Source organism: Archangium violaceum Cb vi76, from assembly GCF_000733295.1.
Taxonomy (GTDB): domain Bacteria; phylum Myxococcota; class Myxococcia; order Myxococcales; family Myxococcaceae; genus Archangium; species Archangium violaceum.
The window spans coordinates 56,056-112,539 of the sequence record NZ_JPMI01000275.1 but is presented as its reverse complement, the minus strand read 5'-3'; the positions used below and the strand labels follow the sequence as shown (position 1 = coordinate 112,539).

Annotated in this window: 56 protein-coding genes (2 of these 56 cut by a window edge); 34 read left to right on the top strand and 22 right to left on the bottom strand. The window is 68.4% G+C overall.

The annotated features are described in order from the left end of the window. The 13 genes from Q664_RS37845 to Q664_RS37795 all read right to left on the bottom strand — a co-directional run. A protein-coding gene (locus tag Q664_RS37845) for a hypothetical protein (RefSeq protein ID WP_152622575.1) crosses the window boundary here: on the bottom strand, positions 1-545 show its 5' portion. It extends 3,091 nt beyond the left edge of the window; the window shows 545 of its 3,636 coding nt (coding positions 1-545); the start codon lies at positions 543-545; the stop codon falls past the left edge of the window. Between the two features lie 401 nt (positions 546-946). Next, a complete protein-coding gene (locus Q664_RS37840; protein ID WP_043407401.1) occupies positions 947-1,408 on the bottom strand; it encodes an immunity 26/phosphotriesterase HocA family protein in 462 nt (153 codons plus the stop codon). Between the two features lie 2 nt (positions 1,409-1,410). Then, a complete protein-coding gene (locus Q664_RS58375; protein WP_160174585.1) occupies positions 1,411-2,088 on the bottom strand; it encodes a hypothetical protein in 678 nt (225 codons plus the stop codon). Positions 2,089-2,739: 651 nt separating this feature from the next. Continuing rightward, complete coding sequence (locus tag Q664_RS37830) at positions 2,740-3,369, bottom strand: protein-methionine-sulfoxide reductase heme-binding subunit MsrQ (RefSeq protein ID WP_043407393.1); 630 nt, start codon at positions 3,367-3,369, stop codon at positions 2,740-2,742. Positions 3,370-3,374: 5 nt separating this feature from the next. Further along, complete coding sequence (gene msrP, locus Q664_RS37825) at positions 3,375-4,361, bottom strand: protein-methionine-sulfoxide reductase catalytic subunit MsrP (protein ID WP_043407389.1); 987 nt, start codon at positions 4,359-4,361, stop codon at positions 3,375-3,377. Positions 4,362-4,394: 33 nt separating this feature from the next. Beyond that, positions 4,395-5,108, bottom strand: a complete 714-nt coding sequence (locus tag Q664_RS37820; protein WP_043407387.1) for a fatty acid desaturase — start codon at positions 5,106-5,108, stop codon at positions 4,395-4,397. A 74-nt stretch (positions 5,109-5,182) separates the two neighbouring features. Next, positions 5,183-6,895, bottom strand: a complete 1,713-nt coding sequence (locus Q664_RS37815) for a dipeptidyl-peptidase 3 family protein (protein ID WP_043407384.1) — start codon at positions 6,893-6,895, stop codon at positions 5,183-5,185. A 204-nt stretch (positions 6,896-7,099) separates the two neighbouring features. After that, positions 7,100-8,647 (bottom strand): IS1182 family transposase, encoded by a 1,548-nt coding sequence (locus Q664_RS37810; RefSeq protein ID WP_043407381.1) that lies wholly within the window; start codon positions 8,645-8,647, stop codon positions 7,100-7,102. 328 nt (positions 8,648-8,975) lie between these two features. After that, complete coding sequence (locus tag Q664_RS55575) at positions 8,976-10,751, bottom strand: ABC-three component system protein (protein ID WP_075207632.1); 1,776 nt, start codon at positions 10,749-10,751, stop codon at positions 8,976-8,978. Further along, a complete protein-coding gene (locus Q664_RS55570) occupies positions 10,748-10,990 on the bottom strand; it encodes an ABC-three component system middle component 6 (RefSeq protein WP_075207631.1) in 243 nt (80 codons plus the stop codon). The genes Q664_RS55575 and Q664_RS55570 overlap by 4 nt, the downstream gene beginning before the upstream one ends. Beyond that, the gene (locus Q664_RS37805; protein ID WP_043407379.1) at positions 10,987-11,916 is read right to left on the bottom strand and encodes an ABC-three component system protein; all 930 of its coding nucleotides are present in this window, start codon (positions 11,914-11,916) and stop codon (positions 10,987-10,989) included. The genes Q664_RS55570 and Q664_RS37805 overlap by 4 nt, the downstream gene beginning before the upstream one ends. A 156-nt stretch (positions 11,917-12,072) precedes the next feature. Further along, positions 12,073-12,666: a CPBP family intramembrane glutamic endopeptidase gene (locus Q664_RS37800; RefSeq protein ID WP_084610624.1), complete on the bottom strand. Its 594-nt coding sequence runs from the start codon at positions 12,664-12,666 to the stop codon at positions 12,073-12,075. 64 nt (positions 12,667-12,730) lie between these two features. Beyond that, the gene (locus Q664_RS37795) at positions 12,731-13,981 is read right to left on the bottom strand and encodes an NAD(P)/FAD-dependent oxidoreductase (RefSeq protein WP_043407373.1); all 1,251 of its coding nucleotides are present in this window, start codon (positions 13,979-13,981) and stop codon (positions 12,731-12,733) included. 178 nt (positions 13,982-14,159) lie between these two features. Between Q664_RS37795 and trpD the strand changes: the two genes are divergently transcribed. The 8 genes from trpD (at position 14,160) to Q664_RS37755 (ending at position 23,407) form a co-directional block, all read left to right on the top strand. Then, a complete protein-coding gene (trpD, locus tag Q664_RS37790; RefSeq protein WP_043407370.1) occupies positions 14,160-15,176 on the top strand; it encodes an anthranilate phosphoribosyltransferase in 1,017 nt (338 codons plus the stop codon). Continuing rightward, positions 15,173-15,961, top strand: coding sequence for an indole-3-glycerol phosphate synthase TrpC (locus Q664_RS37785; protein WP_043407367.1), 789 nt, complete (start codon positions 15,173-15,175; stop codon positions 15,959-15,961). Before trpD ends, Q664_RS37785 begins: the two co-directional genes overlap by 4 nt. Continuing rightward, on the top strand, positions 15,958-16,593 hold the full coding sequence (locus Q664_RS37780) for a phosphoribosylanthranilate isomerase (protein ID WP_043407364.1): 636 nt from the start codon (positions 15,958-15,960) through the stop codon (positions 16,591-16,593). The genes Q664_RS37785 and Q664_RS37780 overlap by 4 nt, the downstream gene beginning before the upstream one ends. Before the next feature lie 8 nt (positions 16,594-16,601). Then, on the top strand, positions 16,602-17,807 hold the full coding sequence (trpB, locus tag Q664_RS37775) for a tryptophan synthase subunit beta (protein WP_043407495.1): 1,206 nt from the start codon (positions 16,602-16,604) through the stop codon (positions 17,805-17,807). Beyond that, a complete protein-coding gene (gene trpA, locus Q664_RS37770) occupies positions 17,804-18,595 on the top strand; it encodes a tryptophan synthase subunit alpha (RefSeq protein ID WP_043407362.1) in 792 nt (263 codons plus the stop codon). Before trpB ends, trpA begins: the two co-directional genes overlap by 4 nt. A 92-nt stretch (positions 18,596-18,687) precedes the next feature. Then, positions 18,688-19,284, top strand: coding sequence for a hypothetical protein (locus Q664_RS53180; protein WP_152622573.1), 597 nt, complete (start codon positions 18,688-18,690; stop codon positions 19,282-19,284). 624 nt (positions 19,285-19,908) lie between these two features. Further along, positions 19,909-20,478, top strand: coding sequence for an RNA polymerase sigma factor (locus Q664_RS37760; RefSeq protein WP_235217034.1), 570 nt, complete (start codon positions 19,909-19,911; stop codon positions 20,476-20,478). Further along, positions 20,471-23,407, top strand: a complete 2,937-nt coding sequence (locus Q664_RS37755; RefSeq protein WP_043407359.1) for a CHAT domain-containing protein — start codon at positions 20,471-20,473, stop codon at positions 23,405-23,407. The genes Q664_RS37760 and Q664_RS37755 overlap by 8 nt, the downstream gene beginning before the upstream one ends. Before the next feature lie 24 nt (positions 23,408-23,431). Here Q664_RS37755 and Q664_RS37750 read toward each other — a convergent pair whose 3' ends face one another. Next, positions 23,432-23,881 (bottom strand): TPM domain-containing protein, encoded by a 450-nt coding sequence (locus Q664_RS37750; protein WP_160174584.1) that lies wholly within the window; start codon positions 23,879-23,881, stop codon positions 23,432-23,434. 103 nt (positions 23,882-23,984) lie between these two features. On the opposite strand from Q664_RS37750, the gene Q664_RS37745 reads away from it, so the two are divergent. The 5 genes from Q664_RS37745 (at position 23,985) to Q664_RS37725 (ending at position 29,726) form a co-directional block, all read left to right on the top strand. Further along, a complete protein-coding gene (locus Q664_RS37745; protein ID WP_043407356.1) occupies positions 23,985-24,581 on the top strand; it encodes a histidine phosphatase family protein in 597 nt (198 codons plus the stop codon). Positions 24,582-24,740: 159 nt separating this feature from the next. Then, complete coding sequence (locus tag Q664_RS37740; RefSeq protein ID WP_043407352.1) at positions 24,741-25,874, top strand: imelysin family protein; 1,134 nt, start codon at positions 24,741-24,743, stop codon at positions 25,872-25,874. A gap of 9 nt (positions 25,875-25,883) precedes the next feature. Beyond that, the gene (locus tag Q664_RS37735; protein ID WP_043407350.1) at positions 25,884-27,254 is read left to right on the top strand and encodes a di-heme oxidoreductase family protein; all 1,371 of its coding nucleotides are present in this window, start codon (positions 25,884-25,886) and stop codon (positions 27,252-27,254) included. After that, positions 27,251-28,327, top strand: coding sequence for an imelysin family protein (locus Q664_RS37730; RefSeq protein ID WP_043407349.1), 1,077 nt, complete (start codon positions 27,251-27,253; stop codon positions 28,325-28,327). Before Q664_RS37735 ends, Q664_RS37730 begins: the two co-directional genes overlap by 4 nt. Continuing rightward, positions 28,317-29,726: an HTTM domain-containing protein gene (locus Q664_RS37725; RefSeq protein WP_052519165.1), complete on the top strand. Its 1,410-nt coding sequence runs from the start codon at positions 28,317-28,319 to the stop codon at positions 29,724-29,726. Before Q664_RS37730 ends, Q664_RS37725 begins: the two co-directional genes overlap by 11 nt. 32 nt (positions 29,727-29,758) lie before the next feature. On the opposite strand, the gene Q664_RS56835 is transcribed toward Q664_RS37725, so the two are convergent. The 6 genes from Q664_RS56835 to Q664_RS37695 form a co-directional block, all read right to left on the bottom strand. Beyond that, on the bottom strand, positions 29,759-29,971 hold the full coding sequence (locus tag Q664_RS56835; protein ID WP_326938771.1) for a type 2 periplasmic-binding domain-containing protein: 213 nt from the start codon (positions 29,969-29,971) through the stop codon (positions 29,759-29,761). A 40-nt stretch (positions 29,972-30,011) separates the two neighbouring features. Beyond that, complete coding sequence (locus Q664_RS37715) at positions 30,012-30,575, bottom strand: anthranilate synthase component II (RefSeq protein WP_043407345.1); 564 nt, start codon at positions 30,573-30,575, stop codon at positions 30,012-30,014. Then, complete coding sequence (locus tag Q664_RS37710) at positions 30,572-32,062, bottom strand: anthranilate synthase component I family protein (protein ID WP_043407342.1); 1,491 nt, start codon at positions 32,060-32,062, stop codon at positions 30,572-30,574. The genes Q664_RS37715 and Q664_RS37710 overlap by 4 nt, the downstream gene beginning before the upstream one ends. A 191-nt stretch (positions 32,063-32,253) precedes the next feature. Beyond that, positions 32,254-33,324 carry an alpha/beta hydrolase-fold protein gene (locus Q664_RS37705; RefSeq protein ID WP_084610616.1) on the bottom strand — a complete coding sequence of 357 codons (1,071 nt, stop codon included), beginning with the start codon at positions 33,322-33,324 and terminating at the stop codon, positions 32,254-32,256. Between the two features lie 46 nt (positions 33,325-33,370). Next, positions 33,371-34,024 (bottom strand): type 1 glutamine amidotransferase domain-containing protein, encoded by a 654-nt coding sequence (locus Q664_RS37700; protein WP_043407337.1) that lies wholly within the window; start codon positions 34,022-34,024, stop codon positions 33,371-33,373. 108 nt (positions 34,025-34,132) lie between these two features. Continuing rightward, on the bottom strand, positions 34,133-34,579 hold the full coding sequence (locus Q664_RS37695; protein WP_075207629.1) for an RsbRD N-terminal domain-containing protein: 447 nt from the start codon (positions 34,577-34,579) through the stop codon (positions 34,133-34,135). Positions 34,580-34,685: 106 nt separating this feature from the next. On the opposite strand from Q664_RS37695, the gene Q664_RS37690 reads away from it, so the two are divergent. Together Q664_RS37690 and Q664_RS37685 are read left to right on the top strand one after the other, a co-directional pair. Beyond that, complete coding sequence (locus Q664_RS37690) at positions 34,686-35,168, top strand: GreA/GreB family elongation factor (RefSeq protein ID WP_043407333.1); 483 nt, start codon at positions 34,686-34,688, stop codon at positions 35,166-35,168. Between the two features lie 80 nt (positions 35,169-35,248). Further along, positions 35,249-35,749: an NADAR family protein gene (locus Q664_RS37685; RefSeq protein ID WP_043407331.1), complete on the top strand. Its 501-nt coding sequence runs from the start codon at positions 35,249-35,251 to the stop codon at positions 35,747-35,749. Here the strand turns inward: Q664_RS37685 and Q664_RS37680 are convergent. After that, a complete protein-coding gene (locus tag Q664_RS37680; RefSeq protein ID WP_043407329.1) occupies positions 35,739-36,542 on the bottom strand; it encodes an SDR family oxidoreductase in 804 nt (267 codons plus the stop codon). The genes Q664_RS37685 and Q664_RS37680 overlap by 11 nt on opposite strands. 67 nt (positions 36,543-36,609) lie before the next feature. On the opposite strand from Q664_RS37680, the gene Q664_RS37675 reads away from it, so the two are divergent. From Q664_RS37675 to Q664_RS37590, 18 genes are all read left to right on the top strand, one after another. Next, positions 36,610-36,966 carry an HNH endonuclease gene (locus tag Q664_RS37675; protein ID WP_043407327.1) on the top strand — a complete coding sequence of 119 codons (357 nt, stop codon included), beginning with the start codon at positions 36,610-36,612 and terminating at the stop codon, positions 36,964-36,966. Positions 36,967-37,350: 384 nt separating this feature from the next. Continuing rightward, complete coding sequence (locus tag Q664_RS37670; protein WP_043407325.1) at positions 37,351-38,013, top strand: cytochrome c3 family protein; 663 nt, start codon at positions 37,351-37,353, stop codon at positions 38,011-38,013. Further along, positions 38,010-41,201 (top strand): TAT-variant-translocated molybdopterin oxidoreductase, encoded by a 3,192-nt coding sequence (locus Q664_RS37665; RefSeq protein ID WP_152622577.1) that lies wholly within the window; start codon positions 38,010-38,012, stop codon positions 41,199-41,201. Before Q664_RS37670 ends, Q664_RS37665 begins: the two co-directional genes overlap by 4 nt. A gap of 3 nt (positions 41,202-41,204) precedes the next feature. Then, the gene (gene nrfD / locus Q664_RS37660) at positions 41,205-42,650 is read left to right on the top strand and encodes an NrfD/PsrC family molybdoenzyme membrane anchor subunit (protein ID WP_043407322.1); all 1,446 of its coding nucleotides are present in this window, start codon (positions 41,205-41,207) and stop codon (positions 42,648-42,650) included. 3 nt (positions 42,651-42,653) lie between these two features. After that, complete coding sequence (locus Q664_RS37655; protein WP_043407318.1) at positions 42,654-43,208, top strand: DUF3341 domain-containing protein; 555 nt, start codon at positions 42,654-42,656, stop codon at positions 43,206-43,208. Further along, positions 43,205-43,765, top strand: coding sequence for a c-type cytochrome (locus tag Q664_RS37650; RefSeq protein ID WP_043407315.1), 561 nt, complete (start codon positions 43,205-43,207; stop codon positions 43,763-43,765). The genes Q664_RS37655 and Q664_RS37650 overlap by 4 nt, the downstream gene beginning before the upstream one ends. After that, complete coding sequence (locus Q664_RS37645; RefSeq protein WP_052519164.1) at positions 43,765-44,979, top strand: hypothetical protein; 1,215 nt, start codon at positions 43,765-43,767, stop codon at positions 44,977-44,979. The genes Q664_RS37650 and Q664_RS37645 overlap by 1 nt, the downstream gene beginning before the upstream one ends. Next, positions 44,976-45,449, top strand: a complete 474-nt coding sequence (locus Q664_RS37640; RefSeq protein ID WP_043407311.1) for a hypothetical protein — start codon at positions 44,976-44,978, stop codon at positions 45,447-45,449. Before Q664_RS37645 ends, Q664_RS37640 begins: the two co-directional genes overlap by 4 nt. Before the next feature lie 24 nt (positions 45,450-45,473). Further along, positions 45,474-46,343 carry an SCO family protein gene (locus tag Q664_RS37635; RefSeq protein ID WP_043407308.1) on the top strand — a complete coding sequence of 290 codons (870 nt, stop codon included), beginning with the start codon at positions 45,474-45,476 and terminating at the stop codon, positions 46,341-46,343. Continuing rightward, entirely contained in the window at positions 46,340-47,386 is a 1,047-nt protein-coding gene (coxB, locus tag Q664_RS37630) for a cytochrome c oxidase subunit II (RefSeq protein ID WP_043407307.1), read from the top strand. The genes Q664_RS37635 and coxB overlap by 4 nt, the downstream gene beginning before the upstream one ends. Beyond that, positions 47,370-49,043 (top strand): cbb3-type cytochrome c oxidase subunit I, encoded by a 1,674-nt coding sequence (locus Q664_RS37625; RefSeq protein ID WP_043407304.1) that lies wholly within the window; start codon positions 47,370-47,372, stop codon positions 49,041-49,043. Before coxB ends, Q664_RS37625 begins: the two co-directional genes overlap by 17 nt. Then, positions 49,033-49,701: a cytochrome c oxidase subunit 3 family protein gene (locus Q664_RS37620; RefSeq protein WP_043407301.1), complete on the top strand. Its 669-nt coding sequence runs from the start codon at positions 49,033-49,035 to the stop codon at positions 49,699-49,701. Before Q664_RS37625 ends, Q664_RS37620 begins: the two co-directional genes overlap by 11 nt. Before the next feature lie 15 nt (positions 49,702-49,716). Then, complete coding sequence (locus Q664_RS37615) at positions 49,717-50,148, top strand: cytochrome C oxidase subunit IV family protein (protein ID WP_063934833.1); 432 nt, start codon at positions 49,717-49,719, stop codon at positions 50,146-50,148. Between the two features lie 124 nt (positions 50,149-50,272). Next, positions 50,273-51,232: a GNAT family N-acetyltransferase gene (locus Q664_RS37610; protein WP_043407297.1), complete on the top strand. Its 960-nt coding sequence runs from the start codon at positions 50,273-50,275 to the stop codon at positions 51,230-51,232. A gap of 20 nt (positions 51,233-51,252) precedes the next feature. Next, positions 51,253-52,413, top strand: coding sequence for a hypothetical protein (locus Q664_RS37605; RefSeq protein WP_043407294.1), 1,161 nt, complete (start codon positions 51,253-51,255; stop codon positions 52,411-52,413). A 15-nt stretch (positions 52,414-52,428) separates the two neighbouring features. After that, on the top strand, positions 52,429-52,719 hold the full coding sequence (locus tag Q664_RS37600) for a YkgJ family cysteine cluster protein (RefSeq protein ID WP_043407475.1): 291 nt from the start codon (positions 52,429-52,431) through the stop codon (positions 52,717-52,719). A gap of 13 nt (positions 52,720-52,732) precedes the next feature. Then, positions 52,733-53,719 (top strand): YheT family hydrolase, encoded by a 987-nt coding sequence (locus Q664_RS37595; protein WP_043407291.1) that lies wholly within the window; start codon positions 52,733-52,735, stop codon positions 53,717-53,719. Between the two features lie 338 nt (positions 53,720-54,057). After that, entirely contained in the window at positions 54,058-54,528 is a 471-nt protein-coding gene (locus Q664_RS37590; RefSeq protein ID WP_043407289.1) for a hypothetical protein, read from the top strand. Positions 54,529-54,552: 24 nt separating this feature from the next. On the opposite strand, the gene Q664_RS37585 is transcribed toward Q664_RS37590, so the two are convergent. Then, positions 54,553-54,960: a response regulator gene (locus tag Q664_RS37585; RefSeq protein ID WP_043407286.1), complete on the bottom strand. Its 408-nt coding sequence runs from the start codon at positions 54,958-54,960 to the stop codon at positions 54,553-54,555. Positions 54,961-55,260: 300 nt separating this feature from the next. Between Q664_RS37585 and Q664_RS37580 the strand changes: the two genes are divergently transcribed. Beyond that, a protein-coding gene (locus Q664_RS37580; protein WP_043407284.1) for a DEAD/DEAH box helicase crosses the window boundary here: on the top strand, positions 55,261-56,484 show its 5' portion. 162 nt of this gene lie beyond the right edge of the window; only the first 1,224 of its 1,386 coding nucleotides appear in the window; the start codon lies at positions 55,261-55,263; its stop codon lies beyond the right edge, outside the window.

Below are 56,484 nucleotides of genomic sequence, written 5' to 3'. Positions count from 1 at the left end.
TCCCCGAAGAATCGCGAGGCGAGCTCCTCCCGGGAGGCGTACGCGGAAACCCAGAGCAACTCCGGACGCTCTGGGTCCACCTGCACGGAGAGCGGGACCTGCTGGGGCGAGAGGAAGGCCAGCGCGCTGTCCCCCTCGTCCTCCGGCGTGCCCTCTTGCTCCGTCTCCACTTGCTCATCCTCGAGCCACTCGGGTGGCATGTCCTCCATGGGCGGGAGGCGCCAGGTGCGCTCCAGGGCAGGCATGTCCTGGCGGCCCCAGTCATAGGTGAGGGTGAGCACCCCTCCGGCGCCCACGCCCTCCGGGACGGCCACCTCCACCTCTTCCCGGCCCGGCTCGGGACTCACCAGCCGGGGCAGCGGCGCAGGCGGGTAGCCCCTGCGTGGCTCCACCCGCAGCCGCGTTCCCTCGCCCCAGAGGAACTCCCCCGCGGCGATGACTTCATCGCCTGCTTCCACCACGAGGGTGCCCGGGTCCATCACCCTGAGGGAGAGCACGCCCTCCTTCCAGTCTTCCAGGCTGGGGCTGAGTGCTTTCTCTCGCATATGCGCTTTCACCGAGAGCATCACCCGCTCTCTCCTCAACTCACCGCCTGCCGCGCTCATGCTGGCTACAAGGTAGCTCATCACCAGGAGGGTCTGGAGGCTCTTTGCACGGGCGGCTTCACGCATGTTCCCATCCCTGTGCTCCTCCGGCCACCTCCCAAGCCTCCGCCGCGCACGTCGCCTGCTGCACGAGGACCAGCAGCACCAGCGCAGTAGCCCCTCGGCTCGGCCACCCTCGCTGTCGCGCCGGCCGTACCGCTCCTCGTCTCACCGCGCCCGCCCCCATCTCAAAACCGCGGTGCTTCTCCATGTGTCGCGCCTTCCCCCAGATGGAACAATCCTGAAGGATAGGATGCGGGACAGCCAACCATAAAGGGCGGAGGAGGCCCGCTCGAGACCGCCTATTGCAGGCGTACTTTCAGATGCTCCATCGTGAAATTGGGCCGCCCCATGAAGGTGTCGAGCAGGCGCTCCTCGACATCGGACTGCTCCCAGACGGCCATTCGCTCGAGCCCGACACACTCCTGGGGCTCGGCATCTCTCGAATTGCCCGCGGTGTCGAAGATCGTGCAGCGACGGAAGTCTCCCACGTCCTGCCTGAATTGGACGATGGGTCGAGCCAGCGGCTCCTCAATCGCTCGCCATCCGATGGTCTCCCACGACCCCGGCTCCAAATGGCGGACAGCCACCTTGAAAAGGATTGGCTTGGATGCGATCCGGTCAAGGTCTGCGTCAGGACTTTCGGTCCTGTAATCGTAGAAGGCATCATGCGTGCGCGCAATCGCCCTCCCATAGCCGAAGGAGCCGTCGGCGAGTGGAACTCTCAAAAAGGATCCCGGTCTATAAAAGCGCACTTTCGTCATTTCTATAATCCCGTATAAGGATGGAGCCGACCCCAGCTCTCCGTGGCTGCGGCGTGAAACCGCCTGCCCCACGGATTGTCTTTCGCCACACCGCGCACGACATTCTCGGTTCGATAGGGCTTTCCGGTGTCAGCCTGGGCACCGCCATGGGAATCAATCAACTGCTGCTTTCTTCCACGAATCCGCCAATACGCGGTGTCGTCATATCTTCGGCCATAATCAATGGCAGTCCCGACATCGAATTGATCAATCGTCGGCAGGGCGAACCCAGCCCACTTCGGCTCGTCGTTCTCGTCAATGTGATGATTCAGAGCTCGAAGAATAACGGCTAGAAACACCTGTTCTTCGAGGGGCTGGGTGAGATCGACGACCATACTGGTTCGTCCCGAGTAGTAGCGATGGGTATTCCTATTGAGCCGCGTGTAGGTTGCATAGATGCGCCCCAGCCGTGTCTTGTCATTCCCAGCTGGCTTTGATTTCGGCGAGGCACCGGGAGGAGTGAGCGGGGCGGACGCCGGTCCTCGGCGGGCCTTGGACGCCCCTGTTCCCGCTCCGTTGGGTGCATGGGGTGGGTATTGACCTTGAACCCACCCGGCTACATCGCCGAAGTGCGTGCCGTAGAACTCGTCCGCGATGTCGATCGGGGTCTCCGACCCATCCACCACCGCCTCGACGGTCAAGCAGAACAGGAGCACGCTACCGGCTGCCGCGACCACCGCGCCTCCCGTGACGAGGAGCTCTCCCGCCGCGCCTCCAGCCCCTGCTTCTCCCGCGGCCGTACCACCTTCTGGCACGAGCCGGAGCACGCCGCGTGGTATGCCATTACCCAGCCCCTCGCCAGAGAGCCCCTCCAACGGGGGTGACGAGGGTGGAGGCAGCGGCGCCGCGGGTGAAGCCGCCCCCAGCGCCGCCGCCACGGGCACTCCTCTCACGCCAGCACGAGCTGAATGAAATGCTTCCTTCAGTGCACCCGACGCAACGTAACGGCGCGGGACCTGAACGCAGCGCTCTTGCCGGCCCGTGGCGTGACGGACTCCCTGGGCAGCACCGCTACACCCCACGAGAAGCATGCAGAGCAGCACGGCCCACCCGTGTGACATGCAGCGCATCCTGTCGTTGACCGCATCCGCGAAGAGCTCGATTCGAGACTACAGGCAGGAAGTGCGTTCACGCCAACACGGCGCCCCCGCCCGGACAGGGCGGAGTTCCGAGGCAGTGCATGCACCAGACCATGTGGAGCACCGATTCCGGGGCAAGTGGAACGCACCCGGCGGGCAGGAACCAGGACAGGCGACCCACCCTCCTGCCTCCGGCCAGGAAGGCCTGAGCCGCTACACCGGGCGGGCCGGAACCTGGGCCGAGGAGCGCGCCCGCCGTTTGCGCAGCGCCTCGGCCACGCGGATGGCGAAGAGCAGCGCCAGCACGCCGCCGTAGACGAGCGGCTCGGTGAGGTCCTTCTTCACACGCCAGACGAAGTGCACCACGCCCAGCGAGGCCGCCACGTAGGCCAGCCGGTGCAGCCGCTGCCATGCGGGAAACCCCATCCGGCGCACCATGCGATTCGTACTCGTGACGGCCAGCGGCACCAGCAGCACCAGGGCCAGGAAGCCCACGGTGATGAAGGGCCGCTTCGCGATGTCCTCGAGGATGACGCCGAGGGCCAGCCCCTGGTCCAGCACGACGTAGGTGAAGAAGTGCGCCGAGGCGTAGGTGAAGCCCAGCAGGCCCAGCAGCTTGCGGAGGCGGATGGGCCACGTCCACCCGGACACCCCCTTGAGCGGCGTGCACGCGAGCGACGCCACCAGGAGGATGAGGGCGAGCAGCCCCGTCTGGTTGAGCACGCGCTCGATGGGATTGGCGCCCAGCGCCCCCCAGGCGAACGCGAGCGCCATGGAGGCCAACGGATGGAGGCCACCCACGAGGACGGCCGGCTTGAGCCAGGGGTGCGGAGGGGAGGCCATGGGCGTCAGAAGTTACCGCGCAGGTCCATGCCCTTGTAGAGCTCGGCCACCTGCTCGGCGTAGCCGTTGAAGGGCAGCGTGGGGCGGCGGCGCAGCTCTCCGATGCGGCGCTCGGAGGCCTGGCTCCAGCGCGGGTGCGCCACCTCGGGATTCACGTTGGCGTAGAAGCCGTACTCGCGGGAGTTGGCCTGGTTCCAGGTGGTGGGCGGCTGCTTCTCGGTGAGCGAGATGCGGACGATGGATTTGATGCCCTTGAAGCCGTACTTCCACGGCACCACGAGCCGCAGGGGCGCGCCGTTCTGGTTGGGCAGGACGCGGCCGTACATGCCCACCGCCATCATCGTGAGCGGGTGCAGGGCCTCGTCCAGACGCAGGCCCTCGACATAGGGCCAGTCGAGCACGGGGTACTTCTGGCCGGGCATCTGCGCGGGATCCTTCAGGGTGGTGAAGGACACGTACTTCGCCTTGCCGGTGGGCTCCACGCGGCGCAGCAGGCCCGCCAGCGGGAAGCCGAGCCACGGAATCACCATGGACCAGGCCTCCACGCAGCGCATGCGGTAGACGCGCTCCTCGAGGGGGAACCAGGACTGGAGCGTGTCCATGTCCACGCGCTGCGGCTTGTGCACCTCGCCGTCGATGACGACCGTCCAGGGCCGGGGCTTGAGGGTGTGCGCGTTCTCGGCGGGCTCGCCCTTGTCGAGGCCGAACTCGTAGAAGTTGTTGTAGGTGGTGGCGTCCTCGTAGGAGGTGGCGCGCTCGTCGGTGTCGTACGGGCCGCGGGGCCGCACCACCTTGGGGGCGTCGCCCGGCGTGGCGAGCAGCGGGGGACCGTCGCCCCCGGTGGGCCGGTTGCTGAGGAGCTGGAGACCAGCGCCCACGGCCGCGGCGGTGCCGGTGAAGAGGGCGGCGCTCTTGATGAACTCGCGCCGGCGCAGGTACAGCGACTCGGAGGTGATTTCGGACCCCTGGGGCTCGGGCAGCTTCAGGCGCATGGTTCCCTTGAGTACGCCCGAAGCGGAAGCTGGTTACAACCGGGCCACGTCCCTCGACTTCCACAGGCGCCACCAGGGAGTGGAGGGCGACTGGTGGTGCTCCCAGTGGTAGCCGAAGAAGTAGCAGGAGAGCATGGCCCACAGGTGGTTGCGCGGCAGGGAGCGGGCGTGGTGGGGCGCCATGTCCGGGGTGTCCGGCCGCCGGTGGGGCAGGTAGGTGCCGAAGTAGAAGAGCTGCACCGTGCCGAGCAGCGCGGGCACCACCCAGAAGGCCAGAAGCCGCCACTGCGCCACCCCGAGGTACAGCAGCAGGTTGAACTTGGCGGCCATGACGACGATTTGAAGCCAGGTGGTGTAGCGCACCATGAAGGTGGCGAACCACGGCCAGAAGGACTGGGTGCGGGTGGAGAAGTCCGGGTCGTCGGGGCCGGTGGGGTCGGCGTGGTGGGCGCGGTGGTTGACCACCAGGCGCCGGTAGGAGAGCCCGGCGAAGAGGAAGCAGGCGACCGTGCCCACGGCCTGATTCACCCACCGCGAGCGGCTCACCGTGCCGTGCATCGCGTCATGGCCGGTGATGAAGAGGCCGGTGGACAGGTACGCCTGCAAGGCGATGTGCAGCCAGGTGAGCGGCGAGGCGAGGGTCAGCCCGTCCGCCACCAGCAGCCAGACGAGATGAGCCAGCCACGCGCCGAGCACGGTCAGCGCGATGAGCACACCCCAGGGGTCGGGAGGAACGTGATTCCGCATCCAGCTCATCTCTGCGAGCCACCCGGCCCGCCGCGCACGGGAAAACGCACGCGGCGGGCGAGTGGACGGCGGGATTACTTTCCGGCCGGGGTGGAGAAGCCCCCGAGCTCGGCGGAGAGCTTCTCGGCGGTGACGTAGCGCGGCTCGACGTCCACGGGCACTTTGCTCAGCTTGTCCAGGACGCGCTTCACCTCGGGACGCACCACGCCCATCTTCTCGAGCATCGACTCGGCGTTGGCGCGGTTGCCGCTGGCCTGCAGCTCCATGAGCTGCTTCGTCAGGGCGGTGACGGACTCCTTGATCTTCCCGGGGACCACCGTGAAGGTGCCGTCCTTGTTCACCACCACCGCGCCAGCATCGAGGAGATAGTTGAGCTGCAAGGCGACGCCCTTGCCGTGCGCCTCGTTGATGCCGAAGCGGATGGAGCGGAACGCGGACGCCAGGAAGGTGGTGTACATGGTGCGCTCCAGGTCCTTGGAGAGCACGCCCTTGTCCACCAGCTGCTGCAGGGCCCACAGGCCGGAGATGTCCGCCTTGGCCTCCTCGATGGCGCTGGAGGACGCCTGGAGCGCCTGGCGCACCGTGGTCTGCTTGCCCTCCACGGTGATGTTGTGGGGCCCCAGCCCGTGCATGAGCTCGTGCATGAGGATGTGGGTGAAGAAGGCATCGAAGGAGACGTCCTTGCGGTCCTTCGCGGGCAGCGCCACCTGGGCGATGGGCAGCAGCACGCGCTGGAACTTGGCCTCCTGGATGTTCTTGAGCATCACGCGCTTGGTGCCCTTCTCGGCCGCCACGCGCTCGTCATTGGGCAGGTTGTAGGCCGCGGTCTGCACGCCGCGGTAACCATCACCGGAGGAGAAGATGCTGTTGACCACGCGGATGGGGGCGAGCGCGCCCAGCTTCGGGTTGCGCAGCTTCGGGTCGATGGGGAGGTTGTTCTCCAGCCCCTGCAGCTCGCCGCTGAACTTCGCGAGCTTCTGCGTCTCGGCGTCGTCGCGCAGGGTGATGAAGGCCTCGAAGGCGGCCTTGTAGTTGAACCACTCGTCCTCGTAGACCTCGTAGGGCCCGATGGTGGGCTCGATGCTGGCGTCGAGCTCCATCCAGGCGACCTCGCTGGGGTAGTAGTCGTTGCTGAGGAAGGCGTCGGCGCGCTTCACGAGGAAGGCCTTGAGCGTGGGCTGGGTGGTGAGCTCGGCGGCCTCGCGCAGCAACTGCGCGGCCTGGGCGAGCTCGCCCTGGTACTCGACGCTGTAGGGGACGGTGACGAACTTGCCGTTCGTGTCACGGCGGATGGTGGTGAAGAAGCCGGTGGCCTCGCGCTGCTGGGCCTCGGGGAGCGACTTCACCCAGGCCTCGATGTCGGCCTTGGAGGCACCGGCCGGGTAGAAGTTGCCCTCGAGGGGCTTGGCGGGGACGCCGGAGAGGAAGGGCGCGTTGTGGTCGAGCCGGGACCAGGGGCCCTTGTTGAGGATGAAGGAGTGCAGCCGCTCGCGGCCGAGGGGGGAGGTGTCCTTGAGGAGGTCGAGCAGGAGCGTCTCGTTGCCGGCCCAGACCTGGCGCAGGAAGAGCGAGTCCATGAGCTTGGCGGCCTGGACGGTCTTCGCGAGGGCACGGCGCTCGTTCTCGGGGAGCTTGGAGACGTCGGCCTGGATGTCGACGGGGGCGAAGCGGGACGTCATGCGCTTGAGCTCGGCGGCGTTGGGCGGACGGGCGGGAGCCTCGGCGGCGGCCGCGGGGCCCGAGAAGAGCAGCGCGGCGGCGGCGAGGGAGAGGAGTCGTCGGGTCATGGCGGCCCTTTTAACCGGAGGACACGGGGCAGGACAGCACGCACCACACCCCTCGCCCTCCGGGAGAGGGACGGGGTGAGGGTATCCAACATCCCGGGTTGAGCCCGTGTGTGCACCCTCTCCCTCTGGAGCCTGTCGCAAAAGAGGGCTCGAGAGGGGGGGAGCAGGAGGGTATAGCGCTCCCTGGAGCCGGAGGTTCCGGCGTTATGGAGCGTAGAGGAGCAGAGCGCAGTCCACCAGGAGCCAGGGGGAGCCAGGGAGGCGGGCAAGCAGAAAAAGCCGCACCACCACCACCTGGGAGCCCAGGGCCTGCTTGAGGTTGTAGGCGATGCAATGCAGGGCCAGTTCCATGGCGGCCTTGCGCAAGCCTCGACGGTGGAAGCGCCGCAAGCCCTGGCGCTCCTTGAGCTCGGCGAATACCGGCTCCACGATGGCGCCGCGCCGCCGGTAGCAGGCACGTGCGGCGGGCTGCTGCAGCACCTTCTGCATGGCCTCCTTGTACTCCTCGCCTTCGAAGCGCTTGAGCTTGCGGCCATGCTCCGCCTGGGTGCATTGCGCACGCAGTGGGCAGCCAGCACATGCCTGGGTACGGTACTCCCTGTAGCTGCGCTCCTGGCCCTGGTGTTGGAGGCTGCCGGTTGTTGTCAGCCTGTGCCCCGCCGGGCACGTGTAGCTGTCGGACTCCTCCTCGTAACGGAAGGCGCTCTTGGCGAACAGGCCCTTGTGTCCCTTGCGCTCGAAGTCCTCCTCCCCGTGGGCCTTGCCCGAGGGGCAGAGCACGTCCACCCCCACCTGCACGCACGTGCTCAGCACATTCAAGCTGAAGAAGCCCGCGTCCAGCAGCAGTTGCACCGGCAAGTCCTCCAGCACCTGTCCATGCTGCACCAGCAGTGGCACGACACTGGCCGTCTCACTGGCGGGGTGCAGACTCTGGCCGATGATGATTCGCTTCTCGTGCACCAGCAGGCATGGCTTGTAACTGGGACGCACCGGCCCGTCCTTGCGTGGCTGCACCATCGCCTCCGGCTCGCTGCTCGACACCTTCACCGACTCGCCTGGCTTGCCCACCTGCGCTCGTGCCTGCTGCCGCTGCTCGAGCACCTGCCGCGCCTGTTGCAGGGTGGCCGCCGTCCGCTGCGCCTGGGCGTTTGGCGGCTCGGCCTCGGCGCGGCTGCGCGCCTGGGCCACCTGCTCCTCCAAGGCCACCTGCTTCACCAGCGAGGCCAGTCCCGCCGCCGCCTCCACCACCGTGCCGTCCGCGGCCACTATTCCCGCTTGCACTCCCACCTCCCGCAACACCTTGCGTGTCACCTCCACGAAGAAGTCCTCGGTGAGTATTTCCAGGTGCAGCAGGCAGAAGCGTCCCAGGGTGCTGTGGTCGGGCTGCTCTCCGCCGCATAGCCACCACGCCCCCACATCCCTGCGCGCCAGCTTCTCCAGCGGCCTCAATCCCCACTGCTTGTTCAGCAGCCCGTACACGAACAACCCCACCACCAGCCTGGGGTGCAGCGGCGCTCTCCCCCCGGGTTTGTACGCCCCAAAGAAGCCCCCCCACTCCATCTCCTCCAGCCACTGCCCCAGCTTCACCACCCACCCCAACTGCGCCTGCTCCAGGTAGCTACCAAGCGGTTGCGTCCCGATGTGCAGCCTCTGCTTGTCGCCCACCACGAAGCGCAACTTCCCTACCCCCTCTACCTCCACCTCCTCCAACGTGCTGGCCAGCCGCTCGGCCTGCTCCGTCTCTGGCCTCATGTCCGGTAGTCGCCTGGCCGGCTGCTTCTTGCCTCGGGTTCCCATCCCCGAAGCTTCACCTCTTGTTGACCTGCGAAGTCAACCCCTCCGCACTACCTTTCGCGACAGGCTCTCTGGGAGAGGGCTGGGGTGAGGGTATCCAACATCCCGAGCTCGGCTCATGTCCCCAGTCCCCCTCGCTCCGAGCTACCGAGGGCTGGGGCCCAACCACGAGCCATCTGTGTACGGTTTTAGCCTATGCGCGCAAGCTGGTAGAGAAGGCTATCTGCTGCGGAGAGCGTCTAAATCTCTTGAGCGAGCGCCGGTTAGCCGTGTTTGAGCAACACGACTACTCGAACCTAAAGCCAAAGAGCCCCCCTGTGTCAGTCTCATCCGAAAGCCGTGTTGGCAGAACAGCCCGCTGCAAATCCAATTCACTGGGCAGCGGGAGATTCCCGAAAATGTCCGAGTTCATCGTAACGATGTACTGCTGTTGCCTTGATTCTGCCACTTGTGCGCCAAGAACCAGGGCCCTTGCGACCTGTCGCGGGTCCACCCCATCGAAAAGATGGCTGTCATGTATCAAGAAACCAGGGCCACCAAGGCGATCTCCAACCAACCTCATGAGTGCCAAATCCAAGCAAAAAATCTCCATATTGGAGATACCACCACCTCGATCCCCTTCAATGGAAATACGGAACTCAGGCCCATTATCTGTTGCATCAATGATAAAACGTCCTGCCCGATCGTCATACAAGGCCGCAATGGCGTCTGCGATAATTATAATAGCCTCGTCTATCAGGGCGTACCGTTGTTGATGGTCCTCCTGCAGACGTCGCTTCAAATTGATGCGATCTATGTCGAGTTTTGTCGCTTCGCCTTCGAGCATCTCCGCAGCCTTGAAGCGCTCGCGAAGAGCCGCCGCTGAAGCTTCTAACGTCGCAAGATCACCTTGAAGCTTAAGAAAATCCTCCAGCGCCCCGCGACCTTCGAGAGCGCGCAACAGTTCGCTGCGCTCAGTATCGAGTTTCGCCATACGGAGTTCTCCGTCAGCTATACGTGCACGAACATCTTCGATCTCTTGCCGAAGGTGTGAGCGACGATTTCCGATCACAGATTCATAAAACCGGTCAACATCCGCAAAGCGTCGCAGCGCAACCCCAGGCAACTCAAGGCCGACGGCAGCATAGAGCCGCTCAAGGTCCGACTTGGCCGGTGGTTGCTCTGCCTCCAGAGATCGCTCCAGGTGTTCGCGAGACTCATGGAGGGAGACGACTTCGCGACCAATCGCCTGCATGTCCGTCTTGGCCTTCGCTGCTCTCCGCGAGAGATCCCTGTAGGAATCAAGCACCTCGAAATTAGCAAGCTGCTCACGTAGTTTTTGCGCCCTGGTTTCCGCAATTGTTACCTGAGGCCGCAATTCTGCAGCCGTACCGAGGACCGCCCCCAAGGCACCACCTTTAGCAGCCTTTTTCAGTTCGGTTAACGTCCTCTCTCGCACCCGCACCTTTTCAAACTCGTGCGGGATCCGCCAATCGAGCCCTAAAAGGTAAGAAAGATTGACCTGATAATCGGACCGTTGCTGCGCCGTTGATTGCTTCTCTGGATTAAGAAACCCGCCTGTACTTCGTCGCCGCGCGAAGTACGAAAACATTGAGCGGAAAGATGGCGTAAACGACTCATCGTAGATTGTATTAGCCCGTTCAAGGGGTAAATCAAACATCTTGTGCCCAAGGAACGACCGCCAGCTATCTTGTGAAACATATTCGCGCCCTGTTCCCTTCTCGACCTTCACCGACAAGGGAAATCTACTTGCACTACCGTTCAACAAGAAGAATCTAGATGGCTCCAATCCTGTACGCGCGACCCTAATCGACTCACCTCCTATCAAGAAATCGCCGTAGAAAGTATGACCAACCAGGGCAGCAGTCTTGAACAAGGAGTCCTTGTCGACATTTGCTCCCAATAAAAAATGCACAATCTCAACAAGACTGGTCTTGCCAGCGCTGTTTCGTGTTTGTCCTAGCGTAGAGTCCGGCCGAGTATCAGCGAGCAAAACATTGAAGCCAGCATGAAAGCGCACGGGCTTGAAGGTTGGAATGCTACTCTCGATCGCGCGAATCATCGGGTACTCGCAGTGATTACGCCGTCAGCGAAGTCGATCGCCGAAACCGCGTAGAGGAAGCTCAACGCCAGAATGAACCAATCGAAGGTAAGTGTCACAGCGAAACTGCCATTTCGCGCTCGGCGAACACGTTCCCAGAGCTCGGAAACAGTGTAAGGCTCGTCGAGTTGTGACAGGATCTCACCACCAACACTCAGTATAGCCCGATCTTTACGAAGATGTTTCGTCGGCAGAATCATGACGCAACCTTCGCTGGCTCATCTTCAAAAATGTCGCAACTCTCGAAAAGAAACGAGAGCAGAGCCTGGGCAGCGACCATTCGCTCTGGGAGCACCGAACCTGTTCCAGTGACCATTTCGAAGAGACTAGACATGATTGCGCCGGGGTTCAGGTTCTGCGCCTTGAGGTATTGATATCGAACCCGGAAAATCTGCGCGACCCTCTCGCCCATGAGCGGGTCAGGATGGCGATCCAAATAAGATTTTACGACACCAGCATTTGGCCAGCCGCCAGCGATAAAGTTTCGCCAGTGGTTGGGCAGTTTATTGAATACCAGTTTATTTGGTGGCACTGGCTTGATGTTCGCGGAGTCAAAATCGACTGTATCGGAACTCGAAGCAATGTGCGCGACGAGTTCGCGAATCTCCGTAGCTTGCACATTCTGGGCATCCTTCGCTGTGGCGACGACACCCAACAGGTCCTCAATATCGCTCTCCATTAGGCCAAAAATCCGCTGCTCAAATCCTTCAATCCCGATAAATCCAAAGTGACGAGCAGGATCGCTCTTCTTAATCACGTCAAGCTTCTCGACTGCCTCAATCGGCAAACCATCGACGATATTATGAACCATGTGCCACTCCTTCATGAGACTAGGAATGGCAACCACCGCCTTCTGGTAATCATCTTCCATCTTGCCTATCAGGTAATCGACCTTTCCAGAGTCGCCGTTCAACGCGCCGTAACACTGGAACACCTGTCCGCTGGACTGTACGTAACCGTCACAGCCTTTATCGCCACGACGGCCATAGGCGCGAACGCGAACAAAATCAGTTCCGTGGACCTTGCCCATCATGACCGAAAAGAAGTCCTGAAAGGCATCGCCACTGCACTTACGCAGTTTCAATTCGAGGGCGATGCGCCACCAATATCGCTGCTCTGATGTCATCTGCGCGGTGTCTCCTTGTCGGTTCGTTCCTTCCAATAGTAGCGCCAGTACCGAAGAGGAACAGGAGCACAAATCGGGGCAGGTCGGGAACCGGTCCGTGCTCGGGCTCCCACCGCGGCCACTGCGCTGCGTCCAGTGACGAGACTGGCCCGCCCATTAGAACACCGGAAACAGGATGACGATGAGCAGATCCCACAAGGAGTGACTCACCATCGCGGCCACGAGGCCGCGTCTCCACTCGGCGAGCAGTCCCCACGCGAGAGACGTGGGGAACGCCGCCAGCGCCAGCAGCGGCTCACGGAAAACAAGCAGCACGAGGCTCGACAGCACCGCGGCCACCACCGCGCACCCGATACGCCCGAGCCTCGGCCGCAGTGCCTGTTGCACCGCGCCGCGCCAGAACAGCTCCTCGGCCGGGGCAATCACCAGCGCCAACGCCAACGCCGCTCCGAGCGAGCCCTGGCCGAACGTCGCGTAGATGGCCGTCAGCGGCTCGCAGAGCACATCCGTGAAGCCGCCACACGTCGCCCACAGCACCGCTCGCGAGCCCACGTACAGCACGCCCGCCAGCGCCACACCCCACAGCACGTCCGCGCGCCTTGGGAGGAGAAGCGTTCGGGCTTTCTCGCCCAGCGCCTTCCACGAGAGCACGTTCCACAGCGCGCAGTAGAGCGCCGCCCACAGGAAGAAACGCGGCGGGTGCACGTGCACCAGCGCGGTCCACGGAAGCACGGCCAGCGCCGCGGCCATGAACCAACCCGGGTGACGGATACCCTCACCCCGACCCTCTCCCGGAGGGCGAGGGGAGATGGGCTCAGTCGAGACCACGGTCCCTCAAGAGGGCTTCCGCGGCCCGGCGTCCCGAGACCATGGCTCCTTCAATCGAGCCGTTCTCCCGGTAGTCCCCACAGACGTACAGCCCCGGTGACAAACTCACCTTCCGGTGGGGCTCCTCGAAGGACTCGGGCGGCTCCGCTGGCAACGCATTGGGAATCGCGTACGTGCGCAGGTGCTTCCACTGCGCCACCCCAGCGCCAAACCACTCCGTGAGCTGCTCGCGCACCCGCGACTCCAGCGTCTCCGAGTCCTCCGCCGTCTCCACCACCGATACGGAAATCAGCGCCTGTCCCTCCGGCGCGTACGTGGGCGCCACCTCGCTCATCACCGCGAGGTTGTTCACCGGCCCCCTCCCCTCCCCGTTCAACACCAGGTAGGGCCCTCGCACCGGCGGCTCCGGTGCGGCGAAGTACAGGCACGTCACCGCGTTCATCTGTCTCGGCGGCATGCCCGGCAACAGCTCCTCCGCCGCGGGCGCGTCCGTGGCCACCACCACCGCGTCGGCCTCCTCCCGCGCCCCCGTCGCCAACCGCACCCGGTGGCCCCACACCTCCTCCACCAGCGTGTTCAGCCTCACCGTGCCAAAAGGCAGCTTCGACGCCAGTTGCTCCGGAATCGCCCCCATGCCCCGCGCCGGTACCACCGTGGCCCCCGTGGCGAACATCCGGAAGACGAACTCCAGCACCCGGCTCGAGGTGCGCAGCTCCTTCTCCAGGAAGATGCCCCCGAAGAAGGGCCGGAAGAACGCCTCCACCATCTCATCGGAGAAGCCCACGTCGCGCAGGTACACCCGCGAGGGCCACTGCCTCCGCAGGAACACGTCCTCCACCGAGCCCGCCAACGCCTGCTGGCGCAAGTCGAGAACGTGCAACTTGTCGGCGAGCGAGCCCACCGGGTTGAAGGCGTGCGCCGCGGCCTGCAGCGGCCGGCGCAACGGATCCGCCACCTTGTGCAACTTCCCCGCGCGCCACACCAGCGCCCCCGGGAAGAAGCGCTGGAAATCGAGTGCCTTGTAGTCCAACCACCGTCGCGGCTCCGGGTAGGCGGTGAGGAACACCTGGAAGCCCCGGTCCAGCAGGAAGCCGTCCACCAGGTCCGTGCGCACGCGGCCTCCCACGCCGTCGCCCGCCTCGAACACCCGCACCTTCACCTTGGCCTCGTGCAGCAGCCGGGCACACGTCAACCCCGCCAACCCGGCCCCCACCACGATGACGCTCGGCCTCGCCAAGACGCACCCTCCGTAAAAATGAAAATTCCCCGTCCTACATTGATTCCCACATACCGCCCAGCGAGACTCTTCGGGAATTTTCGGAAGAAGTGGACACCTTTCTTCACTGCAAGGCGCCCTCTTCAACCCGGCCGCCCACACCCCGGCGGCGGAACACTTCGGAGACCCGAGTAGGCACATGACGCTCAAGGAAGCGCTGGGCAGAGTGGTGGGCCGGCGCGATCTGTCGCGCGAGGAAATGGTCCGCGTCATGGGACAGATGCTCGCGGGCGAGGCGACGCCAGCTCAGGTGGGCGCCTTCGCGGTCGCGCTGCGGATGAAGGGAGAGACCGAGGAGGAAATCCTCGGCGCGGCGGAGGCCATGCGCGCCTGCGCCACGCGCATCCACCCCAGGGCCGAGGTGGTGTTGGACACCTGCGGCACGGGCGGAGACGGAGCGCACACCTTCAACATCTCCACCGCGGTGGCCTTCGTGGCCGCGGGCGCGGGGGTGACGGTGGCCAAACACGGCAACCGGGCGGTGTCCTCGCGCTGCGGCAGCTCGGACGTGCTGGCCGCGCTGGGCGTGCCCATGGACCGCTCGCACGAGCAGGTGACGCGGGACGTGGACGAGCACGGCGTGGGCTTCCTCTTCGCCCCCTCGCACCACAGCGCCCTGCGGCACGTGGCGCCCGCCCGGCGCGAAATCGGCCTGCACACCCTCTTCAACCTGCTGGGCCCCCTGACCAACCCGGCGGGCGCACGCTACCAGTTGCTCGGCACCTTCGCGGGCGAGCGCCTGGAGCAGACGGCCCGCGTACTGTCCAAGCTCGGCAGCAAGCGGGCGTGGGTGGTGCACGGCCGGGATGGGCTGGATGAGATTTCCCCCTGCACGGTCTCGGACGTGGCGGAGCTGCGCGAGGACGGCACGGTGCGGACCTTCTCCCTCTCCCCGGAGGACGCGGGGCTGGAGCGCGTGCCGCCCGAGGCCATCGCCGGCGGGGACGTGGAGGACAACGCCCGGCGCCTCGAGGCGCTGCTGGCCGGTGAGCGCTCCGGCGTGCGCACGGCGGTGCTGCTCAACGCGGCCGCGGCCCTCGTGGTGGTGGGCAAGGCGGCGGACCTCAAGGAAGGCGTGCTGCGCGCGGTGGAGTCCATCGACTCCGGCACCGCGGCGGCCAAGCTGCAGGCCCTGGTGGGCGGAGGCGCCTCATGAGCGCGCCCGAGACGGACAAGCTCGCCCTCATCTTCGAGCGCAAGCGCCGGGAGCTCGCCGCGCGCAAGCCGCTGGTGGCCCGCGCGCCCCGCCCGCCCTCTCGGGACTTCGCCGCCGCCCTCACGCAGCACCGGCCCGGGCTGCCGGTGAACGTCATCGCCGAGGTGAAGCGCCGCAGCCCCTCGGGCGGCGACTTCCCGCACCAGGACCTGGTCGCGGTGGCGCGGGCGTACGAGGCCGCCGGGGCGAGCGCGGTGAGTGTGCTCACGGACGACGTGGACTTCGGCGGCGGCCTCGAGGACCTGCTCCAGGTGCGCGCGGCCATCTCGCTGCCGGTGCTGCGCAAGGACTTCCTGGTGGCGCCGCAGGAGGTGGAGGAGAGCGCGGCGCTCGGAGCGGACGCGATCCTGCTCATCGCGGATGCGCTCGAGGACGGACCGCTCGCGGAGATGGTGGCCGCGGCGAAGGCCTGCCGGGTGGCGGCGCTCGTCGAGGCCCACACGCAGGAGCACGCCGAGCGGGCGCTGAAGGCGGGCGCGGAGCTGGTGGGCATCAACAACCGGAACCTCGCCACGCTGCGCACCGACATCAACACCGCCTTGAAGGTCATCCCCACGCTGCGCAGCCGGGCGAAGGCGCTGGTGGCGGAGAGCGGCCTCAAGACGGGCGAGGACTTCGTGGCGGCGCGGGCCTCGGGAGCCGATGCCGTGCTGGTGGGCGAGTCCCTGCTGCGCGACGCGGAGCCGGGCCGTGCGTTGGCGCGACTGCTCGCGGGGGCGCCGTGAGCACCCGGGTGAAGATCTGCGGTGTCACCCGCGTGGAGGACGCGCGGATGGCCTGGGCCGCGGGCACGGACGCGCTCGGGCTCAACTTCTACCCGCGTTCGCCCCGGTACGTGACGCCGGAGGTGGCGGCGGCCCTCGCGCGCACGCGGCCGGCACTGGGCGCGGTGGTGGGCGTGTTCGTCAACGAGTCGCCGGACATCATCCGCTTGCGGGTACGGGACTGCGGGCTGACGTCGGTGCAGTTGCACGGCGACGAGCCGCCCGAGGCCTGCGCGGGCTACGGCGTGCCGGTCATCAAGGCCCTGCGGGTGCGCGGGCCCGAGGACGTGGAGAAGGCGCGCACCTACGTGGGCGCGGGTGACGTGGCCACGCTGCTGCTGGACGGGGCGGCGCCGGGCTACGGGGGCGGCGGCGTGGGGTTCGACTGGTCGCTGGTGGCGCGGCTCGCGGACGCGGGCGTGCCGGTGCTGGTGGCCGGTGGACTCAATCCGGACAATGTGCGGGAAGCCGTGCGGGCCACCCGGCCCTACGGCGTGGATGTGGCGAGCGGGGTGGAAGTCAGCCCCGGCGTCAAGGATGCGGACGCGGTGCGCGCCTTCGTGCGCGCCGTGAAGACCCTGGCTTGGGAGTGATGGAGAACATGGACACGCAAACCGCCCCGGGCCGCTTCGGGCGTTATGGCGGCCGTTATGTGCCAGAGACGCTCGTGCCGGCGCTGTTGGAGCTGGAACAGGCCTATGCCGAGGCTCGCAAGGACCCGGCCTTCGATGAGCAGGTGACGCAGGTGCTGCGCGAGTTCGTCGGGCGCGAGACGCCCCTGACGCCCGCGCGCCGGCTCACCGAGCAGTGGGGAGGCGCCGAGGTGTGGCTCAAGCGCGAGGACCTCGCGCACACGGGCGCCCACAAAATCAACAACACCATCGGCCAGGTGCTGCTGGCCAGGCGGATGGGCAAGAAGCGCGTCATCGCGGAGACGGGCGCGGGCCAGCACGGCGTGGCCACCGCCACCGCGTGCGCCCTGTTCGGCCTGACGTGCGAGGTGTACATGGGCGCGCTGGACGTGGAGCGCCAGGCGCTCAACGTCTTCCGCATGAAGGCGCTCGGGGCCACGGTGCACGCGGTGGAGTCGGGCTCGCGCACGCTCAAGGACGCGATGAACGAGGCCATGCGCATCTGGGTGGCCCAGGTCGAGGACACCTACTACGTCATCGGCAGCGCGGCCGGTCCGCACCCCTACCCCACCATCGTCCGGGACTTCCAGTCCGTTATCGGCCGCGAAATCCGCACGCAGTCGCTGGTGGCCTTCGGCAAGCTGCCGGACGCCATCATCGCGTGCATCGGCGGCGGCTCGAACGCCATCGGCGCGCTCCACCCCTTCGTCGAGGACAAGGACGTGCGGCTGGTGGGCGTGGAGGCCGGTGGCCACGGCCTGGACTCGGGACAGCACGGCGCGTCCCTGACGCTGGGGACGGAGGGCGTGCTGCACGGCTCGCGCTCGCTGGTGCTGCAGGACGAGAACGGGCAGATCATCGAGGCGCACTCCATCTCCGCGGGCCTGGACTACCCGGGCGTGGGGCCGGAGCTGGCGCACCTGGCGAAGACGGGCCGCGTGGAGGTGCGCACCGCCACGGACGACGAGGCGCTGGCGGCCTTCTACAGGGTGTCCCGCACCGAGGGCATCCTCCCCGCGCTGGAGTCCTCGCACGCCTTCGCGCGCGCGGGTGAGCTGGCGCGGGAGCTGGGCAAGGGCAAGCACCTGGTCATCAACTGCTCGGGCCGCGGAGACAAGGACGTGGCCACCATCGCGGCGCGGGGCATTCCCGCCGCCACCCAGGAGAAAGCATGAGCGGCGAGATCGCGGAAGCGTTCGCCCGGGCGAAGGCCCGCGGAGAGGGCGCGCTGGTGGCGTACGCCATGGCGGGAGATCCGGACCTGACCCGCTCGGTGGACGTGTTCGCCGCGTGCGTGGAAGGCGGCGCGGACATCCTCGAGATTGGCGTGGCGTTCAGTGACCCCATCGCCGACGGCCCGGTCATCCAGGCCGCGTCCGAGCGGGCGCTGAAGGCGGGCGCCACGCTCAAGCGGGTGCTGGACGAGGTGGTGCCGGCGGTGCGTGCGCGCTGCCCCCAGACGCCGCTGGTGGTGATGACGTACGTCAACGTGGTGATGGCCCTGGGCGAGGAGCGCTACGCGAAGCTGGCCCGGGAGCGCGGAGTATCGGGCACCATCCTGCCGGACCTGCCGCCCGAGGAGAGCGAGGGCATCCGCGCGGCCTTCGACAAGGAGGGGCTGGACCTCATCCCCCTGTGCGCGCCCACCACGTCACCGGCGCGGGCGGAGAGCATCGCGAAGGATGCGAGGGGCTTCGTGTACTGCGTGTCGGTGGCGGGTGTGACGGGCATGCGCTCGGAGCTGCCGGCCAACCTGTCCGAGCGGCTGGAGATGGTGCGGCGCACGTCACCGGTCCCGGTGGCGGCGGGTTTCGGCATCTCCAACGCCGAGCAGGCGCGGGTGGTGGGTGCCCACGCGGATGGCGTGGTGGTGGGCAGTGCCATCGTCCGCGCGGCGCAGGCGGATGGGCCGGCGGCGGCCCGGCAGGTGTGCGCTGAAATCAAGCGCGGCCTGAAGCGCTGAGGCTCCCTCTCCCTCTGGGAGAGGGCTGGGGTGAGGGTCTTCCGCGATTGAGAAGACCCTGGCCCACCACCCCACGGATGCAGACCGCGACGATGAATCCGAAAGACATCCTCTATTCGCTGCCCTCCCTCTCGGACGCACTCCCCGGCCTCGAGGAGGGCTCGACGAAGCCGGGCCAGCAGGTGCTCGAGCTGCACGAGGACGACTGGCGGCAGATCGAGCTCGTGGCGCACACGCTCGAGGCCTCCATCGAGAAAGACATGAGGGCCGTGGCGCGCATCCACCAGGAGCACCGCCAGGGCGCCGGCTTCAACACGCTCCACATCCGCAAGGAAGTGCCCTCGCCGCTGGAGGGAACCTGGCTCACCCTGGATGAGCTGCGAAAAGACCTGGGGGAGACGGCCGCGTGGTTGGACGGGGTGTCATTCCAGGGCAAGGCGGGACGGGTCGCGGGAGGCTTCGCCGTGAAGCAGCCCTCGGGGCTCACGCTGTACGGGCTGCAGCGGGGAGGACGCATCCAGGTGCTGGCCCTCCGTTCGCCGAAGGGGCTCACCGGCGCCGAGGGAGACATCCGTCTGGTGGCGGGATTCGCCACGCGGCACCAACTGTACCTGGTGGATTGGTGCAAGGTGGACCAGTTCCCGCCCACGGCCGCGTACTTCCAGGAGTGGCTGTCCGGCCGGAGTTGAATCCCCGGCCCCCCTCCCTCACCGCCCGCTCACGTCTCCAGCAGGTTGTGGATGCGGGTGCGCAGGCTGCGCTCCGTCTTGTCCTGCGTGAGCGGTCACCTGCACTCGTGACGCCTCGTCCCCCACCAGCCCCAACAGCACCTGCTGGGACTGCTCGGAAGGCACCTTGCGCGGGGCCTTCGCCGCCGCCCGCCGCACCTCCTCGTTCGAGGAGCTCGCATAGCTGGAGATCAGTCGATGATGTTGTCCAGGGCGATGGGGTCCGGGTTCCACACCGGGCCTCGCCACCACTGGCCCGGTGTGCCATCCGCCCGCCTGTTGGATGAGGGTGTTGCAGAGGGCGTCGGGACAACCGTTGACGGAGTTCTGGCCCCCTGCAGCGTGTACGTGTGGAAGATTTCTCCCGTTCTACAAGAAAGGAAAGCGAGTCCGCCAGAAGCGGAAAATGCCGGGGAAGAAAATCGCGCCGTGCCGTTGAAGGGGTGTGGAGCTCCCAGCCAGGCGGGAGCAGGAGGGGCGGCACCCATGTTCGCTCAGGTGGCAATCGCAGGACCCGTGGGGGAGCGACGAGTGCTCCGGGTGGCTGCCTTGACGGAGCCGGAGCGCGCGGGACAAGGTGCACGCGTGGAAGCACGGCCTGCCACCCCGCCCCGACTGGACAGCAGATGGTACGCCGCCTTCGCGCGGCAGCATGAGCCCGCCCTCCACGCCACGGCGCTGCGCCTGTGCGGCAACGCGGCGGACGCGCGCGACCTGGTGCAGGACACGCTGGAGCGGGGGCTGCGCAACCTGGAGCGCTTCCAGGTGGGGACGGATGGACGGGCCTGGTTGCTCACCATCCTCCACCGCCTCTTCATCGACAGGTGCCGCTCCCGCACGCGCGAGCCGCGCGCGGATGTGTCCGCGGAGGAGCTCGCGGAGCACGTGGCGGCCCCCGAGGGCGAGGCCGCTCCGGCCTGGGCCTCCATCAGCCTCGAGCAGCTGCGCGAGGTGCTGGGCCAGGTACCCGAGCCCTTCCGCGAGGTGTACCGGATGCACAGCCTGGAAGGCCGCTCGTACGAGGAGATCGCCCTGCGGCTGGGCATCGCGAAGAACACGGTGGGCACCCGGCTCGTCCGCGCGCGGCGCATGCTGCGCGAGCTGCTGGCCGGCCCGGTGCAACCAACCCCGGCCAAGGGGGAGCGCCATGAGTGAGATTCACGACCAGGTGCATGCCTTCGCGGACGGGGAGCTGGAGCCCGCCCAGGCCGAGTCCTTCCGCCAGCACCTGGGGGTTTGCGAGCAGTGCCAGGCGGAGCTGGGAGACATCCTCCAGCTCCAGGCGATGGGCGAGAGGCTGGGCGAGCAGCCAGCGGTGGCGCCCGTGGAGCAGGCGGCGCGCGCCTTCCGCCCCGCCTGGAGCCGGCGACGCCAGGCGCTGCTGGCCGTGGGGCTGGGTGGAGCGCTGGTGGCGCTCCTCGTGCTGGTGGTGCCGCGCGGCTCCGGGCCGGGAGAGGAGCCGGTGGTCCTGGCGCTCGCCCCCACGCGCTCACTGGAGGCACGGCTGAGCTGGCAGGGGGCCTCCGGCTGGCGGCCCTACGGCGTGCGGCGCTCGGGTGAGGAGCGCCCCCGCGAGCCACTGCCCCTCAAGGCGCTGGCGGCCCTGGAGGACGCGCGGGACTGGCACGGGCTGGCCATGGCCCAGTTGCTGGCGGGTGAGCCGGAGCGAGCGGCGGAGGCGCTGAAGCAGGCGGGTCACTCGCCCGGCGAGGACAGTGATCGGGCGGCGCTCGCGCTCTCGCGTGGCGCGCTGGAGGAGGCACTGGTGCTGCTGGAGGGGGTGCTGGAGCGGGAGCCCCGCCACCCCGCGGCGCTGTGGAACCGGGCCCTCGTCCTGCGCGAGCTGGGGTTGGATCTGCTGTCGGCCGAGGGTTTCCGCCAGGTGGCCGCCCTGGGCGAGCCGGGTTGGAGCGAGGAGGGACGCCAGCGCGCCGAGGCCGTGGAGCGCGCCACCCAGCAGCGCCAGCAGCGGTGGAAGGCGGCATGGGAGGCGTGCAAGGCACTCGCCGCCCAGGGCACGTCCCTGCCCGAGGGCACCGTGCGCGAGGCCCCGGGGCTGGTGCGCAAGTACCTGTACCTGTCGGTCTGGTCCGCGCCCACCGCCGAGCGCGTGCGTGCCCTGCTGCCGGTGGCCCGCGAGCTGGACTCCACCCATGGAGGCCAGGTGCTGGAGCGCTACGTGGAGCGCACCGCGCGGCGTGACTTCCGCACCCGGGGGCCCCTGGCCACGACCTTCTCCCAGGTGCTGGCCGGCAAGGCCCTGGAGCCCGCCGCCGCCGAGCGCTTCCTGCGCGAGCTCAAGGCCGCGGGCGAGCTGGACATCCTCCTGGGCGCGCTGCCCCTGCTCAACCGGCTGCCCGCACGGCTCGACGCGTACGCCGCCGCGGCCCGCTCGGTGGGGGACCCCTGGTTCGACTCCAGCACGGAGCTGCAGCGGGCCCAGGCACAGGTGGCGGCCAGCCGCCTGGCCCAGGCGGAGCAGATCCTCCTCGAGGCACTGCCCGCCTGCGAGCGCCTGCGGCTCGGCTCGCGCTGCGGTGAGCTGGAGGGCTTGCTCACCTATCTCTACCGGGTGCAGCACCGGCTGGTGGAGGCACGCGAGCACGCACTGCGAGGCCTGGAGCGTGCCCGGCGGCTGAATGACGCGGACCAGGAGACGCGCTTCATCCAGGATCTGGGCAGCATCGAGTACTTCCGGGACGCCTCGGCCCTGGCGCGCGCGTGGCTGCAGGAGTCCGCGCTCCGCCAGCCGGACTACTGCCGCACCCAGGTGTACGTGGCGGAGACACTCGCCCAGCTCCGGCTGGCGGAGATGCGGCCCGCCCAGGCGCGCGCCGAGCTGGAGCGGGTGCCCTCCTGTGGAGCCCCGCGCTCCATTCTCAGCGCGTACACACTGATGGAGCTGGCGCGGCGGGAGCCGCGGCCGGGCGATGCGCAGAAGGTGGCGCAGTGGCTGGCGGAGCTGCGGGCACAACCCGGGCAGCGTCCCGGGCAGCTCCTGGTGGTGGACCACGTGGAGGGGCGGCTGCGGCTGCTGCAGGACCGGGCCCAGGGCCAGCGCCTGTTGCGCGAGGTGGTGGCCGCCGCCGGACGCCTGCCACGCGAGGACACCACCGCGCTCAAGGCGCGTGCGGACAGCTACTCGGCCCTCATCCTCGACGCGGGCCAGTCGGGTGAGTACGCCGAGGCCCTGGCGCTCTTCGCCGAGGAGTCCCAGGGGCCGGCCCCCGAGCACTGCACCCTGGGCGTGGAGCTCTCCGAGGGGCGCACGCTGGTGGTGGCGCGCGACGCGGACGGGCGGCCCGTGGGCGCGTACGAGGCCAGCCGCCCCTCCTCCGAGCTGGACCTGGGCCGGCTGGTGCCCGAGCCCGTGCTGCGGGCCCTGCGCCCCTGCGCCTCCGTGTCCGTGTACGCCCGCTACCCGCTGCATGGCCGCGAGGGCCTGTTGCCCGCGGACTTCGCCTGGAGCTACCGCCGGGGTCCCCGCCCGGCCTCTTCGCCTCCCTCGGGCACGCCCCGCTCGCTGGTGGTGAGCGATGTGGCCGCCCCGGCCTCCCTGGGGCTGCCCCGCCTGGCGGCCTGGACCCTGTCCCAGCCGGCCCCGGGCCGGGTGGACCTTCTCGGTGCCGAGGCCACGCCCTCCCGGGTGCTGGCGGAGATGGCGCGCGCGGATGAGATTGATCTGCACGCCCACGGCCTGGTGAACCTGGGCCTCTCGGATGCATCCCTGGTGGTGCTCGCCCCCGAGGCGGATGGCCACTACGCCTTGACGGCCGGAGATGTGCGCCGCCACCGCCTGGAGCGTGCGCCGGTGGTGCTGCTGGCCTCCTGCCGCGCGGCCCGCACCGCCCCCTACTACCACGAGCCCTGGAGCCTCCCGGTCGCCTTCCTCGAGGCCGGCGCCCGCGCCGTCATCGCCTCGCCCGCGGACATCCCCGATGACGAGGCCGGCCCCTTCTTCGACGCCGTGCGCGCCCGCATCCGCGCCGGTGAGTCCCCCGCCGTTGCCGTACGCAACGAGCGCTCGCGCCTGCTCTCCAGCAATCCCCAGAGCTGGGTGCGCACGGTTGTCACCTTCGAGTAATCACTTGCTGTCCGGGCAGGACGCTCACCCCTGGCTCACCCGGTCCGGCAGCTCGTTGCCCGCCACGTCCTCACCCGGAATGACGGCGCGCAGCAGTCCACCAATGCGCTCCACCGCCACCTCCAGTCCGGACACGGGCTCGCCGCGCTCGAGGCCCTCGGTCACCGCCTCCACCACGGACTCCCAGAAGCCGGGCATGGCCGCGCCGCGCACGCCCCGGCCCGCGAACACGGCCACCTTGCGCTCCTCCACCGCCACATAGAGGATCACCCCGGTGTCCGAGGCCGTCTGGCGCACGAGCTTCTCGAAGAGCGCCATGGCCCGAGCCAGCGCGTTGCCCCCCACGCACCGGCGCTCCACGTGCACGAGGACCTCGCCCCGGTTGCCCTGCTCCGCCCGGCGGATGGCCTCGACGAGACGCGCCTCCTCCTCGGGCGTCAACACCCGCTTCACCCGCTGCCACGGCCATCGCATCCCCGGAGGATAGACCATCCCTCGCCCACCGGCCCAACACCCCTCCCCGGGTTCCTCCGAGCCCTCAAGGGGTGGCAGAGTGCGCACGTCCGAGAGGAATGCCATGAAGCCAGCGTCCCCCGTGCTCGTCCTCGTCCGCCATGGAGACACCGCCTGGAGCCGCAGCGGCCAGCACACCGGCCGCACGGACATCCCGCTGCTCGAGGAAGGCCGCCGCATGGCCACGGAGCTGCGCGAGCCGCTGCGCGCCTGGGACTTCGCCGCCGTGTGGACCAGCCCCCTGAGCCGCGCCAGCGAGACGTGCGCGCTCGCCGGGTACGGGGACGTGGCGCAGCTGCGCTCGGACCTGATGGAGTGGGACTACGGCACCTTCGAGGGCAAGAGCAAGGCGGAGATCCGCGCCACCAGCCCGAACTGGATGCTGTGGACGGATGGCGTGCCCTGCGGCGAGTCCGCGCGGGACGTGGGTGCACGCGCGGACCGCATCATCGCCGAGGCCCGCTCCGTGGACGGCAACGTGCTCCTCTTCGCCCATGGCCACCTGCTGCGCGTGCTCACCGCGCGCTGGCTCGGGCTCCCACCGACGGAAGGCCGCCTCTTCACGCTGAACACCGCCTCCATCAGCGTGCTCGGCCTGGACGGCGATGGGGACCAGCAGGTCCTCCAGCTCTGGAACGACACCACCCACCTGCGCGGTTGAGCGCCGGCACTCCGAGCCCCACCCATGACCCCGCCTGAGCCCGTCAGGAGCGGTGGCCAGACGCGCACCGCCGCTCCTTGGGGCCCCCAATTTTGACTTTGATTCTCAGTTTCGCTATCGACCTGACCCATTCGACGGAAGCACGCGAAAGGGCCACACATGAAGAAGCTGGGTTGGATGGCATGGGTTGCTGGGGCGCTGACCACCGCGGGTTGTGCGACGGATCCGCTGGAGGAGTCGCGAGCCCGGCCGGTGGTGGAGCGCTACGCGACGCTGGTGCATGAGAACTACACGGACGTGGTGACGAAGGCGAAGGAGCTGCGGACGGCGGTGGATGTCTTCGTGGCGGACCCCACCGAGGCGAAGCTGACGGCGGCGCGCAACGCGTGGCTGGCGGCGCGTCCCGCCTACGGCCAGAGCGAGGCCTTCCGCTTCTACGGCGGCCCCATCGACGACGAGGACACGGGCCCCGAGGGTCTCATCAACGCCTGGCCGCTGGACGAGGCGTATATCGACTCGGTGAAGGGCGCGCCGGAGGCCGGCATCATCAACGCCACCCTCGAGTTCCCCACGCTCACCGAGGAGCTGCTCACCTCCCTCAACGAGCGCGATGGTGAGACGAACATCGCCACCGGCTACCACGCCATCGAGTTCCTGCTGTGGGGTCAGGACGAGAGCGAGACGGGCCCGGGCAACCGGCCGGCCTCGGACTTCGCGACGGCGCCCAACGCCGAGCGCCGCCGCGAGTACCTGAAGCTCGCGACGGACCTGCTGGTGAAGGACCTGGAGTCGGTGCAGGCGCAGTGGGCGCCGGGCGCGAACAACTACGGGAAGACGTTCAGCGCGCAGGAGCCGGAGGAGGCGGTGCTGCGGATCCTCACCGGCCTGGGCAGCCTGAGCGGCGCCGAGCTGTCCGGCGAGCGGATGACGGTGGCCTACGACAACAGGGACCAGGAGGACGAGCACTCCTGCTTCAGCGACAACACGAAGGCGGACCTGTACGCCAACGCGCTCGGCATCCAGAACGTGTACCTGGGGCGCTACGGCACCCAGGACGGCAAGGGCCTGGACGAGCTGGTGGCCGCGGTGGACTCGAAGCTGGACGAGGAGATGAAGCAGCGCCTGCAGGCCAGCCTCGACGCCATCCAGGCAATCCCCGGCCCGTTCGACCAGGCGATCGACAATACTGAGGGCCGGCAGAAGGTGAAGGCGGCCATCGAAGCGCTGGAGGCGCAGACGGAGACGCTCGTCGACGTGGCCACCGCGCTGGGCATCACGCTCAACCTGGAGTGAGAACGAATCATGCGGCGCACGATCAGTCTGTTGCTCCTCCTCGCCTGCGCCTGCGGTGAGGAAGGGCCAGAGCCGGGCGAGGAGCTGTCCGGCGGTGCCACCACCGTCCACGACACCACGCGCAACGCCTTCACGCTGGCGGCGCGCAACCTCCAGGGCGATCGGCGCGATGCCTTCTTCACCGGCAACGCGCTCTTCAATCGCAACTGGGTGACGGCCCCCGCTTCCACCACGGGCCTGGACGGACTGGGTCCCACCTTCAACGCGCCCTCGTGCGCCGCATGTCACTTCAAGGACGGGCGCGGCAAGCCCCCGACCGAGCCGGACGAGAAGCCGCTGTCGCTGCTCTTCCGGTTGAGCATCCCCGGGCAGGACGCCCATGGCGAGCCGCTCGGGGACCCCACCTACGGTGGACAGCTCCAGCCGCAGGCCATCCTCGGCGTGCCCGGGGAGGGCGAGGTGGCCATCACGCACGCGTTGCGCGAGGGCCAGTACGCGGACGGAACGGCGTACTCATTGGAGGAGCCCCACTACACGCTCACGAACCTGGCCTTCGGCCCCGTGCACCCGGAGCTGATGATGAGCCCACGGGTCGCGCCGGTCATGGTGGGGCTCGGCCTGCTGGAGGCCATTCCGGACGCGGCGCTGGAGGCGCTCGCGGATCCGGAGGACAAGGACGGCGATGGCATCTCCGGCCGCATCAACCACGTCTGGGACGTGGAGCACGGCGAGCCGCGCATGGGCCGCTTCGGCTGGAAGGCCAACCAGCCCTCCCTGCGCCAGCAGAACGCGGGCGCCTTCCGGGGGGACGTCGGCATCACCTCGGACCTGTTCCCGGAGGAGGACTGCCCTGCCCCACAGACGGCGTGCCAGGACGCGCTCTCGGGAGGAGAGCCCGAGCTGGAGGCCGAGAAGCTGGAGCAGGTGACGTTCTATACACAGATGCTGGCCGTGCCCGCGCGCCGGGACGTGGACGAGCCCGAGGTGCTGCGTGGGCGGCGGCTCTTCCGGGAGCTCGACTGCGCGAAGTGCCACGTGCCGCGCCATGAGACGGGCACGGTGGAGGACGCGCCGGAGCTGTCGAAGCAGGTCATCTTCCCGTACACGGACCTGCTGCTGCACGACATGGGGCCGGAGCTGGCGGATGGCCGCCCGGACTTCGAGGCCACGGGGAGCGAGTGGCGCACGCCGCCGCTGTGGGGGATCGGGCTGGTGGAGACGGTCAACCGCCACACGCGATTCCTGCATGATGGCCGGGCCCGCTCGCTGGAGGAGGCCATTCTCTGGCACGGTGGGGAGGCCGAGCGCTCGCGGGAGCGCTTCCGCAACCTGACCGTGAACGATCGTACCGCGCTGCTGCGCTTCCTGGAGTCGCTGTGAGCCCCGTCCTTCGACGTCTGATTGCCCCCACCCTGCTGCTGTGCCTCGCCGTGGTGAGCTGCGGCGATTCCCAGGGCACCGCCCTGCGCTCGGCCTTCCTGAAGGAGCTGGCCGGGGACGTGGCCCTCCCCGCGTACCGGGACTTCGACACGCGCGCCGAGGCGCTGGCCGGAGCCCTCGCGGCGCTGGAGGCCACGCCCACGGAGACCACGCTCACGCAGGCGAAATCCGCCTGGAGGGAGGCGCGTGCGGCATGGCTGCGGCAGGAGGCCTTCCGCTTCGGTCCGGCGGAGGAGCAGCACACGTCGGCCGCGGTGAACCAGGTGCCGTCCACCACGGGCATCGACAGCCTGCTGGCGGGGAACGCGGAGTTCACGGAGGCGTTCGTCGCGGAGCAGGGAGCGAACCGCAAGGGACTGCTCGCCATCGAGTACCTGCTCTTCGACGCGTCGGCCACGGAGGAAGGGAGCGCGGGGGCGCGGCGCCGGGCGTACCTGAAGGCGCTTGGGGCCGAGGTGCACAAGTTCGCCACGGAGGCGCGCACCGCCTGGGAGCCCGAGCAGGGCAACTACGTCGATCAATTGAGCAAGGCGGGCAACGACGGAAGCCCCTACACCACGCAGAAGGATGCGGTGGACACGGCGGTCAACCGGCTCATCGCCTGCGTGGAGGTGATGGAGCTGAAGCTGTCGAAGCCGCTCGGCTTCGAGACGGGAGGCACGGTGCGCCCCGAACTGGAGGAGGCACGGCGCAGCGACAACTCGTTGACGGACCTGGGGAACGCGGTGCTCGGCATGGAGCGCGTCTGGCTGGGGGCGAACGGGAACGGAGGGCTCTCGAAGGTGATGGCCGCGAGCAACAAGCAGGCGGACGCGACGGTGCGAGGAGACCTGGCGGCGGTGCGCTCGGCGCTGGAGGCGATTCCGCCCCCGCTGCGCACGGCGCTGACCAACGACCGCGAGTCGGTGGAAGCGGCCCGGGCGGCCCTGTCGACGCTGCGAGCCACCCTGGCCTCCGAGGTCGTGTCCAACCTGGGCGTGACGCTCAAGTTCACCGACAACGATGGAGACTGAGCACACGCTGACTCCCCTCGCCCTCCGGGAGAGGGGCGGGGGTGAGGGTGCCACGGTCCCCAGGTTCCCCCTGCGAGCCCTCCACGAGCAGCTCACCGCCTCCGCTTTCGCCCCCGTGGACCCCGCCTCGCTGGTGGCGTACCGGGTCATCTTCGGGCTGCTGATGATGGCCGCCGTCGCGAGGTTCTTCGCGTACGGGTGGATCCACGAGCACTACCTCGCCCCCAAGGTGCTGTTCCCGTACGCGGGGCTGGAGTGGATCCGCCCGTGGCCGGGCGTGGGCATGTACATCCACTTCGCGCTGATGGGGCTGGGAGCGCTGGGCATCACGCTGGGAGTCGCGTACCGGGCGAGCGCACTCACGTTCCTGCTCACGTTCACGTACGCGCACCTCATCGACAAGACGTACTACCTCAACCACTACTACTTCATCTCGCTGGCGGGGCTGCTGCTGGTGGCGCTTCCGTTGGACATGAAGGGGCGGAGCCACGTGCCCGCGTGGTGGCTGTGGCTGCTGCGAGCGCAGGTGGGGCTCGTGTACTTCTTCGGCGGGGTGGCGAAGCTGAAGAGCGACTGGCTCATCCACGCGCAGCCGATGAAGATCTGGCTCGCGGCGAGCACGGACCTGCCGGTGCTCGGCCGGCTGTTCGAGCAACCGTGGGCGCCCCAGGCCTTCAGCATCGCCGGAGCGGTGTTCGACCTGTGCGTGGTGCCCGCGCTGCTGTGGAAGCGGACGCGGTGGCTGGCCTACGCGGCGGTGGTGGGCTTCCACATCATCACGCGGATGCTCTTCCCCATCGGCATGTTCCCGTGGCTGATGATGGCGGGAGCCCTGCTCTTCTTCCCACCGGACTGGCCCCGGCGGCTCGCGAGCTGGCCGCGGCGCGAGCCGGTGAAGGAACGCGAGCCCGAGTCCCCCGCGTTGCCCTCGAGGAACTCCTGGCTCGGACCCGCGCTGGCGGTGGCCTTCCTGGGAGTGCAGTTCCTCCTGCCGCTGCGGCATCTGCTCTACCCGGGCGACGTGATGTGGACGGAGGAGGGCTATCGCTTCTCGTGGAACGTGATGCTGATGGAGAAGGACGGGATGGCAGAGTTCCGCGTGAGCGAGCCCGCCACGGGGAAGCGGTGGGTGGTGTCCCCGAGCCAGCACCTCTCGCCCTACCAGGTGAAGATGATGGCCACGCAGCCGGACATGCTGCTGACGTTCGCGCACTACCTGGCGCGCCACTTCGCCGAGCAGGGACACCCGGGAGTGGAAGTGCGCGTGGACGCCTTCGCGAGCCTCAATGGACGGCCCCGCCAGCGGCTCGTGGACCCCACGGTGAACCTGGCCACGGTGGGACCGTGGGACAGCGTGCACGGCTGGGTGCTGCCCTTCCGCCAGGTGGCGCCCCCCTGAGAGGGCCATAACTGGGCCTCAGGCGGACGGGCTCAGATGTTGGAGCAGCTGCCGCGCATGGAGCGGCAACCCGGGATGCCGATGCCGTGCTCGACCATCCGGCAAATCGCATCGAAGCCGCGCAGACGGACCCGGAGCTTCAACCGGCGCCCGGCGCGTGCCGCGTGCTCGGACAGGTAGTCCTGGAGCGCGCTCCCCGAGGCCAGGCCGACGAAGTCATGCTCCAGCACCTCGGCGAAGCGCAGCTCCCGGCGGGCCGCCAGGGGATGCGCTCGCGCCGTGACGCTACAGCTTTCCGTCGAGGAAGTTGCGCACCAGCCGGGGACCCTCGGGCGTGAGGACGCTCTCCGGGTGGAACTGCACGCCCACCACCGGCCGCTCCCGGTGCCGCAGGCCCATGATGAGCCCATCCGGCGTCCACGCCGTCGGCTCCAGCTCCGCGGGTAGCGTCCCCGCGTCCACCACCAGCGAGTGGTAGCGCGCCGCCTGGAAGCCCGCCGGCATGCCCTCGAAGATGCTCCGGCCCTCGTGGCGGATGGAGGCCGTCTTGCCGTGCACCGGCTCGGGCGCCCGCACCACGTTGCCGCCGAACACGGCCCCGATGGACTGGTGGCCCAGGCACACGCCCAGCACCGGCACCTTCGCCCCGCGGATGGCCGCCATGCTCACCCCGGCCTCGTGCGGCGTGCACGGCCCCGGCGACACCACCAGGTGCGAGGCGCCCGAAGCCGCCACGCCCGCGGCGTCGATCTCATCGTTGCGCACCACCTTCACCTCGGCCCCCAGCGTGTACAGCAGTTGCACGAGGTTGAAGGTGAACGAGTCGTAGTTGTCGATGACGAGGATCACCGCACACCTCCCTCACGCGCCTGCTTCAGGGCCGTGGCGAGCACCCGTGCCTTGGCCTCCGTCTCGTCCGCTTCCTTCGAGGGCACCGAGTCCGCCACGAGTCCCGCGCCCGCCTCCCACAGCGTGCGGTCCCCGTCGATGTAGAAGGTGCGCAGGGCGATGGCCAGGTCCAGCGCGCCGCAGAAGGACAGGTAGCCCACCGCGCCCGCGTAGGGGCCACGGCGCGTGGGCTCCAGCTCGTCGATGATCTGCATCGCGCGGATCTTCGGAGCCCCGGACACCGTGCCCGCCGGGAAGGTGTACGCCAGCGCGTCGAGCGCGTCGTACTTCGCGTCGAGCCTGCCGCGCACCTGCGAGACGATGTGCATCACGTGGCTGTAGCGCTCGATGATCATCAGGTCCTCGACGCGCACCGAGCCCGGAGCCGCCACGCGGCCCACGTCGTTGCGGCCCAGGTCCACCAGCATCATGTGCTCGGCGCGCTCCTTCTCGTCGGCGAGCAGCTCCTTCTCCAGGGCCTGGTCCTCGGCCTCGGTGGCGCCGCGGCGCCGGGTGCCGGCGATGGGGCGCACGACGACATCTCCGTCACGCACCTGCACCAGCAGCTCCGGGGAGGCGCCCACCAGCGCGCGCGCCTCGCCCAGCTCGATGTGGAAGAGGTACGGCGAGGGGTTGATGCGGCGCAGCGCCCGGTACAGTGAGAGCGGCGGTGGCGCCCCACGGGCCTCGAAGCGGCGGGCGAGCACCACCTGCATACAGTCACCCGCGCGGATGTACTCCTTCACGCGCTCGACGGCGGCCTCGTAGCCGGGGCGGTCCCAGTTGACGGAGATCTCCGCCTCGCCGCGCATGGGCGGATGGGGAACATAGGCATCCACGGGCAGCGGGCGCAGCAGCCGCTCGGCGAGGGACTCGGCGCGGGCCTCGGCGTCGGCGAGCGCCTGGGCGACACTGCCATGACGGTTGGGCCGGGCGATGGCGGTGGCATGCAGCGTCTGGGTGCGCGAGTCGTGGGTGACGAACTCATCGCACAGCAGCCACTCGGAGTCGGGAAAGGAGGTGTCGCTGGAGTGCCGGTCCGGCACATGGCGCTCGAACCAGGACATGCAGTTGTAGCCGAGGTAGCCCACGAGGCCGCCGACGAACGGAGGCTCACCGGGGAGCTTGGCCACGGCGTGGTCGCGCCAGACGGAGCGGAGGACGTCGAGCGGAGCGCCCTCGAAACGCTGCTGCTGGTCGCCGCGCCAGAGGGTGCCGCCGGTGCGGTCGAGCCGGAGCCGGCCGGCGGGTGCGGTGCCGATGTGGCTGTAGCGGCCGAAGCGCTCGCCACCGTGGCAGGACTCGAGGATGAAACCTCGCGCGCCACCGAGCTTGAGGTAGGCGGACAGCGGGGTGTCGAGGTCGGCGGGGAGCACGACCGAGACGGGGACCGCCTCGCCCTTCTCCGCGCGTTGGCGGTAGGCCGCCTTGCGCTCCTGAGCGTTCATCACGTTCCTCTGTGTAGGCCCCCTCTCCCTCTGGGAGAGGGCTGGGGTGAGGGTGTTCCAGACGGTCACCCCATCACCGATGGATTGTCCCCGTTATTCCCGGGCGGGGAAAGGGCCACGGGAGTCCGATACCGTCCCACCGGCCTTGGCTTGACAAGACCGTCGCCTCGACCCCTACCCGAGCGAGCGTCTCACCCCTCGCGGCGGCCCTGGTTCCCGGTGCCGAACAACCACTCCAGGCCGCGCCACACGTTGTCGCGCCAGGCCGAGTAGTTATGACCCCCGTGGTACTCGCGGTACTCGGCGCGGTGCCCGGAGGCACGGAGCACGGGGAGCATGCGCTCATTGCCCTCGACGAGCGCCTCGAAGTGGCCGCAGTCCATCCACACATCGAGCGGCCGGGACGAAGCACCGCGAGCCAGGTCGAACACCACGAAGTCACGGTTCCACACGCTGAAGGCGCCCGACTGCGAGAGCACACGGCCAAAGACGTGCGGGGCACGCAGCCCCGTGTACAGGGAGATCAATCCCCCCAGCGACGAGCCGAGGACCCCATGGACACCGGGCTCGCGCGTCTCATCCAGGAGGTTCAGCTCACCGCGGGCGAGCGGCAGGACCTTGTCGAGCAGGAAGACCACGGTGGCCTCGCTGCACGTGTACTCGACGGTGCGAGCGGGGCCACCGTTGGCCACCATGGCCAGCGCGATGGGACGGATGCGGCCCTGGGCGACGAGGTTGTCCACGATGGAGGGAAGCTTCGAGCGGCGCAGGTAGTCCGGCCCGTCGAACACCACGACCAACGGGCAGGGCTCGGAGGTGGGAGGCGCATAGAGGTGGACGGCGCGCTGGGAGCCCACACAGAACTCATGCGTCTCCACCAGGTGGCGGGTGACGGTGCCACGAGGCACGCCGCGCTGCCGCAGCGCGAGGGGCGTGGGCCGCGACTCGGGCATGTGGAAGTAGTGGTTGAAGTCCCCGAAGCCGTTGGAGGTGAGGCGCTCGTTGAGCGGATCCCTCACCCGCCGGCCCTTCGCGTCCTGGAACGCGTACTCCACATACGTGTCGCGCGGCAGCGTCAGCGTGTGCGTCCACAGCCCCGGAGCCACCTCCTTCAGGGGGATGGGCTCACCCGACCAGTCCAGGAAGTCCCCCGCCACGGACACGGGCTTGCGCCCGCGCCATACGAAGGTGGCCCTCTCTCCGTCGATGACGGGCGTGCCCTCCTCGCGGGCGCTCTGCTCGAGTGTCGTCATCTTCCACATGGGAGCGGACGGTAGCCGCCCCCGATGAGCCCTGCCAACCTCGCCGCTAGCGCGCGAGGGCAGCACGGGCCGGGCGGATGGCCACCAGCCCCAGCAGGCCAGCGAACAGCCAGCGGCCCCAGTGCGAGCGCTTCTCCACGGGGTGGTTGCGCGGGGCGTACTCATCGAAGAGCGACACCATGCCCTTGATGAAGTGGCGCATGTCGAGGGGACTGCGGCTGGAGAACCAGCGGTCATCGCGAACGCCGGGCTCATCCATCCACTGGGCGCCCGCGTTGCGCAGGTCGTCCTTGATACCGGGCCACGAGGCCAGCTTGCGTCCACTGGCCAGGCCCGCGGACACGAGCACCCAGGGGCCATGACACAACGTCGCGATGGGCCGGCCGTGGCGGTCGAACTCGCGGACGAAGTCGAGCACCTCCTCGCTCTGGCGGAGCTTGTCCGGGTTGACGAAGCCACCGGGGATGAGCAGCGCGTCGAAGTCCGTGGGACGGACCTTGTCCACCGTCTCGTCCACGCGGACCTTCTTGCCCGGCCACATCAGGTTCATGCCCCGGATGTGCCCCTTGTGCAGGGAGATGATGTCCACCTGGGCGCCGCGCTTGCGCAACGCCTTCACGGGGATGGTGAGCTCCACCTGCTCGAAACCATCCGCGGCCAGCACGCCCACCCGGATGCCCCTCAACGTCTTCCTCGCCATTGGCTGCGCCTCCCGATTTTCTTCCCGGGCAATCGTCGGCATCCCTCGCGCGCGCGGCATTCCCAGCTCCCTGGACTGGAGGGCGGCCAGGAGAGCGACCGGAAGGACTCACGGCCCCATGGCCTGCGTAGCTTCCCGGGGGGCGCCATGCCTGGCGAGGATCTGCCGGGCGAACTCCGTCGTGCAGACCGCCACCACGTCATCCAGGTCGCGGTTGAGTTGGATGACCTCGGCGGGCGAGACCTCGCCTGGTTGCTCCGCCCAGAGGCCCAGCAGCACGTCCCGGAGCACGGCGAGCTCCATCAGCACCTCCACGAGGTCGAAATCATCTCCGACGCGCTGGAAGGCATGAACCCGGGAGAGCATCTGGCTGCCGTGGACATCCGCCGCGTCACGGTCGCGCAGCCGCGCCACGAGCCAGTCGAGCAGGTCCGGAACGTGGTTCACCAGGCGTTCCTCGGAGAGGTGCCGCGCGTCACTGAGCGTGCGCACCATTTCCTTCCAGCGAGTGAGGACCTCTTGCCGATGACGCTCGATGAGTTGAGAGAGTCCCATGGTTGTTTGAATGTCGGTGTGCCCGGGCATGCCCACAAGGGCCCCTGTCCCATGGGACAAGTCATGAGTCCCCAGGCAGGATGCCGAGCATCCGGAAGGGAGCAACATGTCGAAGGCCTTCACGAAGGAAGACACGGGCGGAGAGGACGTACTGCTGCCTCCGAGGCCCCGCTCGACGACCGGCGAGAAGCGGTACATCACGCCCGAAGGCTACCGGGCCCTGCAGGAGGAGCTCGCGACGCTGACGGCGCTCCAGAGTAGTGCGCGCCCTCCGGACTGGGCACGCCGGACGCGGCAACTGGCCACCACCCTGGAGGAGGTCCAGGTGGTGGACTCGGAGCACCCCGACGAGGAGCACGTCTACTTCGGCGCGTGGGTGACGCTCGAGGACGAGGAGGGAGAGGAGACGGCGTACCGCATCGTCGGACCGGACGAGGCGGACGTGAAGGCAGGCCGTCTCAGTGTCGAGTCGCCCCTGGCGCGAGCCCTCCTCGGCAAGGAGCCGGGCGAATCCGTCCGGGTGGAGCGTCCCCGAGGCGCCATGGAATACACCATCACCAGCGTCTCCTACCGGCCGCCCACCTCCTGAGCCCCGCTGTTGTCAGGGACGAGGGCTTGCCCCGTCAGGCTTGGTGTCCGTATAACACCAACCACGCGAGGTCCCCTCTCATGAGCGACGCGCAGCGCAGGTTCACCTTCTTCTGGCGGAATCAGTCCCCGTTCTCGCAGTGGCACCCGTCGGAGTTCGTGGTGGAGGGTGTGCGCTTCACGTGCGCCGAGCAGTACATGATGCACGGCAAGGCGGTGCTCTTCGGGGACGCGGAGATGGCGGCGCGCATCCTGAAGGCGAAGACGCCCAAGGAGCACAAGGCGCTGGGGCGCAAGGTGCGTGGCTTCGACGGCGCGGTGTGGGATCGCGAGCGCGAGCGCATCGTCTACGAAGGCAGCCACGCCAAGTTCACGCAGAACGCGGAGCTGCTCGCGGCGCTGCTGGCCACGGTGGGAACGGAGCTGGTGGAGGCCAGCCCGACGGATCGCATCTGGGGCGTGGGTCTCTCGGAGGAGGACCCGCGCATCCAGGACCCCGCGACGTGGCGGGGTCAGAACCTGCTCGGGAAGGTGCTCACCCGTCTGCGCGAGGACCTGCGCGCAGCGGGCGTCAGGACTTGACCTGCTTCAGCATCCGCGAGGCGAGCCGATCGATGACTCCTGGCGCGAGCGCCTTGACGGCCAGCATCAGCTTCGCGGCCGGCACCATCACCAGCTCGCGCTCGCGGCGCTCCATGGCGCGCAGGATGAGCTCCGAGCAGGTGCGCGTGTCCATCATCCGGTTGCCCTTCTCCTCGGCGATGTCCGTGTGACCCGCCGAGCCGTCCGGGCCGAGTGCCCGCGAGCGGATGTTGGAGGTGACGAACCCCGGTGACACGACGAGCACGTCCACGCCGGTGCCGCTCAGCTCGATGCGCAGCGAGTCGAAGAACCCCTGCATGGCGTGCTTGGTGGCGGCATAGCCGCTGCGGGTGGGCGCGCCATTCTTGCCCGTCAGCGAGGAGATGGCGACGAGCAGGCCCTTCCGCGCCCTCAGGAACGGAAGCGCCGCGTGCGTGCAGTAGACCGCCCCCAGGTAGTTCACCCGCATGAGGCGCTCGAAGATGGAGAGGTCCGTCACATCCTCGAAACGGCCCCGCATCGCCATCCCGGCGTTGTTCACGAAGCAGTCGATGCCGCCGAACGCCTCCACGGCGCGCGCCACCAGGCGCCGGCAGGCCTCCGGATCACACACGTCCGTGGGGACCACCACCGCCCGGCCTCCCGCCTGCTCACACCGCTGCTTCACCCGCTCCAGCTCCGCCTCGCTCCGGGCCGCGAGCACCAGCTGCGCTCCGCGCTCCGCGAGTGCCACCGCCAGCTCCTCACCGATTCCCGAGGACGCCCCGGTGATGACTACCGTCTTTCCTTGCATGGGAGCATGGTCGCTCCACCCCCACCCCCCATGGCACCCGGAGCCCCTTCCATCTATTAGAAGAGGTGTGAGCTCCGCCAAGCGCCGCCGCATCCTCGACATCGTGGCCACCGACGCCACCTTCGAGCGCACCGACTACCGCGGGCGCGAGGTGTGGCTCGGAAAGTGCTTACACTGCAACACGTTCCTGACCATCAGCCTGGACGGCGAGCCCATCAGCCGCGCCACCATCGAGCACATCATCCCCCGGGTGCACGGCGGCACCGATGCGCTGGAGAACCTCGGCCTGGCCTGTGCCCGGTGCAACCAGGGCAAGGGCAGCCGGCATGATCGCCACTTTGATCGCGACCCCCGCGTCCGGCAGTTGGTGGACCGACTACTGGAGCGCCGCCGCGAGCGCTGGCGTGATCCGGAAGACGCGTGAGCGCCCTCGGATTCAAGCTCCCTTCCATCTCGTAGAAGAGAACATCATCCGGACAAGTTTCCAGCCGCGCCACAACGTGGCGGGTCGTGGTATCCCCCCGCCCGCGGACAGAGAAAGGTTGACACCCGGATAATGATGCTCGATGGTCGCGCGCCGCGTTGGGACGGGAACAGGAGGAGGGACCCCGCCCACCGCACATCTTCAGTCGGATGGGGTCGGGCGTGTCCGCATGTCTCCTGTCAGGGCAGGAGCCGTCGCAGCCACAGCAACGCCGTGCATGAGCTTCTTGTTCCAGTCTTCCTGTGCCACCTCCGGTCCGGCCGCACCGTCCTCCCGGTCGCGTCCTGCGGAGCTGCCCCCATTGACTAGCCCCCGGTCCTGGATATGAGCGGTCCTCTCTTCCCACGCTGGACGAACACGGTGTCGCGAGCCTCGGCCGCGGCGCTTCTTGCAATCCCCGCGATCGCGCTGGGCGGTCTGATGGCGTACGTGCGTTCCCCGTTCGTCACCAACCAGAACCGGCCCATCGAGCAGCCGATCGAGTTCGATCACCGGCACCACGCCGGTGACGAGCAGATCGACTGCCGCTACTGCCACTTCTCCGTGGAGAAGTCGCCGTCGGCGGGCATCCCCTCCACCACCGTGTGCATGTCGTGTCACGCGCAGGTGTGGAACAAGAGCCCGTACCTGACGCTGGTGCGGCAGGCGTACTTCACGGACCAGCCCATCCCCTGGGTGCGCGTCCACAACCTGCCCGACTTCGTCTACTTCAACCACGCCATCCACGTGGCGAAGGGTGTCGGTTGCGTCACCTGCCACGGCCGCGTGGACCAGATGGCCGCCATCGAGCAGTACCAGCCGCTCACCATGCAGTGGTGCCTGGACTGCCACCGCAACCCGAAGCCCAACCTGCGTCCGCAGGAGTTCATCACCAGCATGACCTGGCAGCCGCCCGAGAAGCACGAGGAGGCCGCCCAGCTCGCCGACTCGCTGGCTGAACAGTACGACGTTCACTCGCGCACGAGCTGCACCACATGCCACCGCTGAAGCCCAAGCTCGACGGAGCCCCCATGAAGGACACCCCTACTTCCTTCGCCCTGCCGGTCGTCTCCGACAAGGCCGAGGCCGCTCACGACCACGACCACAACGACGTCGTGGGTGAGGCGCTCGATCACGCCGCCGCGCACTCCGTGCAGTCCGAGGGCGCCTACGGGAAGACGTACTGGCGCAGCCTCGAGGAGAAGCTCGGCCAGCCCGAGTACCTCGAGGAGACCCGCCCCGAGTTCCCCGTGGGCGCGGACCTGGCACCCACCGGCGTGGCCCGCCGCGAGTTCATGCAGCTGCTGGGCGCCTCGCTGGCCCTGGCCGGCGCCACCGCCTGCTCCACCCGTCCGGTGGACGAGCGCATGATCCCCTACACCCGCACGCCTCCCGAGATGGTGCCGGGCAATCCCCTGCACTACGCCTCGGGCATGACGTTCGGGGGCCACACCTCCGGTCTGCTCATCACCGCGCGTGAGGGCCGCCCCATCAAGGTGGAGGGCAACCCGCAGCACCCCGTCAACCTGGGCGCCGCCGGTCCCTTCGAGCAGGCCTTCCTGCTCTCCCTGTACGATCCCCAGCGCGCCCGCGTGCTGCGCTACCGCAAGGAGCCGCGCTCGCTGCGCACCTTCGGTGAGGACATCGGCACGGTCATCGCCAGGGCGGCGCAGGAGAACGGTGGAGCGCGCGTGCGCTTCCTCACCGAGCCCAACGCGTCCCCGGTGCACGGCGATCTGCGCGCGCGCATCCAGTCGCGCCTGCCCAACGCGAAGTTCGTCACCTACACGTCCGTCACCCAGGATCCGGCCAACGAGGGCACCAACGCGGTGTTCGGCACGCCGGCCACCCCGGTGTACGACTTCACCAAGGCGAACGTCGTCGTCTCGCTCGACGCCGACTTCCTGGAGAGCCGTCCGGCCAACCTCGCCTACGCCCGTGCCTTCGCCCGCCGGCGTGACCCGGCCGAGGGCAGCCTCAACCGCCTCTACGTCGCCGAGCCGCGCTACAGCCTCACCGGCGGCATGGCGGACCACCGTCTGCGCGCGAAGTCCCAGGAAGTGCTCGCCATCGCCGCCGCCATCGCCTCGCGCGTGGGTGGAACGGCCGCGGGTCTGGGCGCCGCCGCCTCCGCGAAGGCCCAGCTGAACGCCGCCCACCAGAAGTGGGTGGACGCCGTCGCCGCCGACCTGCGCGGCGCCGCAGGCCGCAGCCTGGTGGTGGCCGGTGAGCGTCAGCCCGCCGCGGTGCACGCCCTGGCCGCCGCCATCAACGCGGCGCTCGACAACGTGGGCCAGACGGTCCGCTACGTGGCCCCGGTGGTCACCGAGAACACCCAGGCCTCCGGCCTCCGCCCGCTGGTGGAGGAGCTGAACAACGGTGGCGTGGACGTGCTCGTCATCACCTCCTGGAACCCCGTCTACAGCACCCCGGCGGACCTGGGGCTGCGCAAGGCGCTGAGCCCGGAGAACCCCAACCGCAACAAGGTCACCGTCGTCTACACCTCGCTCTTCGAGGACGAGACGAGCGCGTACGCCGACTGGTTCATCCCGGCCGCGCACGAGCTGGAGGCCTGGAGCGATGGCCGCTCCGCCGATGGCACGGTCACCGTCGTGCAGCCGCTCATCCAGCCGCTCTACAACGGCGTGCCCACCTCGGAGCTGCTCGCCCTCTTCCTGGGTGAGCCGTACCGCAGCAGCTACCAGATCCTCCGCGACTTCTGGCGCGGCCGCTCCGCGGCCCTCGCGGACTTCGAGACGGCCTGGGAGACGTGGGTGTCCGTGGGCATCGTGCCGGACACGGCCTCGCCCGCAGTCACCGCCGCGGCCAACCCGGACGCCGCCCGCGCCGTGGTGGAGGCCTACACCCCGCCCGCTTCCGGTGGCCTCGAGGTGAACTTCGTCACGGACTACAAGGTCTTCGACGGCCAGTTCGCCAACATGTCCTGGCTGCAGGAGCTGCCGGACCCCATCTCGAAGATCACCTGGGACAACGCGGCCTACGTCAGCCCGGCCACCGCCGAGGCGGAGAAGCTGCAGCCCGGTGACAAGGTCAAGCTCACCACGCGCACCGGCTCGCTTGAGGTTCCGGTGTGGATCATCCCCGGCATCGCCGACGGGGTGATCGTCCTCCCGCTGGGCTACGGCCGCACGGGTCTGTTCGAGACGGTGGCCAAGGAGGTGGGCTTCAACGCCAACCTCGTGCGCAGCGTGGACGCGCCCTGGTTCGAGGGTGGCGCCAGGCTGGAGAAGGTGAAGGCCACGCACAAGTTCGCCCTCACCCAGAGCCACTGGCGCACCGAGGGCCGCCCCATCGCCCTGGACATGCCGGTGGAGCAGTTCCGGCACGAGCAGGAGCTGGAGAAGAAGAACGCGAGCCCCTTGCTGTTCCGCGTTCGCGGCGACGTCGAGAAGGCCAACCTCATGCCGGATTTCAAGTATGAGGACTACAAGTGGGCGATGGCCATCGACCTGGCCCGCTGCACCGGCTGCGCCGCGTGCGTGGTGGCCTGCCAGTCGGAGAACAACATCCCCGTCGTGGGCAAGGAGCAGGTCTCCCGCAGCCGCGAGATGCAGTGGCTGCGCATCGACCGGTACTTCTCCGGCCAGGAGCTGCACGATCCGGAGATGGTCATGCAGCCCGTCGCCTGCGTGCACTGCGAGAAGGCGCCCTGCGAGTACGTGTGCCCGGTGAACGCCACCGTCCACTCGGACGAGGGCCTCAACGACATGGTGTACAACCGCTGCGTCGGCACGCGGTACTGCTCCAACAACTGCCCGTACAAGGTCCGCCGCTTCAACTACCTGCACTACACCGCGGACAAGACGCCCACGCAGAAGATGCAGATGAACCCGGACGTCACGGTGCGCAACCGCGGCGTCATGGAGAAGTGCACCTACTGCGTGCAGCGCATCGAGCGTGTCCGCATCAAGGCGCGCGTGGAGAAGCGGCCCATCTTCGAGAAGGAGCTGCAGACCGCCTGCCAGCAGACGTGCCCCACCGAGGCCATCGTGTTCGGCACCCTGAGCGATCCCAACGCCCAGGTGACGAAGCACCACAACGACGAGCGCGCCTACAAGCTGCTGAACGAGCTGGGCACCAAGCCTCGCACCGCCCACCTCATCCGTCTGCGCAATCCCAATCCCGCCCTCGCTGCCGCCAAGCCCGCCGGCGGCTCGCACGAAGGAGGCCACTGAGCCATGGCCGAGACCGCTGCTCATACCGCCGCTTCGCTCGATCCGCTCGAGCCGCGGCCCCTCGTCGCGCCGCACCACGACGACAAATCCCTCAACGACACACTGCTGGATCACGTGTGGGCCAAGCCCGGTAAGGGCTGGTTCATGCTGTTCGGCCTGGCGCTCGCCGCGCTCGGTCTGCTCGTCCTGGGTGTGACCGTCACCCTGGCCCGCGGCATCGGCATGTGGGGCAACAACCAGCCCAACGGCTGGGCCTTCGACATCGTCAACTTCGTCTGGTGGGTCGGTATCGGCCACGCCGGTACGCTCATCTCCGCCATCCTCCTGCTCTTCCAGCAGAAGTGGCGCACGAGCATCAACCGCTTCGCCGAGGCCATGACGCTCTTCGCCGTGTGCTGCGCGGGTCTCTTCCCGCTGCTGCACACGGGCCGTCCCTGGTTCGCCTTCTGGCTCTTCCCCTACCCCTCCACCCTCGGCGCCTGGCCGCAGTTCCGCTCGCCGCTGGTGTGGGACGTGTTCGCCATCTCCACGTACCTCACCGTGTCCGCCCTCTTCTGGTACGTGGGTCTCATCCCCGACCTGGCGGCCCTGCGTGACTCGTCCAAGGGCAAGCTGCAGCGCACCATCTACGGCCTGTTCGCACTCGGCTGGCGCGGCTCCGGCCGCCACTGGCACAACTACAAGATCGGCTACCTGCTGCTGGCCGGTATCTCCACCCCGCTCGTGGTCAGCGTGCACACGATCGTGTCCTTCGACTTCGCCACCTCGCTCATCCCCGGCTGGCACGCCACCATCTTCCCGCCCTACTTCGTGGCCGGCGCCGTGTTCAGCGGCTTCGCGATGGTCATCACCCTCATGGTGCCCGCCCGCAAGTACCTCAAGCTCCGGGACGTCATCACCGACCGCCACCTGGAGAACATGAACAAGGTGATCCTGGCGACGGGCCTCATCGTGTCCTACGGGTACCTGATGGAGCACTTCATCGCCTGGTACTCCGGCAGCGAGTTCGAGATCTGGACCTTCTACGTGAACCGCGCCCGCGGTCCGTACGCCGGGGTGTACTGGCTGATGATCGCCTGCAACGTCATCACCCCGAACATCTTCTGGTTCAAGAAGTGCCGGACCAGCATCCCCATCATGTGGGTGGCGTCCATCCTGGTGAACATCGGCATGTGGTGCGAGCGCTTCATCATCATCGTGACGTCGCTGACGCAGGACTTCCTGCCGTCCTCGTGGGACCTGTACAGCCCGACCTGGGTGGACTGGTCCATCTACGTCGGTACCCTGGGCCTCTTCAGCACGCTGTTCCTCCTGTTCCTCAAGTTCGTCCCCGCGGTCGCGGTGAGCGAGGTGAAGGAGCTCCAGCTGGAGCTCAAGCACGCCGCCCACCACGCCGCTCATGGCGCGGAGACTGGCGCCGCCGGGACCCTCACCCACGGAGCTCACTGAACCATGTCCGCCGAAACCAAGGTTCTGGATAGCTGGGTGCTCGCCGAGTTCGCCACTCCCGACGCCCTGGTGGATGCCACCCGGCAGATGCGGGAGAAGGGCTACCAAGGCATGGACACCTACTCGCCCTACCCGCTGCATGGTGGGTCCGAGGCGCTGGGCCTGCCGCCCTCGCGCGTCCCCTTCATCGCCCTGGGTGGCGCGCTGACGGGCATCGTCACCGCGCTCGCCTTCCAGACGTACATGAACACCATCGACTACCCGCTCAACATCGGTGGTCGTCCGACGTTCAGCCTTCCGGCCTGGGTGCCCATCACCTTCGAGCTGGCGGTGCTGCTCACCGCGTTCGGCATCTTCTTCGGTCTGCTGGGGCTCAGCCGCCTGCCCCAGCCGTACCACCCGGTCTTCGAGAGCGAGGAGTTCCGCAGCGCGTCCACGCACGGCTACTGGCTGAGCGTGCCCACCGCGGAGACCACCGTGAAGCCCGACGACATCAAGAACCAGCTCACGTCCCTGGGTGCCACCCATGTGACCGTGGTCACGGGAGAGAAGGAATGAAGTGGCTCATCCCCGCGGCCGGGCTCGCCCTGGCCGGCTGCAACGTCCCGTCCGAGTTCCTCCAGCGCATGGAGGCTCAGGCCAAGTACGAGTACTACGAGACGAGTGAGTTCTGGGCGGATGGCAGGGCCATGCGCGTCCCGCCCGAGGGCACCATCCCGCGCGAGCGCCCGGTGGGCAACCCCGGCATGAGCACGGGCCGTGTCAACGGCGCGCTCGTCTCCGGCATCCCGCTCGAGCTCAACCGCGAGGTGCTCGAGCTGGGCCAGAAGAAGTACAACATCGTCTGCTCGCAGTGCCACGGCCGGCTCGGTGACGGCAACAGCGTGGTGGCCGAGAACATGGCCCTGCGCCTGCCTCCGTCCCTGCTCGAGGTCGCCAACAAGCCGGACGGTCACTTCTATGTCGCCATCAACGAGGGCTACGGCGTGATGCCGTCCTTCTCGGGCGAGCTCGACACCAAGGAGCGCTGGGCCGTCGTGGCCTATGTCCGTGCGCTCCAGCGCGCCCGCAACAGCCAGGTGGGCGGCCAGCCCCTTCCGCAGGAGAACCGGTGATGATTGCCGTGGATCGTTTCAACGGCGGCTCCAAGACGATGACCCTGGCGGGTGCCGTGGGCATCGTCGGTCTGGTGCTGACCGCCGTGGGGTTCTTCACCGCGCCCCAGCCGACGATGTTCAGCTACCTGTTCGGCTTCACCTACTGGCTGGGCATCTCCGTGGCCGCCATCATCATGGTGGCCATCTTCCACACCGCCAAGGCCAAGTGGATCACCATCCTGCGCCGCACCATGGAGACCATGGGCTCCAGCGTGTTCGTGTTCGCGCTGCTGGTCATCCCCCTGTTGCTCGGAGCGAAGTACATCTTCCCCTGGGTGAACCACGGCACGGACTGGGTGTTCCCCGGCACCGACGGCGTGAAGTTCACCGAGGTGGAGCTGCACCACCTGCACCACAAGAGCCCCTACCTCAACCTGCCCTTCCTCTACGTCCGGCAGGCCATCTACTTCGCGGTGTGGATCTTCGTGTCCTGGCGGCTGCGCACCTGGAGCATGGAGCAGGACACCACGGGCGCCCTGGAGCTCACCGTCAAGCAGCGCCGCTTCTCCCCCGGCTCGCTCCCGTTCCTTGCGTTGACCATTACTTTTGCTGGTTTCGACTGGCTGATGACGCTCACGCCGCTCTGGCAGTCCACCATCTTCGGCGTCTATTACTTCGCCGGAAGCTTCCTGGCCGCCTTCTGCGTGCTGACGATCGCCACGGTGAACGCCCAGGGCAAGGACGAGTACGGGACCTTGGTGACGACGGCGCACTACCACAACCTGGGTAAGCTCCTGCTGGCCTTCACGGCCTTCTGGGCCTACATCGCCTTCTCCCAGTTCCTCCTCATCTGGGTCGCCAACATCCCGGAGGAGGCCGGCTGGTTCAAGCTGCGCATCGAGGGCGCGTGGAAGCCGCTGTCCATCTCGCTGTTCGTGATGGGCTTCGCGGTGCCCTTCTTCACCCTGCTGTCGCGCAACCTGAAGCTCAAGCCGCGGCTGCTCGCCGTGGTGGCCGTCTACCTGCTCATCATGCACGCGGTGGACCTGTACTGGCTCATCTGGCCGGCGTACTCGCCGCAGGGCCCCTCGTTCCACTGGACGCTCATCACCTCCTTCATCGGAGTGGGTGGACTGGCGGTGGCCGCGGCCATGTGGCAGGCCCGGGGCCGGTACACGCTGCCCGTGAAGGATCCCTACATCTCGGAGTCGCTGAGGTACGTGCAGCCATGAAGAAGACCGAGTCGGAGCTCGAGTCGCGCGTCATCCGTGGCGCGCATGGCGTGGCCGCCGAGGAAGACCACATCCTCACCGGGAAGGTCGTCCAGGTGGGCGTGGTGTCCCTCGTCATCTTCATCGTCGGTGGTATCTGGGCCTGGCGCCTGCAGGTGGCGACGACGCAGGAGTTCGTCCCCGAGGGCCCGGCGCCCATCCCCGCGCTCATCACACCGGACAAGGACGGAAAGACGGCGTACGAGATTGGCGTCGTGAACCAGCGCCTGTTCCAGCAGGACACGCATGCCGAGGAGAAGATCGCCTCCCAGCAGAAGGCGCTGGAGAGCGGCTGGGCGGACGAGCCCGGCGTGGTGGCCCGTCCCACCATCTCCGCGGCGATGGATCAGATCATCTCCGAACAGGCCGCCACCCGGCAGCAGCAGCAGGCCCCCACCCCCACGCCGCAGCCGGCGCCCCAGCAGCCGTAGTCTCGCGGTAGAAGAAGAAGCGCGATGTACACCCCCTCCTCTCCCCTCTCTGTCCGCGCCACGATGGCGGCCCTGCTCCTGGCGCTCTGCGCCGGGCAGCCGGCGTACGCCCTCCCAGGCGGTGGCAAGGTCCCCAAGAGCATTGTCGACGCCCAGTCGGATGCCCCGCCGCAGGTGCGCGGGGTGGACGTCGAGGAGCACCTCGGGGAGCTGGCTCCGCTGGAGGCCCAGTTCACCGACGCCACCGGCAAGGCGGTGCGCCTGCGGGACGTACTGCCGCGGACGCGGCCGGTGCTGCTCACGCTCGTGTATTACAACTGCCCCCTGCTCTGTAACCTCGTCATCAACGAGCAGATCCGCACCATGCGCGAGCTGGGGCTGGAGCTGGGCAAGGACTACGAAGCGGTCACGGTGAGTATCGACCCGAAGGACACCCCGGCGCAGAGCCACGAGCGGCGCCGGAAGCACCTTCAGTCCATGGGCCTGCCGGAGACGGCGCCCTGGCACTTCCTCACCGGGACCGAGGAGAACATCCACCAGCTCGCGAACACGGTGGGCTTCAAATACACCTACGACACGGGCACCCAGCAGTACGTGCACCCGGCCGTGCTGATGGTGCTCACCCCCGAGGGGTCCATCTCGCGCTACCTGTACGGCACGTCCTTCCCCGCGAAGGACATGAAGCTGGCCCTGCTGGAGGCGGCCGGTGGCCGCGTGGGCACCAGCTTCGACCGCATCGTCCTCACCTGCTTCAAGTATGACACCGCCACCCGGCGGTACGGCTTCTACATCTTTGGATTCCTCCGGATAGGCGCGCTCATGGTCTTTGGCGCGCTCGCTACCATGCTCGCCTACTACTGGAGGCGTGAGCTGAAGAAAGGCGCAGCAGCATGAACGAGTTGCTGAACAACATCCTGTTCCTCCCGGAGCAGGCGTCGACCTTCGCGGAGCGGGTAGACAACCTGCACTACTTCGTCGTCTCCGTGACGATGCTGAGCTCACTCGCGGTGGGCACGGCGGCGGTCTTCTTCTTCTTCCGCTACCGCAAGCGCAAGCCGAACCAGACGACGGAATACGTCGTCCCGTCGGTGAAGACGGAGTTCCTCTTCGTCTCGCTGCCGCTGTTCTTCTTCCTCACCTGGTTCGTCATCGGCTTCCGGGACTTCGTCTTCGTCTCCACTCCGCCCAAGGACGCCATGGACGTCTACGTCATGGGCAAGCAGTGGATGTGGAAGTTCTCCTACCCGGAGGGCCCCAACGGCGTGAACGTGCTGCACGTGCCGGCCAACCGCCCGGTGCGTCTGCTCATCACCTCGCGTGACGTGCTCCACTCCTTCTTCGTGCCGGCCTTCCGCATCAAGATGGATGCGGTTCCGGGCCGCTACACGCAGACCTGGTTCGAGGCCACCAAGCCCGGCACGTACCAGATCCTGTGCACCGAGTACTGCGGCCTGTCTCACTCCAAGATGCTGGGAGAGGTCGTCGTGCTCTCGCCCGAGGAGTGGGACGCGTGGGTGAAGGAGCAGCGCAAGGGCGCGCTGCAGAACCGCCAGGACGCGCTGGCGGACCTGAGCCTCGAGCCGCACCCGGCCCGCATGGCGGAGCAGGGCCAGAAGGTGGCCGCCGAGGTGGGCTGCTTCAAGTGCCACACCGTCAATGGCGAGCCGCACATCGGACCCACCTTCCTGGGCATGTACGGCCGCACCGAGACGCTGGACACCGGCCGCGACATCCGCGTGGACGAGGCGTGGATCACCCAGTCGATGATGGACCCGGGTGCCCACCTCGTGGCCGGCTACCCCAACGTCATGCCCACCTTCCAGGGCAAGCTGACGGGGCCCCAGACGGCGGCCATCGTCGAGTACATCAAGACCCTGCGCACCCCGGACATCCGCACCGGCGCTTCTCAAGGACCGACCTATGAGCCCATCCAGTAGCATCGCAGCCGAGCCGGGCGCCGTGCCCGCGCCGGATGAGCATCACGAGCATCACCCGAGCTACCTGGTCGACGGCACCACGGTGAAGTCGTGGCTGCTGACGCTCGACCACAAGCGCATCGGGGTCATGTACCTCATCTGGGTCCTGCTCTTCTTCCTCATCGGCGGCATCTACGCGCTGGTGGTCCGCCTGGAGTTGCTGACGCCGGGCCCGACCCTCATCGACGCGATGACGTACAACCGCGCCTTCACCATGCATGGCGTGGTGATGATCTTCCTGTTCATGATTCCGGCCATCCCGGGCGCCTTCGGCAACTTCATGCTGCCGCTGATGCTGGGCGCCAAGGACGTGGCCTTCCCGCGGCTGAACCTGCTGTCGCTCTACCTGCTGCTGACGGGCGCGGTCATCGCCATCTGGGGAATGATCAACGGCGGCATGGACACGGGCTGGACGTTCTACACCCCGTACAGCACGCACACGACGACGACGGTGGCGCCCATCCTCTTCGGCGCGTTCATCATCGGCTTCAGCTCCATCGCCACGGGCCTCAACTTCATCGTCACCACGCACACCATGCGGGCGCCGGGCATCACCTGGTGGAAGATGCCCCTGTTCGTGTGGGCCATGTACGCCACGGCGTGCATCCAGGTGCTGGCCACGCCGGTGCTCGGCCTGGTGCTCCTGCTGGTGGTGGGTGAGCACATCTTCCACTTCGGCATCTTCGACCCGGCCCAGGGCGGAGACCCGGTGCTCTTCCAGCACCTGTTCTGGTTCTACTCGCACCCCGCCGTGTACATCATGGTGCTGCCGGCCTTCGGCGTGATGTCCGAGGTGGTGGCCGCCTTCAGCCGCAAGAACATCTTCGGCTACCGCGCGGTGGCGTTCTCGTCGCTGGGCATCGCCTTCGTGGGCTTCTTCGCGTGGGGCCACCACATGTTCGTGTCCGGCCAGTCCACGTTCAACGCGGGCGTGTTCGCGGTGCTGACCATGCTGGTGGGCGTGTTCACCGCCATCAAGGTCTTCAACTGGGTGGGCACCGTGTACAAGGGCGCGGTCGACTTCAAGACGCCCTTCGCCTACTTCTGCGGCTTCCTCTACTTCACCGTGTTCGGCGGCATGACGGGCGTGGCCTTCGCCACGGCGTCGCTGGACGTGCCCTGGCACGACACCTACTTCGTGGTGGCGCACTTCCACTTCATCATGGTGGGCGCGACCATCATGGCCTTCATGGCGGCCATCCACTACTGGTTCCCGAAGATGTTCGGGAAGATGTACCACGAGGGGTGGGGCCTGGTGTCCGCGGCGCTCATCATCCTGGGCTTCAACGCCACGTTCATCCCGCAGTTCCTCCTGGGCAACGCGGGCATGCCGCGGCGCTACTACGAGTACCCGGAGCGCTTCGAGACGCTGAACGTGGCCTCCACGGCCGGCGCCTCGCTGCTGGCGTTCGGCTTCCTCATCAGCGCCATCTACCTGACGTACGCGCTGGTGTACGGCCGCCGCGCCGCCTCCAACCCGTGGCGCAGCCGCGGCTACGAGTGGATGACCGAGTCTCCGCCTCCGACGCACAACTTCGTGGGCCCGCAGCCCACGTACTCCGAGGAGCCCCACTTCTACGTGGAGCCCAAGAAGGCCGAGGTGCCCGATGCAGTCTAGTCCCGCCACCGCCGGCGCGGCCGGCGTGCCCTACCGGCCCCAGGTGGCCGCGCACTTCGCCTCGCTCGAGGTGCAGAACCACGCGGCCCGGCTCGGCATGTGGCTGTTCCTGGCCACGGAAATCCTGCTGTTCGCCGGCCTGTTCGTCATCTACGCGAACTACCGCTTCCTCTTCCCGGAGGCGTTCGCGCTGGCCAGCCGTGAGCTGAACCTCAACTTCGGCACCTTCAACACCCTGCTGCTCATCACCTCGTCGTTCACCGCCGCCATGGCGGTGCACTACGCCAAGGAGGCGCAGAACAAGAAGGTGGTGGGCATGTTCGTGCTCACCATCCTCATGGCCCTGGGCTTCCTCGTGGTGAAGTACTTCGAGTACGAGCACAAGTTCCACGAGCACCAGCTCCCCGGCCCCTACTACGCCTTCCCGGGCCTCACCCTGCCGGGCGCTTCCGCCTACTTCACCATCTACTTCCTCTCCACGGGCCTGCATGCCTTCCACGTCATCATCGGCATGATCGTGCTGGGGTGGGTGACCCTCAAGGCGATGAGGAACGAGTTCAGCCACCACAACTACACGGCGGTCGAGCTGGGCAGCATGTACTGGCACCTGGTGGACCTGGTGTGGATCTTCCTCTTCCCCATGCTGTACCTCATCTAAGGGAGCGCTCCTCTCATGTCCGCCATGGCCAATGAGTCGTTCAAGGAAGACCGGGAGATGCGCCAGGAGCACCACTCCGGACCCGGCAAGTACGTCGCGATCTGGATTGCCCTGATGGTGCTCACCGTCGTCACGGTGGTGACCGGCCGCATGCACTTCGAGACGGGTGCACTGGCGCTCGCGCTGGTGATCGCCTCGGTGAAGGGCGCCCTCGTGGCGCTGTACTTCATGCACCTGGCCGAGCACCAGGGCGCCAGCCGCATCGTGTTCGTCACCTCCATGCTGTTCGTGGTGCTGATGCTGCTCTTCACCCTCTTCGACATCGGCACCCGCTTCCGCCCCGCCCTGCCGTCCTCCTCCACGCCGCAGGAGTGGCCCGTGTCCACGCCCGGTCAGTCCGGCCGCTACGGTGGCGGGCTGCAGGCCCCGGGCACCAACCCGAAGTAGGCTCGTCCCCGGGATGTACCCCACGCGGCGCCGCGGCTTCTTGCCCGGCGCCGCGTTCCATTTGCGGGCGCCTTGTGCAACACCCTCACCCCGACCCTCTCCCAGAGGGAGAGGGAGTTGACGCATGCACCTGGTTGCCGCCACCGAAGAACAGATGCTTCAGCGCGACGCCCTCACGTACTCCGAGTGGGGCAAGCTCCTCTCCCCCGAGGCGTACGCCACCCGGGAGGAACGGCTGCGCGCCCACCCCTGGTCCCGCTCGGGCATGCGCACCTGGTTGTTGTGCGCCGGGGACGGCGGCGTGCTCGCCTCCTGTGAGACGTTCCGCACCAGCAGCTTCCTGCGCACCGATGGGGGCTCGTTCGCCCCGGGCGACAGCTTCGCCATCGCCAGCGTCTTCACCGAGGAGCGGCTGCGCGGCCACGGGTACGCCACCCGATTGATGGACCTGCTCGCCGCCGAGTTGGAGCGTCAGCCTCGCGCCCACGCCGCCCTCCTCTTCTCCGACGTGGGCCCCCGCATCTACGCGCGCTCGGGCTACCAGGCCCTGCCCGCCTGGGACTGGCACCTGTCCCCCATTCCCGGAGACCCCGCCGGGCCCGTGGACTCGCTCCTGCGCGAGGACGGGCTCGCCACGGCCCTCGGCCGCCTGCGCCACCCCGACGTGCCCTTCTTCTTCTGGCCCACGCCCGTCCAGCTCGACTGGCACCTGGAGCGCGGCCGCATCTACGCCAGGCACCTCGGCTGCTCCCTCCCCGCCTCCGCCGGCGCCACCGCGGGCGCTTCCACCATCCTCTGGGGACTCGTGGGCCGGAGCCCCGAGCTGACGGTGCTCATGCTCGATGCGCGCTCCACTTCCGAGGCCTGGGCCCTCCTGGAGGCCGCCCGGCGCGAGGCCTCCCGCTCCGGCCTCTCCCGCGTGGTCCTCTGGGAGGAGCCCTCCCATGCCCCCCTCCTCCCCCTCCTCAAGGGCGGAGGCACCACCCGCGTGGCCCGCGACGGCTCGCTGCCCATGGTGCGGCCCCTCCGCCCCGGAGTGCCCGTCAACCCCCTCCTCCCGGCCCCCCGTGGGCTCTGGGTGTGAGGAACCGCTAGGATGCGCCCATGGCCGAGCGCACCCGCATCATCGAGGGCAATTGGAACTGCACCTCCTGCGATACCCGGAACATCCTCGCGCGGCACCGCAGTTGCCCCAACTGCAACAACCCTCGCGAGGAGACGGGCCAGGAGTCCGAGTTCGACTTCGGTGAGGTGGATGACGCCACCGGCAAGTCGCTGCGCGAGGGCGTCACCGACGAGAAGGCCCTCTCCGCCGCCCATGCCGGGGCCGACTGGTTCTGCGACTACTGCTCCGCCTCCAACCGCGGCGACTCCCCCATCTGCCGCCACTGCCGCGCCGAGCGCTCCTCCACCTCGCGCGCCCTCTCCGAGGAGCACGAGGAGCCCATCGAGGCCCCCCGCGCCCGCCGCCCGCCCCCCGTGGCCCCTCCGGCGGCCCGGGGCTCCAGACGCAAGTGGCTCTACGTGGGGCTCGGCCTCCTCACCGTCATCGGCTCCTGCATGATCTGGGGCTCGCGCACCCACGGCGTCACCGGCCAGGTCACCACCACCGAGTGGACGCGCACCGTGCACCGCGAAACCTTCCAGCGCGTGTCCCGCGAGGGCTGGCGCAGCGACCTGAGCAGCCGCGCCTCCCGCATGCCGGTGAATGGCTCGGGCGAGGTGGCCGGCGTGGAGAACATCCGCAGCTGCTTCCCCCGCCAGCGCGGCACCCGCCAGGTGGCCGATGGCACCGAGCGCGTGTGCACCACCAAGACGCGCCGGGAGCAGTGCGGCACCACGGAGAAGTGCACCCGCCAGAAGATGGGCAACGGCTACATGAAGGAGACGTGCCGGGACGAGCCCAAGTACTGCAGCAAGTCCTACCAGGACTGCGACATGCGCACGCGCTACCGCTCCGAGCCCGTCTTCGACGTGAGCTGCACCTACGACACCTACGTCTGGCAGCCGGTGGACAAGAAGGTGGAGTCCGACCGCGACTGCGCCCCCCGCTGGCCCACGCTCGCCCAGGGCGCCCTGGACCGGCTGCGCCGCGAGGAGAAGTACGCCGTGCGCATCGGCTACGAGGACGGCGACTCCAAGGAGCACGTGCACGAGCCCAAGAGCGAGGCCGAGTTCCTCACCTGGAAGAAGGGCCAGTCCGTCCCCCTCGAGGTGAGCAACTTCGGCTCGGCCAACATCCTGGCCGGCGACGCCGTGCGCTGAGCGCCGCCCATGTCCATGGAATGCACCCGCTGTGGCGCCTGCTGCGTGGCGCCGGACATCGCCGCCCTCGACAAGCCCCTGGGTGTGCGCTGCCCCCACCTCACCGCCGACAACCTCTGCTCCGTGTATGACCGGCGCCCCGACGTCTGCCGCTCCTACCAGGCCGACGACGTCTGCCGCCTCATCGACGCCCCCACCCTCGAGGAGCGCGTGGGCAAGTACCTCGCCCTCTTCCAACTGACGGACGAGGCCCGGGCCATCCGCGAGCACGGCTGTTCCTCCATGCGCAAGGCCCGCCACGGGTGATATCCCCCCGCTCGTGTCCTTCCTGCCCACCGAGCCCTTCGCCCCCGCGCGCGGCCTCGCCTCGCCCCACGCGCAGACCATCTTCGCCACGCTCGTGCGTCCCACGCACACGCCTCCCCTGAAGCGCGAGCGCTGGGAGCTCCCCGACGGGGATTTCGTCGATCTCGACTCCTTCGACGGCCCCCAGGGCGCCCCCCACGTGGTGACACTCCACGGCCTGGAGGGCTCCTCGCGCTCCGGCTACATCGCCGCCATCCTCCGCGGCGCCGCCGAGCGCGGCTGGGGCGCCACCGCCATCAACTTCCGCTCCTGCAGCGGCGAGCCCAACCGCCTCGCCCGCTCCTACCACTCGGGCGACATCGGCGACGCGCTCTCCGTCATCAAACACCTGCGCGCGCGCCTCACCGGCCCGCTCTTCGCCGCGGGCTTCTCCCTGGGCGCCAACGTGCTGCTGCGGCTCATGGAGGAGACGGGCGACAACTCGCTCGTGGACGCCGCCGCCGCGGTGAGCACTCCCTTCGACCTGGGCGCCTGCGCCGACACGCTCGACGGGCCCGGCCCCTTCCAGCTCCTCTACCGCGAGCGCTTCCTGCGCACCCTCAAGAGCAAGGCGCGCGAGAAGCTCCGCCGCTTCCCCGGTGTCTTCGACGGCGCCGCCATGGAGCGCGCCCACACCATCCGCGGCTTCGACGACGCCGTCACCGCCCCGCTCCACGGCTTCCGCGACGCCAGCCACTACTACGCCGAGGCCTCCTCGGGTCCGCGCCTCCACGCCATCCGCCGCCCCACCCTGCTGCTGAGCGCCAAGGATGACCCGATGATTCCCCCCTCCACCCTCCCCAAGGACGTGGAGAGCAACCCCGTGCTGCACGCCGTCGTCACCGAGCGCGGCGGCCACGTGGGCTTCGTCGCCGGCGGCCCCCTCTCCCCCTCCTACTGGGGCGAGGCCCAGGTGCTGGCCTTCTTCTCCTCCCGCAATGCGAACACCCGGCCGGTGTGACCCGGCCGGGCTTCCACACAGGGCGACCCCTCGCCCTCCCCCACCTACCCCGCGACGGGCGGTCCATCCGCCCCCAACCCCCGCACCACCGCCCCGTCGCGAGGCCCCCCACGGTACCGCCCACCCCACCCCATCCAACCCCGTCCAGCAGCACCGCCCCGTCCTGCGCAGGGAGGCATGAGCACACGCCATGCCGACGCCCTCGCACGGACGCGCTCCTCGTGATTCCAGGGGTTTGGAGAACCGTCCCGTGTATGGGACGACGAAGGGGAATGCGGGAGCCGGAAAAAACTCCGTGGAGAGGGAAAATCCTTTCCCAACCGCACTACAACTCCGCCATGAGCCTTCCCCCCTGCGGCCTGTACCGCACCCGCCGCGCGCTCGGCACGCACATCCCCGCCGGCCGGCTCGTCTACTTCCACAACCACGGCGACCCGGGCCCCGGCCTCTACCTGCCCAGCGGCTGGGCAGCCAACCAGGCTCGCTGGCATGCGCGCGGCACCACGCTGCCGGACGCCTCCTGGGCCGAGCACCTCGAGCCCCTGCCTCCCGAGGGCCTCTACCGCGTCCTCGCGGCCTTCCCCTGCTGCGCCCAGCGCTGCCGCACCTTCGAGCCGGAGCAGCTCGTCCAGCTCGGCTACAACGGCGAGGCCCAGCCCCTGCTCTTCCTGCCCGAGTGGTCCGAGCAGGGCCTCGGCCTCCCCACCACCGGTACCCGCGTGGAGCGCGAGCACCTGGAGCGGCTCGCCCCGCTGAAGGTCGCCCACGGTGAGTCCGCCCCGCCCGCGGGAGACGGCCTGCTGCACTGATTCCAGCGCCCGGCGGCGCGCGGCTCAGGCCTCGCCGGTGGGAGGCCGCAACATCCGCAGCAGGTGCTGGGCGAGCAAGTCACGCGTGGCCCGCTGCAGCTCACTGAGCAGCAGGTGGAGTCCCTCGGCCGAGCCGTCCCGCACGTCGCGCACCCGCTCCTCGCTGCCGTCGAAGACGCGCAGGCGTCCGGGCACCAGGGTGATGAGCGGCTGACGCGGGTAGCGCCGCTTGAGCAGCCCCAGCAGCAGGGGGTGGTCCTCGTCCGGCCGCCGCGCGTCCACCACCACCAGGGCCGGCTCCTCGTCGGCGATGGAGTCCAGCGCCTCGTCCGCATCCGACATGGCGGCGACGGACAGGCCCGGCTCCGACAGGAGACGCGAGAGCAGCTCTCGGGAGGGACGGTGCGGGCTGAGGATGACGATGCGGCGCATGGAGATGGATGAAGGGTAGCGCCCTGGAAGGCCCGACGCAGGTGGGAGGAGGTCCGAGCCCTCGTTCCCCCGCCAGCACCCCACCTCGACGGTGGGAAGCCATGGGGTCCCCGAAAAGACTCCCGGCAATACCGGGAATGTAAGATTTCTGGCATTGTTGTCGACCGTCAGCCTGTGAAGCCCCTGTAAGATTCCTCTCCGAGCATCCTGCGGACCATGAGTGAGCCAACCTCGAAAGTCATGCTCTGGCGTTGGCTCGGAGATCGGGTTACTCCCGGTTGCTCACCCGTTCCCGACCTGATGGCCACCGAGCTCCACTTCGACTGCGGCACCCTGGTGGCGCCCACGCTGCCGGAAGACGACACCCTGCGTGCCGTGTTCCAGCGGGATACGCGCACCGGGGTGTACCGGGCGGCGGCGCGGCACTACCGGGAAGTGGTGCTGAGGCTGCGCGAGCTGGGTCTGCCCTACGAGGACCGGGCGAAGCGCTTCGAGCCGCTGGAGGTGGGGCTGGCCACGCCCATCGAGCCCTTCCCCCACCAGAAGGCGGCGCTGGAGGCCTGGAGCGGCGCGGGTGGGCGGGGGCTGGTGGAGCTGCCCACCGGCGCGGGCAAGACGTTGCTGGCGGTGCTGGCCATCGCCCGGGTGAAGCGGCCGACCCTGGTGGTCGTCCCCACGTTGGACTTGATGACGCAGTGGCAGGGCGTGCTGTCCAAGCACCTGGGCATGCCGGTGGGGATGCTGGGAGGCGGGGTGAGTGACCGGCAGCCGCTGACGGTGACGACGTACGACTCGGCGGCGATGCAGACGGAGTTCCACGGCAACCGCTTCGGCTTCCTCATCTGCGACGAGTGCCACCACCTGCCGGCGCCCAGCTACCGCTTCATCGCCGAGGGCTCGCTGGCGCCGTACCGGCTGGGCCTCACCGCCACGCTGGAGCGCACCGACGGCGGCGAGCGCGTGTGCGCGGAGCTGCTGGGGCCGCTGGTGCACCGCACGGACATCCGCGAGTTGCAGGGCCGCTACCTGGCCCCCTACGAGGTGCGCCGGGTGGAGGTGCCCCTCACGCCCGAGGAGCAGGCGCGGCATGACGAGGCACGTGCGCGCTACCTCGGCTTCATCCGCCAGCGGGGCATCCGCTTCGACGTGCCGGAGGGCTGGGCGCGCTTCCTCGCGGAGAGCCAGCGCACGGAGGAAGGGCGCGCGGCCTACCGGGGCTACCGCGAGCAGCGCCGCATCGCCCTCACCTCGAGCGCCAAGCAGGACGTACTGTGGCGCATCCTCCTGGAGCACCGCGAGGATCGCGTCATCGTCTTCACCGACGACAACGAGACGGTGTACACGCTGGCGCGGCGGCTGCTGTTGCCCGCGCTGACGCACCACACGCCGGTGCCCGAACGCAAGGCGCTGCTCGGCGCCTTCGCCAGTGGAGAGCTGCCGGTGCTGCTCACCTCGAGGGTCCTCAACGAGGGCGTGGACGTCCCGGAGGCGCGGGTGGGCGTGGTGCTCAGCGGCAGTGGCAGC

Coding starts and splice junctions, on each gene's coding strand:
- Q664_RS37650 (WP_043407315.1), top strand. CDS start 43,205: ATGAAGTGGCTCATCCCCGCGGCCGGGCTCGCCCTGGCCGGCTGCAAC.
- Q664_RS37815 (WP_043407384.1), bottom strand. CDS start 6,895: ATGACCCGACGACTCCTCTCCCTCGCCGCCGCCGCGCTGCTCTTCTCG.
- Q664_RS37635 (WP_043407308.1), top strand. CDS start 45,474: ATGTACACCCCCTCCTCTCCCCTCTCTGTCCGCGCCACGATGGCGGCC.
- Q664_RS37690 (WP_043407333.1), top strand. CDS start 34,686: ATGTCGAAGGCCTTCACGAAGGAAGACACGGGCGGAGAGGACGTACTG.
- Q664_RS37810 (WP_043407381.1), bottom strand. CDS start 8,647: ATGAGGCCAGAGACGGAGCAGGCCGAGCGGCTGGCCAGCACGTTGGAG.
- Q664_RS53180 (WP_152622573.1), top strand. CDS start 18,688: ATGAATCCGAAAGACATCCTCTATTCGCTGCCCTCCCTCTCGGACGCA.
- Q664_RS37705 (WP_084610616.1), bottom strand. CDS start 33,324: ATGTGGAAGATGACGACACTCGAGCAGAGCGCCCGCGAGGAGGGCACG.
- Q664_RS37840 (WP_043407401.1), bottom strand. CDS start 1,408: ATGACGAAAGTGCGCTTTTATAGACCGGGATCCTTTTTGAGAGTTCCA.
- Q664_RS37640 (WP_043407311.1), top strand. CDS start 44,976: ATGAAGAAGACCGAGTCGGAGCTCGAGTCGCGCGTCATCCGTGGCGCG.
- Q664_RS37805 (WP_043407379.1), bottom strand. CDS start 11,916: ATGACATCAGAGCAGCGATATTGGTGGCGCATCGCCCTCGAATTGAAA.
- trpD (WP_043407370.1), top strand. CDS start 14,160: ATGACGCTCAAGGAAGCGCTGGGCAGAGTGGTGGGCCGGCGCGATCTG.
- Q664_RS37785 (WP_043407367.1), top strand. CDS start 15,173: ATGAGCGCGCCCGAGACGGACAAGCTCGCCCTCATCTTCGAGCGCAAG.
- Q664_RS37620 (WP_043407301.1), top strand. CDS start 49,033: ATGCAGTCTAGTCCCGCCACCGCCGGCGCGGCCGGCGTGCCCTACCGG.
- Q664_RS37685 (WP_043407331.1), top strand. CDS start 35,249: ATGAGCGACGCGCAGCGCAGGTTCACCTTCTTCTGGCGGAATCAGTCC.
- Q664_RS37755 (WP_043407359.1), top strand. CDS start 20,471: ATGAGTGAGATTCACGACCAGGTGCATGCCTTCGCGGACGGGGAGCTG.
- msrP (WP_043407389.1), bottom strand. CDS start 4,361: ATGCGCCTGAAGCTGCCCGAGCCCCAGGGGTCCGAAATCACCTCCGAG.
- Q664_RS37745 (WP_043407356.1), top strand. CDS start 23,985: ATGAAGCCAGCGTCCCCCGTGCTCGTCCTCGTCCGCCATGGAGACACC.
- Q664_RS55570 (WP_075207631.1), bottom strand. CDS start 10,990: ATGATTCTGCCGACGAAACATCTTCGTAAAGATCGGGCTATACTGAGT.
- Q664_RS37655 (WP_043407318.1), top strand. CDS start 42,654: ATGTCCGCCGAAACCAAGGTTCTGGATAGCTGGGTGCTCGCCGAGTTC.
- Q664_RS37740 (WP_043407352.1), top strand. CDS start 24,741: ATGAAGAAGCTGGGTTGGATGGCATGGGTTGCTGGGGCGCTGACCACC.
- Q664_RS37590 (WP_043407289.1), top strand. CDS start 54,058: ATGAGCCTTCCCCCCTGCGGCCTGTACCGCACCCGCCGCGCGCTCGGC.
- nrfD (WP_043407322.1), top strand. CDS start 41,205: ATGGCCGAGACCGCTGCTCATACCGCCGCTTCGCTCGATCCGCTCGAG.
- Q664_RS37725 (WP_052519165.1), top strand. CDS start 28,317: ATGGAGACTGAGCACACGCTGACTCCCCTCGCCCTCCGGGAGAGGGGC.
- Q664_RS37585 (WP_043407286.1), bottom strand. CDS start 54,960: ATGCGCCGCATCGTCATCCTCAGCCCGCACCGTCCCTCCCGAGAGCTG.
- Q664_RS37670 (WP_043407325.1), top strand. CDS start 37,351: ATGAGCGGTCCTCTCTTCCCACGCTGGACGAACACGGTGTCGCGAGCC.
- coxB (WP_043407307.1), top strand. CDS start 46,340: ATGAACGAGTTGCTGAACAACATCCTGTTCCTCCCGGAGCAGGCGTCG.
- Q664_RS37695 (WP_075207629.1), bottom strand. CDS start 34,579: ATGGGACTCTCTCAACTCATCGAGCGTCATCGGCAAGAGGTCCTCACT.
- Q664_RS37830 (WP_043407393.1), bottom strand. CDS start 3,369: ATGGCCTCCCCTCCGCACCCCTGGCTCAAGCCGGCCGTCCTCGTGGGT.
- Q664_RS37800 (WP_084610624.1), bottom strand. CDS start 12,666: ATGGCCGCGGCGCTGGCCGTGCTTCCGTGGACCGCGCTGGTGCACGTG.
- Q664_RS37735 (WP_043407350.1), top strand. CDS start 25,884: ATGCGGCGCACGATCAGTCTGTTGCTCCTCCTCGCCTGCGCCTGCGGT.
- Q664_RS37625 (WP_043407304.1), top strand. CDS start 47,370: ATGAGCCCATCCAGTAGCATCGCAGCCGAGCCGGGCGCCGTGCCCGCG.
- Q664_RS37820 (WP_043407387.1), bottom strand. CDS start 5,108: ATGCGGAATCACGTTCCTCCCGACCCCTGGGGTGTGCTCATCGCGCTG.
- Q664_RS37680 (WP_043407329.1), bottom strand. CDS start 36,542: ATGCAAGGAAAGACGGTAGTCATCACCGGGGCGTCCTCGGGAATCGGT.
- Q664_RS37750 (WP_160174584.1), bottom strand. CDS start 23,881: ATGCGATGGCCGTGGCAGCGGGTGAAGCGGGTGTTGACGCCCGAGGAG.
- Q664_RS37605 (WP_043407294.1), top strand. CDS start 51,253: ATGGCCGAGCGCACCCGCATCATCGAGGGCAATTGGAACTGCACCTCC.
- Q664_RS37615 (WP_063934833.1), top strand. CDS start 49,717: ATGTCCGCCATGGCCAATGAGTCGTTCAAGGAAGACCGGGAGATGCGC.
- Q664_RS37600 (WP_043407475.1), top strand. CDS start 52,429: ATGGAATGCACCCGCTGTGGCGCCTGCTGCGTGGCGCCGGACATCGCC.
- Q664_RS37700 (WP_043407337.1), bottom strand. CDS start 34,024: ATGGCGAGGAAGACGTTGAGGGGCATCCGGGTGGGCGTGCTGGCCGCG.
- Q664_RS55575 (WP_075207632.1), bottom strand. CDS start 10,751: ATGATTCGCGCGATCGAGAGTAGCATTCCAACCTTCAAGCCCGTGCGC.
- Q664_RS37610 (WP_043407297.1), top strand. CDS start 50,273: ATGCACCTGGTTGCCGCCACCGAAGAACAGATGCTTCAGCGCGACGCC.
- trpA (WP_043407362.1), top strand. CDS start 17,804: ATGAGCGGCGAGATCGCGGAAGCGTTCGCCCGGGCGAAGGCCCGCGGA.
- trpB (WP_043407495.1), top strand. CDS start 16,602: ATGGACACGCAAACCGCCCCGGGCCGCTTCGGGCGTTATGGCGGCCGT.
- Q664_RS37710 (WP_043407342.1), bottom strand. CDS start 32,062: ATGAACGCTCAGGAGCGCAAGGCGGCCTACCGCCAACGCGCGGAGAAG.
- Q664_RS37645 (WP_052519164.1), top strand. CDS start 43,765: ATGATTGCCGTGGATCGTTTCAACGGCGGCTCCAAGACGATGACCCTG.